A 57,671-nucleotide genomic window follows, 5' to 3' on the forward strand; every position below is an offset into this window, starting at 1 on the left:
TGATCCAGCCGCCGATCATGAAGGCGCTGACCAGCGACAAAGAGCGGAAGATCCGCATGGTGCAGCTGCGTACGGTGAGCAAACGCGAGAAGATCCTCTTCCCGGCGGTGCTGTTGCTGCTGGTGGCGCTGCTGCTGCCGGACGCCGCGCCGCTGCTGGGGATGTTCTGCTTCGGCAACCTGATGCGCGAAAGCGGGGTGGTGGATCGGCTGAGCGATACGGTGCAGAACGCGCTGATCAATATCGTCACCATCTTCCTCGGGCTGTCGGTGGGGGCCAAGCTGGTGGCGGACAAGTTCCTGCAGCCGCAGACGCTGGGGATCCTGCTGCTGGGGGTGATCGCCTTCTGCGTGGGTACCGCGGCCGGGGTGATCATGGCGAAGCTGATGAACGTGTTCAGTAAACACAAGATCAACCCGCTGATCGGTTCCGCCGGGGTGTCGGCGGTGCCGATGGCGGCGAGGGTATCCAACAAGGTGGGTCTGGAAGCGGACGGGCAGAACTTCCTGCTGATGCACGCGATGGGCCCGAACGTGGCCGGGGTGATCGGCTCGGCGATCGCCGCCGGGGTGATGCTCAAGTACGTGCTGGCGATGTAAGCCGGCATCCTTCCCGGATGGCGGCTGGCGCCTTATCCGGGCTACCGGTCCGCTCCGGTTTGTAGCCCCGGTAAGCGCAGCGCCACCGGGGAGAGGTTCCCGGATGGCGGCTGGCGCCTTATCCGGGCGACCACACCAGCGCCCGATTCAATGGTTTTGAACGGGTGCTTTTCTGAAATTATTGGATCTGTGTGCCATCTGGTAGCACGCAGGCCGCCAAACGAGGAAACTAACTATTTAATGTCTATCGGCCCTATGTCTACCCGCAAAATCACCCATTGGTTTGCAAGGCGATCCTTTCAAAACCGCATCTTCCTGCTGATCTTATTTACCTCGACTGTCGTCATGCTGGGCATGTCGTGGTATCTGACAGACATTACCGAGGAACGTCTTCATTACCAGGTCGGGCAACGGGCATTAATTCAGGCAATGCAGATTTCGGCAATGCCGGAGCTGGTGGAAGCGGTACAGAAACGCGATCTCGCCAGAATTAAAGAGCTTATCGACCCCATGCGTTCCTTCTCTGACGCCACCTACATCACCGTCGGCGACGCCAACGGGCAGCGTCTTTATCACGTCAACCCTGACGAAATCGGTAAATCAATGGAAGGTGGTGATAGCGATGAGGCGCTGTATAACGCCAAAAGCTATGTCTCGGTACGCAAAGGTTCGCTAGGATCATCGTTACGGGGTAAATCGCCGGTGCAGGACGCCACCGGCAAAGTCATCGGCATCGTGTCGGTCGGTTATACCATTGAACAGTTAGAAAACTGGCTCAGCCTGCAGATAAGCTCGCTACTGATCCCGATGGCGATCATCCTGCTATTGCTGCTGTATTGCGCCCGCCGCTTCTCGTTGCATATCAAAAAGCAGATGCTCAATATGGAGCCCCAGCAGCTATCGCAACTGCTCATCCAGCAAAGCGTGCTCTTTGAATCGGTGTTTGAAGGGCTTATCGCCATAGACTCAAACTATAAAATAACCGCGATAAATCAGACCGCCCGCCGTCTGCTTAATCTGAGCCAGCCAGAGCCGACGCTAATCGGCAAAGGGATCAGCAGCGTTATTTCGCAAGAGGCCTTCTTCTACGATGCGCCTCACGAGAATAAGAAAGACGCGATCGTCACTTTTAATCAGATCAAAGTGATCGCCAGCCGTATGGCGGTGATCTTAAATAATGCGCCCCAGGGATGGGTAATTAGTTTCCGTAGCAAAGATGATATCAATACCCTCAGCCTGCAGCTCAGCCAGGTGCAACAGTACGCCGATAACCTGCGCGCCGTACAGCATGAACACCGTAATTTGATCTCGACTATCGCCGGACTGCTGTTTCTCAAACGCTACGATCACGCATTGGATCTGATTCAGCAACAGTCAGAAAGCCACCAGAAGGTGCTCGATTTTATTGCGCGTAATTTCCAGGATAATCACCTTGCCGGGTTACTGATCGGTAAATATTACCGGGCCAAAGAGCTCGGCCTTGAACTGGTGTTCGACCCATCCTGTTTCGTCGATAAACTTCCCGGCGCGCTTTCGCACAGCGAATGGATCTCGATCGTGGGGAATCTTCTCGACAACGCCTACAATGCCACTTTGCGCCAGCCGCTGGGATCGAAACAGATCGAATGTTTGATTAACAGCGATGGTCATGAACTGATTGTCGAGATCGCCGATCAGGGTTGCGGCATTGACGAGGCGCTACGCGATCGGATCTTCGAACGCGGCGTCACCAGCAGCGCCAGCGGCGATCACGGTATTGGGCTCTGGCTGGTACGCAGTTACGTAGATCAAGCAGGCGGCAGTATCGTCGTCGAAAATAATATTCCTTTTGGCACCATCTTTACTCTTTATATCCCCCTGACCCGAGATGAACATCATGGATAGCATTACTACTCTTATCGTTGAAGACGAACCTATGCTGGCGGAAATCCTGGTGGATACCATCAAACAGTTCCCCCAGTTCAACGTTATCGGCATTGCGGATAGACTGGAAAGCGCAAAAAAAATGCTGCGTCTCTACCAGCCGCAGCTGATCCTGTTAGATAACTTTCTCCCTGATGGCAAGGGATTGGATCTGATTCGCCACGCCGTCAGCACCAACTACAAAGGGCGAATCATTTTTATTACCGCTGATAATCATATGGATACCATCAGTGAAGCCCTGCGTCTGGGGGTATTTGATTACCTGATTAAGCCAGTGCACTATCAACGTTTACAACACACCCTGGAGCGCTTCGCCCGCTACCGCAGTTCGCTGCGTTCAAGCGAACAGGCCAGCCAGACCCACGTCGACGCCCTGTTTAATATTCAGGCTCGCGAGCAAACAGAACCTGCCGGCGCGCCGCTGCGCGGGATCGATGAAAGTACCTTTCATCGCGTGCTGCAGCTGTTCTCCGCCCCGGAAGTGGTGCATACCGCTGACTCTCTGGCTCGCATCCTCGGCAGCAGTAAAACCACCGCCCGCCGCTATCTGGAGCAAGGCGTTAAAAACGATTTTCTGGAAGCGGAAATCAGTTATGGCAAAGTCGGCCGACCGGAGCGCATTTATCGCGGCAAACATCCCTATCCGGAGCATGCCTGAAACACTTACTCGAGGTTATAGCTGACGATCATCTGCCCTTTTTTCATTTTCAGCTGGCTGATAACAATATTCCCCAGCGCCGCCAGACTGGCAACATGGGTACCGCCGCAGGGATAAGCCGGTAGCTCGCCAAATCCCACCGCGCGCAAGCCATTAGCGAAGGTGATGCGGCGCGGTAAATCCTGCTGCTGCCACGCGCTCACCTGCGCCAGCAGTGCGCTGGCTTCCGGTAATACGGCGCCAGCGCCGGCAGCAAACGTAATCCGCCCCTCTCCCGGCCAATGATGCGCCTTCACCGGCCGCCAGCCAAACTGCTCGCCTGCCAGCCCCAGCAAATGACCGGCTGAGTGCAGGCGGGCATGTAGCTGCCGCGCAGAGGCATCGATTCGTATCTTCACCTCGCCCAGCGGCAGCGGCTGCTCAACGATATGCAGTACGCTATCGCCGCGTGTAGCGACCGTCATTACGACCTGCTCGTCGATCCAGCCGCTATCCGACGGCTGGCCGCCGCCCTGCGGATGGAACAGCGTACGATCAAGTTCAATGGCGTAACGGCCATCGGCTTCGGCGCGACAGCCGATAATCAGAGCACGCCCTTCGGTGGCGTCGCTGGCGTAATAAACACGTTCAGTCATGGTTGTTCTCCTCTCTGTCAGCACAGTATATTGATAATATTGACAGCGATAATCTCCTCTACAACCAATACACTTTTGCTCCGAGGGCACAAATGAATTTGAATCTTCTACCTGACCTCGCCCTCTTTGTACAAATTGTCGAGCAAGGCAGCTTTTCCGCCGTCGCCCGCCAGAACGGCCTTACCCCCTCCGCCGTGAGCCGCAGCGTCTCGCGGCTGGAGCAGGAAATGAGCTGCAAGCTGCTGCACCGAACCACACGCAAACTACGGCTGAGCGATGCCGGGAAAGCGGTGTATGAACCTGCGCTTGAAATGCTGGAAGCAGCGCGACAGGCCATGGACTCCGCCGGGAGTACCCAGACGGTGGCGCAAGGTAAACTCACCCTGAGCGTGCCGAAGGCCGTCGGACGCTTTGTCATCCATCCGCTAATGATGAGCTTTTTCAACCAATATCCGCAGGTAGACGTCTGCTTACGGTTGGAAGACCGCGACCTTGATTTTATCGATGACGGCATTGACCTGGCGCTACGCATCACCCATAGCCCCTCCCCTGGCCTGCATGGCAAACCACTGATGCCGATCGCTCATCTCATCTGCGCCACTGAGGAATACTTACAGCGCCACGGAATGCCGCATACCCCACAGGATCTGCGTACGCATAGCTGTATCAGCCTTGGCGAAACGCCCGCCGACGCGCGGTGGAAATTTCGTCGTGAAGGCAAAAGCGAAACGGTGCAGACGCATGGACGCTACGCCGCTAACCACACCGCCGTGCGTCTCGATGCGGTTAAACAGCATCTGGGGATTGGCAGTCTGCCGCTGTTTACCGCCCGCGAAGCGCTGGCAAAAGGTGAAATTGTGCAAGTGCTGGCGGAGTGGGAATTTATCAGCAGCTACTCTGGCAACCTGTGGCTACTGTGGGCGGGACATAAGCATATGCCCGCCAGAATGCGGGTGATGATTGATTATCTTAGCGAGAAGGTGCCGGCGTTGAACGCAGGCAACACATTGTCAGCCGCCAACTAAAACGCGTTCATATTTTCCAGAAGCTCATCTGCTGACAGCAAAATAGCTGCCAGCAGGGATTGGAATCAATTAATGGCCGTTTATTAATTGATTTTTATTATAATTAATAAGGCCACCGGCTTTGATAATCTCTTGTTCCGATGAGGTTAATTTCTCCATATACAGCGTTATCGGCTGCACCGGGCGATGGTCGCTAACGACAAAAGCGGTGATATCACTTAACTCGCCCTTCAGCGCGCTTTTTATTGCCGGGATATAGATAAAATCGCCGACCTCGAAATCAGGCGCCTCTTTCATCTGCAGCGGCAGCATTCCCCAGTTAATCACATTGGAACGATAGCGCTTGGTCGCGTACTCCTGACAAATATTTGCCAGCCCGCCAAGTACTCGCTGGCAGCTGGCCGCCTGCTCTCGTGCCGAGCCATCACCGGGTTTCACCGCATAGATCATGCTACCGATCTCCGTCTGTGCCGCGGTAATATTTTCCTGACCCGGCAGCAGCCGTATCTGGGAAAATATATTTTCCAGCTGTGGATTTAAACGGCAAAGATCTTCACCATTGACGCGTTGTTGCTCGATGGCGGCAATTTTTTTAGCCCGCTCCACATACTGCGGATCGCGTCGGGAAAGGGTAAATTCCGCCAGACCTAATGGGTTTGAACGAAACGATGATGTTTCACCTGATGGTATCAGTTCGTCGGTAGTGGTCACCGGATCCATTATTTTTGAAGTAACGGCTAACAGAATATTATCCGTTAACGCATTCATTTCCGGCCAGTCTTTGATATTTGGGCCATAGATCAGCGGTTGCTGCGTAACACCTTTAACGAATCCCTGGTAAACCCGGTTTTTATAGGGGGAAACATCAAATTCATATTCCTGAGCTTCGTGCCAACAATCAAGCTCCGCCGCCGAGGTTAACAATCCCCCGTTAGCGGCCGTCGCGGCAATTGAACGCGCATCCATCAGCGCCACCGCTGACATTTGCCCATTACCAGGCTTGGAACCTTCACGGTTCGGAAAGTTACGCGTCGTATGACGGATGCTCAAGCCGTTATGCATCGGGGTATCGCCGGCGCCAAAGCAAGGGCCGCAGAATGCGGTACGAATAATGGCGCCCGCGCTCATTAAATCATTGATCATCCCCCTTTTCGTTAACGCCATCAGCACCGGCTGAGAGGAGGGATATACAGAAAGTGAGAAAATATTGTCGCCACAGGAATGATGCCTCAGGGCATTAGCCGCCTGCGCCACGTTGACATAGTTTCCTCCCGCGCAACCAGCAATAATCCCCTGCTGAACGCGTAATTTGCCATTCTCTATTTTGTCCAACAGAGATAGCTTCGCGCGCCCCAGCGAGATTTTCTCAGATTCAATTTCAACTTCGCGTAAAATATCCGGCAAATTCTGATTAAGCGTATCAATTTCATAGACATTGGCAGGATGAAACGGTAGCGCGATCATCGGCTTGATGGTGCTTAAATCGATCTCAATGCAGCCATCGTAGTAAGCCATCTCTTTGGCTGACAGCGCCCGATAGTCTTTCTCTCTACCATGAAGCCGCAAAAAGTTTTTCGTCTCTTCATCGGTCTGCCAGATGGAGGATAAGCAGGTGGTCTCGGTAGTCATGACGTCAATACTGTTTCTGTAGTCGGTCGACATACTGGCCACGCCGGGGCCGACGAACTCCATCACTTTGTTCTTCACATAACCACTTTTGAATACCGCACCAATCATTGCCAGCGCAATATCCTGAGGGCCAACGCCAGCGGCAGGTTTGCCAGTTAAAAACACCGCGACGACCTCGGGATAATCAATATCCCAGGTGTTTCCCAATAGTTGTTTAACTAACTCACCGCCGCCTTCACCGACGGCCATCGTCCCCAGCGCGCCATAACGCGTATGGCTATCCGAGCCCAGTATCATTTGGCCACCGCCGGCCATCATCTCGCGCATGTATTGGTGAATAACGGAAATATGCGGCGGTACATAAATGCCGCCATATTTCTGTGCTGATGTAAGACCAAAAATATGATCGTCGCTGTTAATGGTACCGCCCACTGCACAAAGTGAATTGTGGCAATTGGTTAAAACATACGGCAAGGGGAAGCGCGTCATTCCAGAGGCCTTAGCCGTCTGGATGATGCCCACGAAGGTGATATCATGGGAAGCCATGGAATCAAACTTTATTTTTAATTTCTGTTCATCGCCAGAAATATTATGTGCTGACAGTATTGACCAGGCGATGGTTCCCTTCCGCGCAATATCTTTAGCGACAGGATTTGCGCACTCCTCTTCCGGAATGATCCCGTACTGATGGGATAAATATACCCCACGATCGTGTAATTTGATCATGACTAGCATCCTTTAAGATAGATTAAATAATAACGGTGTTCTTTTCTTCGTGACTCTACGAATAAAAAGGAAAGAATATCGGCAGCAAAATAAAACTGACAATTACCGAGATGGCAATCAGAGGTAATCCGACTCTGACATAATCCATAAACCGATATCCCCCGGCGGAAAAAATCATCATATTCGCCGGCGTGCCAACCGGTGTCGCATAGGCACATGAACAGCCAATGACAATAGCCATCAACACCGCTCGCGGATCAGCGCCCATTGAATTTGCAATAGACAGGCCAATGGGAATAAGCAAGGCCGCCGTTGCGGTATTCGACATAAAATTGGTTAATACGCAGGAAATAATCAAAACGGCACTTAACAATAAGAACGGTGAAGCCTGTTGACCAAGCAGATCGATAATTGAGCGGGCCATGATTGCACCAGCGCCAGTGGTTTCGAGTGCTTTCGCTAAAGCTAATGTGCCGCCAAAAAGGAAAATCGTCTGCGAGTCAATTGACTGATACGCCTGTTTTTCAGTAATCACGCGTGTAATAACCAAGAATAAAGCGCCAATTGAACCGATAATCGCAATCGGCAAACCAATGACGTTCTCAAAAATCATCCCCAGTACGGTAAATACCAACACTAAAACAGCAATTACTTGCTTATATTTTGGACAGTCAACTTTCCTGCTCTTTTCTGATTTCCCCGCAGTACTCACAGATTGCGCTGACAGCAGTTTATAACCGATGGTCAAAAAGTAGATGATCCCGCAAAGCAGCATGGGGATACCCAGTTTGGCATACTCGAAAAAACCGAAGCGCTGCCCGACTTGCTCCAGAGCTGACTGGGCGATCAGATTACCCGGCGAGCCAATAAGCGATAAGTTTCCGCCCAACGCTGAAGCAAACGCCAATGGCATCAACAAACGGGATTGCGCATAGCCGGACTTAACCGCGGCACCAATGACCACCGGAATCAGTACCGCAGCGGTTCCCGTATTAGACAGAAAACCAGAGAGTATTCCGCAAACCAACATAATAATAACGATGAGCTGCTTCTCTGAGCGAGCGTAACGGGTAACGATTCCGCCAATTTTATCCGTCACCCCTGTCTCAAATAAGGCGCCGCCAACCACGAACATTGCCACAAATAAAATAACGTTCTGATTAATAAACCCCGCAAAAGCCGTTTTTACATCAAAAACACCTGTTACAACTAAAGTAATACAGACGATCATAGCCGTAGCGGCCAGAGGGATTTTTTCCCAAACAAACATCACAATTGAAAATAACAACAGTGACAATGTAATTGCTACTGGTGACATAAAGATATAACACCTCTTTTCAGCGTGTGAATTTAATAATTAGTCTAAGCAGGTGATGCAGCGTTTTATAAACTTCAAGTTAAATCACTTTCCAGTACATTAATAATTCCCACCACCATACCCCAACGGTGATATGCAGAATAAAAGTTAACAGCGCTAATATACCGCCAACAATCCACCAGGATTTAATATCATTATAACCAACCCCAAATATAACCGGGCCAGCCGCACCACCATAATGGGTGACCATACCGCCATAGGAATTACTAAACAGCAGCGCTAACGCGGTTAGCATAACTGGCGCACCGGAAACATTCGCCAGCATGGCAAAGACCGGAACCATCGCCACAATATAGGCGCTGCCCGAGGCAAAGAAATAACGAACCAGTATACTCAACGCGACGATGACAACGAATGCCAGCGTGCTATGGCTACCAAATGAAATGTTATCTTTCAGTAACTCGGCCAACCACAAGAAAAAACCAACTTTGGAAAGCAAAGAACTCAAACCAATGATACCGCCGTACCAAATTAGCGTGTTCCAGCCACCTTTATTTTTAATGACATCATCCCAGGTAACAATTTTTAATATCAGCATCAACGCCATGACGCAAATCGCCACCGTTGATTCATTAACCCCAAGAGAAGTGCTAAATACCCAACCCGCTAACGCCATCACAAACAAGCAGGAGAGCATTTTTTCACGTAAGGTCATCGGCCCTAAAGACTCAAGACCTTCTTTGGCAATGGCTTTATTATCTACTTTTTTTAATTCGGGCGGGTATAGCTTATAGGTTATAAGCGGTGTCAGTAACAGCATGATTAAGCCTGGCAATATGCCAGCCAATGCCCATCCGCCCCAGCTCAATTTGATATGGCAAATATCCTCAATCATTTTGAGCGCCAGGATATTACCCGCCATGGCGGTAAAGAACATATAACTGGTGGTTTTGGTAACCATATAGACGTTCATCATTAAATAATGACCAACGCGTTTTGCCGTATGCTCTGGTTCCGATCCTAGCGCGACAGCCACGCTATTGATGATAGGTAATACGATACCGCCAGCACGGGCCGTATTCGACGGTGTCGCGGGTGAAAGAATCAGATCCAGAAAGGCGGTAACATAGCCTAAGCCAAGTGTGGTACTCCCTATCTTGCCAATAAGAATATATGCAATCCGTTTACCTAAACCAGTAATAACAAAAGCGGCACTTAAGGTAAATGCAGAAAACACCAACCAGGTGGTACCTGATGCATAGCCACTTAATACGCTCGATGATTTTATTGAACCATCACCTAAATTGCCAATGACAACCATGGAGGCAGCCACAGCGACTAACAGTATGACTGGTTCAGAAAATGGTTTAATCACTAAACCAACAATTGCAGCCAGATAAATACCTGACAATACCCATGCAAGTTCAGTCAACCCAGCCGGGGCCGGAAATAGACTAATAAGCAATGGAATAGCAACAAGCAATAATAGCTTGCATAATGTTTTTTTATCCATTTTAATCCCTTACCTGAATGAATTTTATAAGTGCGCAGCCGCATTTATTCAGGGAGATAAACCATGCCAGAAAGAATTTTACGTGCGGTACGAATCACCGATGCGCGAATATTTTCAGGAGTTTCATTAGCATTACTTAAATTGACGTCAATACTTCCGCTAGGGTGTTCAACTCTGATTAATCCCGCACCCGATATTCTCGTCAGCTCGTTAACTACGGTATCAGCAATAATACAAGAGCTCGCCAGACCGATAGCGCCCGTTATGGCCAACGATTTATGACAGTTGTGGGGCATGAAATATCGAACACTCAGCGTTCCACCGTGTTGAGGTGGGGCAACCAGCACTGGTTTAGGTATTACCATGTTCGAGACATCGCCAAATCCCATTGCCGCGCCTGCTTGCTTACGTATTGATTCAAGGCGCTGAAAAAATTCCTTATCCTGATCTAATTCCGCCGCCGATTCATACCCTATTTTACCCAAGCTATGCGCTGGAATAATAACCATCGGCATCGCCATATCGATACAGGTGACGCGAATATCATCCAAAATATCAACCCGGTTGCCGGTTGGGAAAAGCTGGCCTGATTTCGCCCCGGCGGCATTTAAGAATGTCAGGCCTACCGGGGCCGCCAGCCCTGGAACGCCATCAATATGGGTATCTCCTTCATAAACAACCTGGCCGCCCGGGGTTTGAATGTCTGCGTCAACAAAGGTGTTGGTATTGACGTTTCTGATTCGCACCCGCGTTACCGGGGAATTCGCCGCGACAAGTCCTTTTTCGATAGCAAACCCGCCGACTGCGCACAGCATGTTGCCGCAATTAGGCGTAGTATCAACCCGTCGCTCATTGACAATGACCTGTACAAATAAGTAGTCAATATCCGCTTGCTGGCTGGTCGATCTACTGACAATAGCCACTTTACTGGTTTGCGGACTCCCGCCGCCAATGCCATCAATTTCCAGTTCATGGCCAGAACCCATGATAGTTAATAATGTTTCATCACGTTTTTGAATATCTTCTGGTAGATCATCTGCTAACAGGAAAGCGCCTTTTGATGTTCCACCACGCATGAGAACACACGGAATTTGTTTCATAACATGTTCCTTACAAATATAAAAAGATTAAATAAACGGGGCGTGAATTTAATGCACTTAATGTATTTAAAGTTTTTTATTTACTTTATTATTCATTTACTCGCACAACCGTTTACCATCTGATTCTACTTGCAAGGAAGATAGTGATTGATAAAATATAAAAATAAGACTTATACCTACAAAACATTAATAACAACTATCGTCATGGCAATAATTAACAGAGCCATTCTATATATAAATTATTTATTTCTGATTACGGAGCAGCAATGAACAATGAACTATCCGGAATGAAAGCTTTTGTCACTGTTGCCGAGCTGGGTTCATTTAGCAAAGCGGCAGAGGTACTTAACCTGACGCAACCCGCATTGACCCGCAAAATACAAAAAATAGAAAGTAACCTCAATACAGCCCTTTTCGAACGAACCACCCGAAAAATCATGCTCACTCAAGCAGGAAAAATGCTTCTTCCAAAGGCAAAGTCACTGATTGCCAGCCTTGATGCCGCCATTTTTAACATCAGCAACCTGACTTCTAATGTGCATGATACGGTAACGCTTTCTTGTATCCCGACGGCGGTATTTTATTTTTTACCTCGCGCCATCGTTCAATTTAATCAGCGTTACCCCCATATCAAAGTTCGAATTTATGAACAAGGTATAGAAAATTGCATGGCCTCGGTGAGAAAAGGCGAAGTCGATTTTGGAATAAATATGAACTTCATCACACATCCCGACATCGAATTTAGCCCACTGGTTAATGAACCCTTCGTGCTGGCTTGCCGGCAGGATCATCCGCTGGCCAGTAAAAAATTAGTGGAATGGCGGGAGCTCGTCTCGCAGAGATTAGTTGGCGTCAGACGCTCGAGCGGTAATCGGCAACTGATTGAAAGTTGCCTGCAGGATAAGCCATGGAAATTAGATTGGTTTTACGAAGTCAGACATTTATCCACCTCTCTGGGTCTGGTCGAGGCGGGGCTTGGCATATCGGCCTTGCCCTGCCTGGCCATGCCGCATCACGCCAACAGCGCTGTCGTCAGCGTGCCGCTGGTCGAACCGGTAATCAGACGCACGCTTGGCATGATTCGCGTTAAAAACCGCCCTCTTTCCGCAGCGGCTGAACGCTTCGCGTCATTATTACTGCTCATGTGGACGGATGAAGCGAGAGAGTTATGGTGTAATGTGGTCGATTCACACCAGCAGCTATAACTGTCACGGCGCGAGAGCGAAAACCTCCGCCGCCCAACGTTGAAAACCCGCGACATCCAAATCCAGCGCCACCTGTGCGTTGGCCGGTTGTCCCAGACGCCCTTCGATATCTACCACGGTAGCGCCAGCCGTCCAGGTACCCTGCGTCTCTACCGCCACAAAGCAGGGTTTGAGCGTAAACAGATCCGGACGAACCAACCACGCAATAGCGCATAAATCATGCATTCTCAGACCGCTGCTCATACTGCCGCTGCGATAATGGCTAAATAAAGCATGAAGCATTTTGCCTGTCTGATTGAGCGTGGGCAGAGTGACCAGATAGTCCGCACTCAGCATCGCCTTATTGGTGACATCCAGCCCGCACATCACAATCTCCAGCCCGCTCTGGAAGACTTTCGCGGCGGCTTCAGGATCGATGGCGATATTAAACTCGGCGTTGGGGGTAAAGTTACCGCGCCCGGCCGAGCCGCCCATCAGCACCAGCCGACGAATATTAAACAGGCACTCAGGATACTGCGTTATCAGCAAGGCAATGTTGGTTAGCGGGCCGATGGCCACCAGGGTCAAGGGTTCCGGCGCGTGCATCAACGCATCGCGGATCGCCTGAAATGCCGGTTTTGCCAGCGGTTGACGGTTATGTTCGACGAAATCATAGCCCTCCATGCCGGATTCGCCATGCACCGAGGCGGCATCGCGCAGCGGACGTACCAGCGGCATCGACGCGCCTTGCGCCAGCGGTACATCGGCATTCCAGAAATGCAGCAGTTGCAGCGCGTTGCGGGTCGTCTTTTCCACCGAGACGTTGCCCGCCACCGTGGTCATTAATTGCAAATCCAACTGCGGCGAGAAGAGCGCGGCGGCGATCGCCGCCGCATCGTCAATACCCGGATCGGTGTCGAGAATAATCGGTAAGCGCATGGTTTTCTCCCAAAAAAAAATGCCAGACGTTAAGTCTGGCATCTTCTCATACTGCTGGGTGAAAGAACTTATTCTACTTCACGGACATCTACACGCAGCTCTTTCGGCACCTCGAAAACGATATTCTCTTCACGGCCTTCCAACGGCACCGCTTCGCCGCCGCCCAGCTCCTGCAGACGGGCAATCACATTCTGCACCAGGATATCCGGGGCCGACGCGCCCGCTGTTACCCCAACGCAGGCAGCAGACTTAACCCATTGTTCCTGGATATCGGTGGCATCGTCGATAAGATAGGCCGCTTTCCCCATCCGCTGCGCCAGTTCAGCCAGGCGATTGGAGTTCGAAGAGTTTTTCGAACCGACCACCAGCACCACATCAGCCTGCTCCGCCAGCGCGCGTACAGCTTCCTGACGGTTGGTGGTGGCGTAGCAAATATCGTCTTTACGCGGGCCGACGATTTTCGGGAAGCGCTCGCGCAGCGCGTCGATAACGTCAGAAGTATCATCGACGGAGAGCGTGGTCTGGGTCATAAACGACAGTCGGGCATCGTTTTTCACTTCCAGCGTCAGCACATCCTCCGGCGACTCAACCAGATACATGCCCCCTTCGGGGTTATTGTACTGGCCCATGGTGCCTTCAACTTCCGGATGCCCGGCGTGGCCAATCAGAATCGACTCTTCGCCGCGGCGGCTGGCGCGGGCGACTTCCATATGGACTTTAGTTACCAGCGGGCAGGTAGCGTCGAAAACCGTCAGGTCACGACTCTTCGCTTCGTTGCGTACCGCCTGTGAAACCCCGTGGGCGGAGAAAATCAGGATCGCGCCGTCCGGCACTTCGCTAATCTGTTCGATAAAAATCGCTCCACGCTGGCGCAGGCTATCGACGACGTAGCGGTTATGGACAACTTCGTGACGAACGTAGATCGGCGCGCCGTACAGCGTCAGCGCGTTTTCGACAATGCTGATAGCGCGGTCAACGCCGGCGCAAAAACCGCGCGGGTTAGCCAACAGGATCTGCATCTTACCCCTCCAGCGCCGGATCGACTTCCAGCACTTCAATATCAAAATGAACGGTACGCCCGGCCAGCGGATGGTTGAAGTCGACGGTGATGGAATCGCCGTTCACTTCGCGGATCACGCCGGGCATTTCGCTGCCATCCATTGCGGTAAAGAGCATAATCGCGCCGATTTCCGGCTCGCCAGCGTCGATAAACTCGCGGCGAGAGAAATACTGGATCAGGTCCGGGCTAGGTACGCCGAAGGCGGCGTCAGGTTCCAGCGAAAACGTGGTTTTATCGCCGGCTTTCAGCCCCAGCAGATGCTGCTCCAGCCCTTCGGAAAGCGAGGCATCACCAAGACGAAACAGCGCTGGTTTGCCGTTGCCGCGCGTGGATTCGGCGGTGGAGCCGTCATCCAGTTTCAGCGTGAAGTGCACCAGCACCGCGCTGTTGCTCTGTACAGAGTTAGACATGCAGGTTTGCTCTTTTATATTGCCGCCGCTTGTTTGCCCGGTGGCGCTGCGCTTACCGGGCCTACAAAGGGCGATATATACTGTAGGCCGGATAAGACGCTTTAGCGTCGCCATCCGGCAATTTTTTATGATGTTTTTTTATCACTGGAAGGCAAGAAGCCTTCCAGTACAATCAGCGCCGCGCCGATGCAGATGGCGCTATCGGCAAGGTTGAAGGTGGCGAAATGCCAGTCGCCGACATAGAAGTCGATCATATCGACCACAAAGCCGTGCCACAGACGGTCGAACAGATTACCCAGCGCGCCGCCAATGATCAGCGCGTAGGCAATGTTGTTCAGCTTTTGCGTCGCCTTCGAACGGTACATCAGCACCGCCAGCACCACGCAGATACCAACGGCAATCCCGGCGAAGAACCAGCGCTGCCAGCCGCCGCTGTCGGCGAGGAAGCTAAAAGCCGCGCCGTAGTTGCGCGCATAATGCAGATTAAGCGATGGAAACAGCGAAACCGTCTCCCCCAGAGCGAAGTTCTGGAGGATCAGGAATTTGCTGCCCAGATCGATAATCAGCACGGCTACGACGACCCACAGCCAGCGTAGCCCCGTTGAACAGATCGATTTACTCATCAGGCGAATTTACGTTGCTCGCCGTCACCGGCGACGTTACTGACACAGCGACCGCAGATTTCTGCGTGTTCCGCCACCTTGCCGACATCGCTGGTGTAATGCCAGCAGCGTGGGCACTTCTCGCCCTCGGCTTTGCTCAGGACCACTTTCAGCCCTTTCAGCAGATCGCTCTGCCAGGCATCAGCCGGCGCCTGTGCATAATCGGCAACGTTAGCGCCGGAGGTCAACAGGACAAATCGTAATTCTTCGCCCAGCGCGTTGAGCTTGGCCGCCAGCTCAGCATCGGCATACAGCGTAACCGCCGCTTCCAGAGAACCACCGACTTTCTTATCAGCACGCGCCTGTTCGATCACCTTATTGACTTCGCCGCGCACTTTCAGCAGTTCATCCCAGAAATCGTCGTTCATCGCTTCGTCGTCGGCCAGGCCGAACAGGCCTTCATACCACTCGCCGGTGAAGACGTATTTTTCACGCTCGCCCGGCAGATAGCCCCAGATTTCGTCCGCGGTGAAGGACATGATCGGCGCCATCCAGCGCACCAGCGCTTCCACGATATGGAACAGCGCGGTCTGGCAGCTGCGACGCGCCACGCTGTCCGCTTTCGCGGTGTACTGGCGGTCTTTGATGATGTCGAGATAGAACGAGCCCATTTCGATGGAGCAGAAGCGCATCAGGCGCTGCACCACTTCGTGGAAGTCGTAGGATTCGTAGGCTTTGAGGATATCTTCCTGAGCCGCCTGCGCGCAGCCGACCGCCCAGCGGTCCAGAACGACCATCTCTTCCGGTTTAACCATATCTTTTGCCGGATCGAAACCGTTAAGGTTCGCCAGCAGGAAGCGCGCGGTATTACGGATACGACGATAGCTGTCCGCGGCGCGTTTGAGGATCTCATCGGAGACCGCCATTTCGCCGGTATAGTCGGTGGAAGCCACCCACAGGCGCAGAATATCGGCGCCCAGTTTGTTCATCACGTCCTGCGGGCTAACGGTGTTACCGATAGACTTGGACATTTTGCGGCCCTGACCGTCGACGGTGAAGCCGTGGGTCAGTACCTGACGATATGGCGCTTTGCCTTTCATCGCCGTGGAGATCATCAGTGAAGACATGAACCAGCCGCGATGCTGATCGGAGCCTTCCAGATACATGTCCGCGGCGTGACCAGCGAATTCCGGACGTACATCAACCACGGAAGAGTGGGTTGATCCTGAGTCAAACCACACATCGAGGGTATCCGGCACTTTTTCGTAGCTGTCAGCGTCATCGCCAAGGATGTCGCGGGAATCGAGATCCCACCACGCCTGGATGCCGTCAACTTCAACGCGTTTCGCCACTTCTTCCATCAGTTCGAGGGTACGCGGGTGCAGCTCGTGGGTTTCTTTATGCACGAACAGCGACATCGGCACGCCCCAGGTACGCTGACGGGAGATACACCAGTCAGGACGGTTGGCCACCATCGATTCGATACGTGCCTGGCCCCAGTCCGGGATCCACTGCACGCCTTTGATCTCTTTCAGAGACTGCGCGCGCAGGCCTTTTTGATCCATGCTGACGAACCACTGCGGGGTAGCGCGGAAGATGATCGGCGATTTGTGGCGCCAGCAGCACGGATAGCTGTGCTGCATTTTTTCCACGTGCAGCAGCGCGCCGCTGTCACGCAGCATCTCAACGATAATGTCGTTGGCTTTGAAGACGTTGATACCGTCGAGAGACGGGTAAGTCCCCGGCAGATAAGAACCGTCCGGGCCAACCGGGTTGGCGATTTCCAGACCGTATTTCTGGCTGATAGTGTAGTCGTCCGGGCCGTGGCCGCCGGCGGTATGTACCGCGCCGGTACCCGCATCCAGCGTCACGTGGTCGCCAAGGATCGCCGGCACATCGAAATCGAGGAACGGATGCTTAAAGCGCATCAGTTCAAGCTCGGAACCCTGTACCGCCGCCAGGATGGTGTAATCCGCCACGCCAATGCGCTGCATCACGCTTTCAACCAGGTCTTTCGCCAGGATCAGCGCCTGGCCGTCAACCTGCACCAGCGCATAGTCGAACTCAGGAGACAGAGAGATAGCGCGGTTGGCCGGCAGGGTCCACGGCGTGGTGGTCCAGATAACCAGAGAAACCGGGCCGTTAATGTCGGCTACGCCGAACTTCGCCAGCACGGCGGCTTTATCTACCGCGTGGAACGCCACATCGATAGACGGAGACGTTTTGTCATAGTACTCAACTTCCGCTTCCGCCAGCGCGGAACGGCAGTCAACGCACCAGTGCACCGGCTTAGCGCCTTTATGCAGATGACCGTTGCCGATGATTTTACCCAGCGCGCGGATGATATTGGCTTCAGTTTTGAAGTCCATGGTCAGGTACGGACGCGACCAGTCTCCCAGCACGCCCAGGCGGATAAAGTCTTTACGCTGGCCGTCGATCTGCTCGGCGGCATATTCACGGCACTTGGCGCGGAATTCTGCGGCGGTGAATTTCTCACCCGGCTTGCCGTATTGCTGCTCGACTTTCAGTTCGATCGGCAAACCGTGGCAGTCCCAACCCGGAACGTACGGCGAGTCAAAACCCGTCAGTCCTTTGGACTTAACGATAATGTCTTTCAGAATCTTGTTAACCGAGTGACCAATATGAATGCTGCCATTCGCATAAGGAGGGCCATCATGCAGAATGAAGGTTTTTTTGCCTTTTTTCGCCGCACGGATGATGCCGTACAGGTCATCATCGGTCCAACGCGCCAGCATTCCCGGCTCGCGTTTGGCGAGGTCGCCACGCATCGGGAACCCTGTTTCCGGCAAATTCAGGGTGGATTTATAGTCACTCATCAGATTCTCGGTTCCGTTATTTCGGTTTGATAAATACCAGTAGGATTATCCCTGCCTGGTGAGCCCAAAGTACTCGCGGGCCGTTAACTCATCTCGTGCGATTTGCGCTTTTAGCTCATCCAGCGACGCAAAACGCTGCTCGTTACGTATTTTTTTACGCAGTATTACATCTATATGGCGACCGTAGAGGTCCATTACAACGTCCAGAAGGTGAACTTCCAGCTGCTGTCGCACGCCGGAGACCGTTGGACGAGTGCCAATGTTGGCGACGCCGGGTAATGGCTTATCGCCGAGCCCTGTCACTTCTACCGCAAAGACCCCTTTAACCGGGGAAACCTGACGACGCAGCGGTAAGTTCGCCGTCGGGAAACCTATGGTGCGCCCCAGCTCATCGCCGTGGACGACGCGACCAGAGATGGTAAACGGATGCCCCAGCAGGTTTTCCGCCTGCGCGAGGTCATCGTCGGCCAGCGCCTGACGCACCGCGGTGCTGCTAATACGCACGCCGCCTTCGCAGAAGGTCTGGGTACTGGTGACGTCAAAACCGTACTCCGCCCCGGCCTTCTGTAATAACAAGAAATCCCCCTGACGACCAGCGCCAAAGCGGAAATCATCGCCGACGGCAAGGAACCGCACGCCCAGCTGACGCACCAGCAGTTCGCTGATGAAATCTTGCGCCGTCAGCGCGGCGAAACGCCGGTCGAAACGGACACACAGCACGTAGTCGACACCGCTTTCCGCCAGGTAGCCAAGCTTCTCACGCAGCCGCGTGATCCGCGCCGGCGCTTTATCGGCGGCAAACAGCTCCAGCGGCTGCGGCTCAAAAATCATCACCACAACCGGCAGACCGAGCTGGCGGCCCTCTGCGCGCAGGCGCTGCAGCAGCGCCTGATGCCCGCGATGCACGCCGTCGAAATTTCCAATGGTCAGCACGCACCCGTGCGGGGCCTGACTGAGATTATGTATGCCGCGTATCAGCTTCATGTCTGGCTCAAAACAGTGAAAATCGTCCGAGTATACCTTGTACAACAGGCGACGTTAACCAGCGATTGCACCTCGATTACGAAAGATCCTGCTAATTCATTCACTCAGCGTAATAATGCAGGAAAAACTATACGCAGCCGTCGATTTTTATGGTGGAAAGACTGTATTCGACTACAACAAGCTGGTAGAATCTTGCGCCATCACTACGTAATGAAGCCTCGTTATCTTAAACGGCGCTTATTTGCACAAATCCATTGACAAAAGAAGGCTAAACGGGCATATTCCTCGGCCTTTGAATTGTCCATATAGAACACATTTGGGAGTTGGACCTTGGCTAATATCAAATCAGCTAAGAAGCGCGCCGTTCAGTCTGAAAAGGCTCGCAAGCACAACGCAAGCCGTCGCTCTATGATGCGTACTTTCATCAAGAAAGTATACGCAGCTATCGAAGCTGGCGACAAAGCTGCTGCACAGAAAGCATTTAACGAAATGCAACCAATCGTGGACCGTCAGGCTGCTAAAGGTCTGATCCACAAAAACAAAGCTGCGCGTCATAAAGCAAACCTGACTGCACAGATCAACAAACTGGCTTAATCGCCCGCTTGCTGAACTTTGTTAAAAAAACCCGCGAAAGCGGGTTTTTTTATGTCTGTTGTTTGCCGGTACTTAGTTTTGCGGCTGCGCAAACAGCGAGGAATAATCGCGGTTGCAGATACGCTGTACCGCGGGATGCTGAATCATTCGCTCGGCAAAAATAGCGTGATACTCCTCCATCACGTTTTCCATGCGGCCAATTTCAACAATCGACTCATCGGCATAGAAATCGTGAGCATAGAGGGTTGGCGCCACAAAAATCGCATTATGCGCCGCGCCGAAGGCTTTCATAAGCGCCGCATCGTCGAACTCGCCGAGAATTTCCACCTGCAGCCCCTGCGAATTAAACCAGTTCAGCAATTTGCGCCCGAGCATGGAACGGCGACCGGGAATGAGCAGACGACGTTCCTCAAGACAGGCGGGAAACGGTTTTTCCGGCGGCGGATTCATACACCAGAAGCTCACCCCGCATTCACCGATTTTCACCGAGAACAGCCCTTCCTGCTGGGTTGAATCAATCGGGCAATCCGAGATAATCATATCCAGCTTATGCTGGCTCAGTTGCTCCAGCAGCATCTCGTGGGTGGATTCAAAACAGCGCAGGTGAATTTGTTCATCTTCTACTACCGCCGCATCCAGAACGCCGCTCACCAGCCGCTTGGATAGCGCATCGGCGACGCCGACATCAAACAGCAGGTTCGACTCTTTGCGATAATTGACGATATCGAGCATCTCCTGGCTCAGGGTGAACATGCGATCCGCGTAGCGAAACACCAGCTCTCCCAGCTCACTGGGTTCCAGGCCTCGTCCTTTACGTTTAAAGAGTTTGCCCTGTAATCGTTCTTCCAGCGCCTTAATCTGCCCGGTAATCGTCTGCGGCGTCAGATACAGCGCCTCGGCGGCGCCGACGACCGAGCCTTCCCGATAGACGTGCCAGAAGTAGTACAAATGGTTGTAATTGATATGCGACATGCTTCTCTCCCTGATATGCCCCGGAGAGCCCGCAGGCTCTCCCGATGATGTTACACGCTGTGAGGATCCGTTACGCGCTTACGCAGAATCATGTAGCCAATGATGGCTGACAGAATCGACCCTATCAGAATGCCCAGCTTGGCCCAGTTGATCAATCCGGGGTCAACGCTACTGAAGGCGAGCGTGGCGATGAAAATCGACATGGTGAAGCCGATTCCGCACAGTACGCCGACCGCCATAATCTGCGGGAAGCGGGTTCCTGGCGGCAACGAGGCCCACTTAAACTTCAGCGCCAGCCAGCAGAACAGGCTAATGCCAAGCGGCTTACCGACAAACAGCCCGGCAATAATCCCCAGAGGCAGCAGCGAAGTCAGCCCTGCGAACGTGACGCCCTGCAGCGAAACCCCGGCATTGGCAAAAGCGAACAGCGGCAGGATTAGAAACGCAACCCACGGATGCAGCACATGCTCAAGCTGCTTCGCTGGCGATTTACCATTCTGCTCCTTCAACGGGATCATAAAGCCGACGATAACCCCCGCCAGGGTCGCATGTACGCCGGATTTCAGTACTGCCGTCCACAGCACCGCGCCAACCAGGATATAGATACCGGTGCGCCGCACGCCGCAGAGATTGAGCGCCGCCAGTACCACAATCGCGCCAGCGGCGACGGCCAACGACAGTACCGACAGATCGTTGGTATAAAACAGCGCGATAATCACAATCGCCCCGAGGTCATCAATAATAGCCAGCGCCATCAGGAAAATTTTCAACGCCGTTGGTACCCGGTTGCCTAATAGCGCCAAAACGCCAAGCGCAAAGGCGATATCGGTCGCCGCCGGGATAGCCCACCCTTCCCGCGCAACAGGATCCTGGGCATTGAAGGCTAAATAGATAAGCGCCGGCACCACCATGCCGCCAATCGCGGCAACTACCGGGAACACCGCCTGACGACGGCTGGCGAGCGCCCCCTGGATCATCTCACGCTTCACCTCCAGGCCAATTAACAGGAAAAACACCGCCATTAGCGCATCGTTGATCCACAACAGCATGTTTTTGTTAATTTCCAGCGCGCCGACGCGCAGCTGTACCGGGGTATCTAAAAAAGCATGATACAGACCGCTGGTGACGCTGCTATTGGCCATAATCATCGCCAGTGCGGCGGCGCAGATTAGAATAATGCCCCCGGAAGCATCGCTACTGAAAAATCGTTGCAGATGTTTCACTTTTACTCTCACCTTATTGGTCAATAACTCGATAAAAGTATGATACAGCCGCCAACACATCGAAAAAAACAGATTTAAATTGCCATTAAGATCGCTTTTTCCGATCCTTATCGACATCCGTTAATCATAGACCACCCGCAGCAGAGTGAGCTGCTTGTCGGCATCGAGATAACTTTTCTCCACCGTTGCGTAAGCCGAAGCCAGCGAAGTGGTGATATTTTCCACAATCACGTGGCGTTCGATGCGATCGGCGCGCTGGCACAAAATCTCGCTACTTTCCGTTTCGTTCCAGCAACTTTCAGTAACTACATTGCCAAAAAATTGGATATTACCGGCAGTGTGAGCCCGCGCGCCGCCAATTGTGAACAGTGAAATGGCCGCCAGCCCTAACCAGCCTTTCTTGAATTGCATACGCCAAATCCTCGGTCTGAGGAAGCTGATAACCGGGTACAGCGCCCCGGTCGCTGAGACTTAACCTTTAGCTTTCTGAATTGCCATCTGCAACGCATCCTGCGACGTGCTGCCCGGCACTACCGAGATACGCCCGGCATCCGGAGCCGCTGCCTGCGGCATCACCACAAAAGCCGGGGTTCCGGAAAAGTTCATATGCTGCGCCAGCGCCTGATTGCTCAGCAGCGCATCATGTACCGCCCCGCTCTGCTGGGCAGTTTTAACCGCCCTAATCTGCGGCTGGGTGAGATAGTGCGACGCCAGCGCGTAAACATCCTGCTCGGTGAGCTGTCCCTCCACTTTACCCGTGGCGTACAGGGCATTATGCCAGGCCAAATACTTTGCCCCGCCATCGTTCAGCCACACCTGTTCGCCGATTCTCGCCGCCAAACCAGACACCGGCCAGCGGGATGAAAAGATCGGAAACTCTTTAAAGATAAAACGTGTATCAGGATTCGATTTCACCATCGCTTCCACCACGGGCGACATCTTGCTGCACCAGGAACACTGGTAGTCAAAAAACATCACCACCGCCGCTTTAGCATCCGCCGGGCCAACGGAGGGAGAGCTGTCGCTCAGCAGCTCAGAGCGGTACTGCAGCGCCAGCTGCACATAAGCCTGCTTCTGGGCAACCTGCTGGCGCTGATGTAGCGTTTCGCTGGCGGCAATCAGGAATTCGGGATGATCCGCCAGATAGGTCGCTACCGCTTCGCCAACTTTATCCGGATGGCTGGCGATATACGCCTCAGCGGTCGGCCCAATATCACCTATCGCCGGGTCGGTCTTCGCCGCCAACGTGGAAAAAGAGATGATGCCGCCAAGCGCTAGCCACGCCGCCGATTTACAGGAAAGTTTGCGCATTATTGAGTTCTCATTATCAAGTTCAGGGGATGCCCACAGGGGCGGAATAAAATCGTCATCACCGTTGCGCAGTTGCCGTGACCGGCGGCATTACGCCCCCGGCATCGTTGAGGCTTTGCCAACGCACGGCGCAGCGCGTCGTTTGTCGACACCACTCTGTGCGGCGGGTAGAAAACGGCGCGACCACGCCGGCAGCGTCGATCGGCGACCCGTTGACGCGGGTTGAAAAGAGGGTGACGTAATAGGGACCTGGATTACGTACCGTCAGCCCATCCGCCGTTAAGTTCCAGACCAGATGACGATAGGCCTGCTGCGGATCGCCGATTAGCCCCACAGGTCGATAAATCAGTTTTAACGCCGAGCGAAATGCCATCTGCACACTATTGGCGCCGGTTTTTCCCGATGGAATAGCGGCAATGCTCAGCGTAAACAAGCTTTCACGGTCCCGCGCCAGCGCCTCGCCGCTCCATGCGACACGCAGTGTGTTCTCCTGGCCTGCGCGCAATAAAAATAGCGGCGGCGTCACCGCGAATGGCGGTTTATGGGACGACAAATTATCGGCGCCGGGCCAGCGTCCACCGCTCAGCACGTGGCTATCCACCAGCCAGTCACTGTCCGAGGTATTGCGCAGCGGAACGCTCAGCGTCGTCCGCTCGGCGTGATAAATAAAGCGCGTGCCGCCAATCACCACGCCTGCATGGCTTATTGCTACGGGCAGCAGCCAGAGCCCTGGCCAGTAGAAAAGTCTTCTATTCATAACTCAGTACGAAAGTCGCGGAAGCATCGGCAGCCCCCGGCGCCACCGGGGCGCCATCAGCCACATAGCGGGCATAAAACTGTAAACGTTCGGACGCAGCGCCCGCGGTTAGCGCCAGCACATCGCTCTGCGCCCCCGGCGCGATTTGCTGTTTATTCTTGTCATAGAGCGCAATTCCTATACCGCTTGCGGTATCCGCTCCGGTATTCACCGCGAACAAATCGCCATCTTGCGGATCGCTGGTACCGCTAAAGCTCACCGTTACGCCGCTGGCGGTGCTGCCGCAATTTTGTAGCGTGATCGAAAAAGGCTGCCACTCCGCGCCGGCGCCTGCCTGATAAAACTGGCGGTTGCTAACGGTTCCCATATCGACCTGAATGTTCTCGGAATCCGGCGACAGCGTGCAGGTGTTGTCGGTAATGGTTCCGGTGACGTAGACCCGGCCGTCATGGGCCAGCGCACCGCTTGCCGCCAGAGCCAGCCCCCAGCAGAGGTACAGTTTTTTAATCATTGCCGCGCGCCTATTCATATTGCAGGTCGAAACACATCACCGCCGTCGCATTGCCTGAGGTCACGGTTGGCCGGGTAGATTTGTAGCGGATATAGAACGATAAGGTATTGCGGCCCGTTTTCAGCGGGTAGACCACCGAACTGGTGTTATTGATGCTGACGGCATCCTGGTCCTCATCAAGGATCTCCACGCCAACGCCGCTTGCCAGCATTTTTTCGCTACCCATGCCGGTATCGCTCAATGCCAGCAGCGCCGGATTGTCGCTGTCGGCGGTACCGGTAAACCAGATTTTGCTGCCGGTAATACCGCGCGAGCAGTTTTTCAGGTTGATGTTGAACGGCTTGAACTTCGTCGTCGTACCGGTAGAGGGAAAATCTGCCACTGAGAACTGACCTAAATCGATACTCTGGCTGAGGCTGGAAATTTCGACATCGCAGGTTTGCGCGACAATGGTCCCGGTGAATTCCAGGTTGTAACCGCTATCGTCGGCATAGCAACCGTTGCCGCATAGCAGGATGAATAAGAAGAAGTAACGAATCAGGCGCATTTAGTCGAAATCCACCCGTAAGTTAGCCAGCGCGGTGAAGGCCCCCTCCGCCGGCGTCTGGCCGGTGGTACTGACTGGATACGCCTGTAGGGAAATAGTCGCGCGTCCGTATTCATCCGTCGTGAAAGGCTCGACGCTGCTGGCGTCATTCGGCGTTAATACCGCGCCGTCGCTGCTCTCAACCACCACGCCAACATCAGGATTGTCAGAGGCAATGGCCTGGCTTAAGTGGCTATCGGCGGTGGCTATCAACCGCAGACTTAAGTTGACCTGTGAATCCACCCCACTGCACTTCACCGGCACGGTGAATCTTTTCTTACGGACACCGCTCGGTTTTTCCCCGGCGCGATTGAAGCCGCCGCTGTACAGCGAGCCAAAATCCACAAGAATGGTTTGCCCGGCGTTAATTTCGCAGCTTTGCGGCACTGTCACACTGCCGCTGTAGACAATGCTGTACACCACATTACTCAGTGGATCGTCGCCAGTGGTAGTGACATAGACATTAAACATGGTCTTCGGCTCGATATTTACCGTGCCAATAAATGGCTTCACAACCTTAAGCTGGAATACCAGATTCGAATCATGTACCGGAAAAGGCGAGCCATTGTTAACGTTGGCGTCATAGCCCATATAGACATAATCCATTGGTGGATAAAATTCCCCGGCCGCCGAATCTTCAATGCGCATTGCTCCTTCAAGATAGGTGCCATCCAGCTGCATATATTTCCAGTCGCCGTTGGTTTCCACTATCGATGAAGAAGCGACATACGAACGATACGTCCGCCCCGAATCCGAAGAGCCGGCGGGACAAACCGCCTGCACGTTCACATCCTGGTTTTTACTAAGTTGCGTGGTCGTACCGGCCTGATTCTGCGCCGCCGTTAGCGTCGTCGTCAGGTCATAATCGACCGTTGCAGGCGAGCCATTGGTGTTCTGGCAAACGGCCGCCAGACTACCGCGGGCCAGCAGCAGCCCCATTAACAGCACAAGAAAAGAGACAGGCTTCATTTAGCGACATTCCAGATGCTGACGCGCCAAAGACTGGCTAACGTCAGGGAGATGATAATGAGTGAGACATTGTTGGTCAGGATGCTGTCCCCATTGTGCTTTCAGCGTACCCTGCGGGCTAAGGCCTGAGAGATACACTTCCCCGTCGTCGCCGACGATGCCTTCTTCAGGCGAGCCAGCAATGGAAACCGTGGCGCCAAACGGCAGCGGTTTCCCGTAACGGCTTAACGTCAACAGCGCTCGCTCGCCAACCCGTGCCGTAAAGTTGGCCAGCACCAGCGCGCCTTGGGTGGGAACGACATTGATCACCGCATCATCAATATCGACATCGTCTTTTAGCGAGTTGACGTCCAGCGCCATACGGTTCTGGCGATAGGTAGTGGCATACGGCACCACCGCGTAGCCGCGGCTATCGGTGTGGATCCCCGGCTGATCTTCAATATTGACGTTTCCTGCCCCCGGCACGGCAATAAGGACATTGGTATCGCCCAGCGGCTGGCTGAGCGTCAAGCCATGGGCATGCGCGACTATTCCGCCGCTGAGGCCATAATTCAGTTGCCGATAATCGCCATGATTGCTGTTGTTGTAGCCGACATTCAGATTGCCCTTCGCGCCATCGTATTCCAGGCTGGCGGAACCGCTCTCGCCAACGCCCCGATTCTGGTATCCCTGCTGAACGCTGTAGCTCAGGTTGTTTTGATCCAACAACGTGCCGCTGATACCGCTATTCTGCGTTACGCCGCCGTGGCCATCGCTACTGGTGGAGAACGTCGCATAAACGTTATGACGCCGCTGGGTAATATCGTCGCCGTGAGAAAGCCACTGGCTGAGCGGTAATGAGATATTGAGCGCCAGCGCCTGGTCGCGTTCCTCCTCGCCGGGCGTGCTGCTGCTGCTATATGACAGGCTCCACGAGATCCCGGCCAGCGTGTCGCTGTAGCCAATTTGTAGCAATTTATTATTGGTTTCATCGGTGTGCCAATAACTCTGTTGGCTACCGGTGACGTACAGTGAGCCAAAATGACCGAACTGTTGAGAGAGGTTGATCTGTACCTTGCCGCGTTTGGTGTAATACAGGTTGTAGTCATCGCCAGTATCGCGATCGCCGTCATCCTCCTGCGGGTCGTTATAGCCTGACATCCGCTTCCACGCGGTATCATCAAGGGTATAAAAACCAGAGGTTGAGTAGCGATACCCCAACAATTGAAAATGGGTGCCCAGGTCGTTTAAGGATTTGGCATATAAAAAGCGCAGCGATTGCCCCTGATGTTCGCTCTCATCCGCCAGCGTACTGTAGGCTTGCGTAAGATCGACGGAAATCGCCCCCCAGTCGCCGAAGTTAGCTCCAGTGCCCAGCGCCAGGGCGCGGTAATCGGAGGAAAACTGCGTTCCGCCGTACAGCGTAAAGCCATGCGGCAACCCCCACATCAGGGTCGCCTGGCCGAAACTCACCTCTCGTTTCTGGCTGCTATCACCGCGATAGGTCGCCGCGGTGGCGGCATATTTCACCCGCCCCTCGCGTTGCAGAACCGGTACGGCGGCATAAGGCACGTTATAGCTGGAGATGCTGCCGTCGGACTCCTTGATCTCGACGTTGAGATCGCCGCTGGAGGAGGTCGGATAGAGATCGTCGATGGTGAATGCGCCAGGCGGTACATAGCGCTGGTCGATGGTGTAGCCGTTCTGACGTATCGTCACCTGAGCGTTGCTTTTGGCGATGCCGTGGATAGTCGGCGCGAAGCCTTTCATGCTGTCCGGCAGCATATTGTCGTCAGACGCCAGCTGTAGCCCACGAAACGGCAGGCTGTCGAAAACGCCCGCGGGGGTGTAGCTATCGCCCGCCGTCAACTCGCCTTTCAGCGCCGCCACATCACGTTCAACGTAGGTGCTGATGTGCTGCCAGTCGCTTTTATGTTGCTGATTATCGCTGTTGTAGTTCCATGTCGAGTAATCACGTAAACGCCAGGCGCCAAGATTTAATCCGCTATTGAGGCCGAGGAAATAACTATCGCTATTGCCGCCGCCAACGCTGCGGTCCCGGCTATTCGCGCCGGTAAACGTATAGTTGAGCAACAACGCATTGATACCTTCATCCCAGTTTTGTGGCGGAATATAGCCCCGCGCCTGGTTGTTTAGCGCCGCCTGCGGAATACTGATATTGAGACGCTGCTGGCTAAAGTCAAAAACGCTGGAAGCCGCAGGGATCGCAGCAGCAAGATCGACGCAGTCGCCCGCAGCGGCCTTCGCCAACTGCGGAAATGCGCTGATATTCACATTCATGCCGTTGAGCATCTCAGGTGTCAGGCAGGCGCGAAGGCCTGATCCATCGGCAGACTGCTGGTTCGCGCGAAAAGCAATATCGCGCGTCGTCAACAATGCGCCATTAAGATAGACATCGACCCGATAAACCCCCGGTGCCTGGCCATTATCCTCAAAGTGGGAAAGATCGGCGATCTTCGACGGATCGTCAGATAAAAAAGCCGGGTTAAAATAGTTTTCGGCCCAGCTACGCGGCAGCGTGCATAGGCTTGCCGAGATCAGAGCCAGGCTGATAAGCGCCGGAAGTCTACCCACCGTCAACTGGCGAGCGGCGACATCGAGTTTCAACACAATATCAATGACTCAAACAGGTTTGCAGCGGCGTGGTGGCGCCGAAATCGTTAATCGACTGGAAAGTCACCTGCCCTACGCCGCCTTGCAACGTTATCTCGCTTTTCGGCGGGACCATTGAATTGGCTAACTTCTGCCCGCCGACATGAATATCAACCAGCGAGACATAATAGGGAGATGGATTGACGATGGTCAGGCGATCGTCGGCACGCTGACAGCGTAACATTGCCGGAGCATCTACCGAGGCAACCGGTAAGTGTTTGGGGCGAATAAACAGTTTAATGACGCTTTGGGTGGCGATTTGCAGCGAATTCGCCGCCAGCTTGCTTTTATTAACCGAGGGAATGGCTTTACTGTTGAGATAAAAAACGCTTTCGCGATCTGTCGGCAGGGAGGGGCCAACGTACATAATACGCAGCAGATTTTCTTTTCCCGGCTGAATGACGAACAACGGCGGGGTAACAACAAAATCAACGCTTCGGCCGCCATCGGCATTCGCCACCCACGATTGGATTAAAAATACATTATTGCTGGAGGAGTTTATTATCGGCAGAGAGACCTGCTTATCACCCTGCGGATAAATAACCCGGGTCGAACCCAGCGCAATACCGCCTGCATAGGCCAACTGAGTTACTCCCAGCGCCGCCAGCAGCAATAACGAAAATAAAATCGGGGTAATTCGCGTACTCATTTTTTTGATAACCACGGAGGAGATGAAATGCATCCCTCCGCTGCCAACAACGGAGGAGATGCGGATACCAATCAGGAATAGACCATGCTGAAGGTCGCGGTCGCTGCGACATTACCTGCAGTCGCCGCGCCGGTAGCGACATAATCAACGCTCAGCGGTACGGTGTTTTCGCCATTAATCAGAGTGATCGCACCGGAGGTGTCGCCGATGTTCAGAACCTGTCCATCCGGGCCGTACAACTGCAGCGCAACATTTGTCGCCGAACCCGCGCCAGCGGTATTCGCCAGCGAGCCGGCAAGTGAACTGTCCTGCTGACCATTAAAAATGACCGCCGCATTCTGGCTAACGGTGGTGTCGCAATCTTCCAGTTTGATCGAGAAATCTTCTTTCTGATTAGCGACCATACCGGCAGCCGTCAGCTTGCTGGTGCGGACCTGGCTCAGGGTAACCGTCTGATCGATAGAGTCAGCTGAAACGGAGCATGCGGCATTCACAACCTGTCCGGTAAAATTCACCGTACCGCCGGAGACCGTTGAGGTATCCGCATTTGCCGCGCAGGTCATCCCCCCTGCAGCCATGGCTGTCATTACCATCGCTAAAAGATGTTTTTTCATAAATAACCTTTTAAATACACAAGTCGAAAATAAGTTAATAACGAATTTTAGTACCGAGCGCTCTTCACAGAGCTCTCTTGTTGGTACCGGGCGCAAAAAACGTTAAAAGTTGTAGCGTACAGAAATACTATATTCAATGAATAGCAATCCCGCGCTGATTTATAAGCGCCGAGCGATAATTAATTTCTGCCGTTATTTAATTATTATAAATTGGCCAGAGAGTTGCAATCGGCAGGGACTGTTTTTATAGGACCGCCATTAACTAACTGTTTTTACAGTAAATAAATCATTGTAACTGTTATTTAGATTCAGCCATTAGTAAGCCAACGGCAGTTTTTTAACCCCTAACAGACGTCCACCATCAATATTGATATAACCGCCTTTTCGCAATTCCGAAAGAAGCTTCATGGTACGACTCCTCGATATTCCAGTACGCCGTTGAATAAAATTGAGAACATTGATGCTCTGGCGATATTCGTCGTTGTAGGCGGCAATTTCGATTAATAACGCGCGAACCTTAAGATAAGAATCAACGCCAACCAGCTCCCGGTCGCGAACGTTCATCACCATCAGACGATAGGCAAGGAAACGGGCAACGTCGTGCCAAAGATTGCACTCATCCGTCACTTTAATAAAATCCGCCAGCGAGACCGCACGACCACGGCATTCTGTTTCAGCAATCAAAAAATGCTCCGGGCGGGTGGGAACATCGTATGTCACGCCATAGCTATCTATCAGCCCTGCAAGCGAAGGGGCAAAGACCGATAGCACATTCAACCCTCTGTCGCTGCGGCAAATAGAGAAGATCCCGGACTCCAGTAACACAATTCGGGTGCTCTGCTCTGTATACAGCGAAAATTCTTCACCCGGCTGCACGATGAAAGGCTTGCCAAATGGCAGGAGTGCAGAAAATAAGGCATCAATCGCAGCATGGGGTTTAGCCTGCTGAGAGAAAATATATGAGTGCAAGACATTCTCATTATCATTTTCGAAACTAGTTAATTTCATTATATCTTCATTAAATATCCATAATCATATGAGAAATAAAGATATACGCACATTAGTTAGCCTTCAATTAATAATAAATAAATACTAAATATAGAATAAATGTATGATGAAAGCACAAATAATCAATCATTTATTGAATAAGGTAATTCTCAAACAAATAACCAACAAAGATCTCAAAATATCAATAACTATTTTTAACATCGCACACTATTACAAATGAAATTATTTTTTATGATATAACAAGAAAGTGAAAAGGCGGCGATCCAGAATAGTACCTCTTCTGAATCACCACCTTAACGCTACATGAAATAGAGGAAATTAACTAAAGTAGCGGGGCGCTGCGTAGTACTCCGCCATTTTCTCTGACAACCAACCGCCATCTTCACCGTTGGAATGAATAGTGGTGATACTGACGGTCGAACCGCCGCCCCACAGCACGGCAAAAACGTTATAGTCCGGCAGAGTTAACGCCTGCATCTGGCTCCAATCATATCCGCCATCGCGGCGCAGAAAATCACCCACCGTCGCGACGCCATAGGTCGTGCTGTTCATCGCGGTATTTAGCAGCGTTGGGGTAATGGCGTTGATATCGCTGCCAATCCGCGAATCCCCCATGAAGAAAGTGCCACCTGACGCAAAATGCGCCGCCGCAATTTTACTGGTCCCTTCCGCCACTGTCGGCATATGGCCGCCGGGGATCTGCCACAACATCGCCGGTTTCTGCAACGCTCTGGCGACCTCCTTCACCATGCCCAGATAGTTAAACCAGCAGGTAGCGTTCCAGCCGTAGTGGGCTAAGGCATCCGGGCTGAAGCAGTCGCGTTCGAATTTATCAAATACGATAAAATCTGGCGCATAGTCGCCGCCGTACACGCCCAGTTCATTAATGAAGTCAGCGATCGCCGCCCCTTGTTCCCGCGGTGCGGCATTGGCGCGCAGCAGCCAATCTGCCGTGCCCGTCGCCCAAACGTTGGTCTGCCAGCCAAACGCGATGTCCGGTGCGAACTGGCGAACGATATAGTTAATCGCCTGTACGTAGCCGTACAAATCGTTGCTGAAAGTCGGCAGCGTCGGCGCGCTGAACCCTGGCATCGAAGGAAGCGCATTAATCGCCGCCGCCAGTTGGACATTGACCTGTACGCTATTGGCCTTACGCAGCGCGGTATAGCCATAAGGCTCCTGCTGCATGGCGCCAAGGAAGTCTGGATTCAGGACAAAGGTTGCCGGAACCGGATGCTGGTCATCTTTCCAGGATTGCGCCGCCAGACACTGGGTAATAAAGCTACCAAAGTGATTGCGTAGACGCTGTTCGTCCTGCAGGTCCGATACCGCGCTGCCGCCGCTGGCATTGGCGGTATAGACCACCATCACCGGCATCACCGCACGGCCGGCGTCGGCCTCGATCTCGCGAACCAAAGGCACGGTTTTATGGATCGGTAGTGAGGCATAATCAAGGAAGCCATCGCCGTTAGTGTCCACTTCCGCCGCCGGAATCGGATCGCCGCCGCCATCAAAACCATCATATTTAAACAGCGCGCTGAACGGCACGCCACGATAAAGATCGACAGTCTCCGCTGCATTCACCGTCACGCCGCCGTGTGCCAGATAATTCGGCCATCCTTTTACCTGCAGCGGAACGCCCTGGATAAACTCAAGCGCGACATTATTAACGCTTTGCAGCAAACGCAATGGCGCGCTGACGTCACAGCGCCATGGCGTACCAGCGATGTATACATCTGCTACCTGCACGCTATATTCCCCGGCAGCGAAACGCAGCGGCATTTTCTGCTGTCGAGTATCGCTTTGCAGCACGAAACTATACTGATGACTGCCGCAGCAGAAACGATAGCGTTGAGCAGCTGCGCCCTGCGGTAAGCCTAATACCGTTACCGCGACCTCAACAAAGGTGTCGCTCGCAACGGGCGTTTTTTGTAATGCTACGTTCACCTGCATCGTCTCACCGACCCTCGGCACGAATGCCGCAGGCTGAGCTGGGGTCGTCAGTAACTGATTGTTCATCGTGGTCGGCTGCAGGCAAATAGCATATTGATGATTTGCTAATAGCCGAGTGACGCGCTGCGGTTGGTTCGCCATCAGCGTCAGGGTACGTTCGCGTACACCTGCTTCCGACCACAGCTCAACGACGACTTCCGCGCCTTCCAGTTCATCATCCGCCAGCAGCAGCTCGATCGCGGCAAAGATCGCCGCTGGCTGATAAGCAATCTGGCACCGTTCAACGGCGTTACCGGACGAGAGTTTCAACGTATAACTTTCAGCAACGGGTGAAATTCTCATCTCGTCGTTACACAATTCCAGTACCGTAATACCGTAGCTTCCTGCGCTCAGATCGCCAATGGTCAGCGAAGCGCCCCATTCGCCGGCAAAGCGCTGCTGGCGGCCATCCGGATACTGCAGTTCGATCTCCGGCTTCAGCGAGGTGCTCTGCGCCTGCGCCGGGAATTGCACAATGATTTGTCCCTGGCGTCCAGGATCATGGGCCAGCGTCGCCGTGAGGTCGCTAAGTACGACGGGTGTTTGCGTGGCCGAAAGATAAAATTCCAGCACCGCCGATTTACCGGAAGCCAACAGGTACTCGCCGTCGTTATTGATTGTGATGGTATTTTTTTCTGTCGGCCAACCGCCGTCGCTGGTCAGCGTCACTGCCTGATTACCCAGCATAGTGCCGCTAAATGGACTGTACGGATCGGGATGCGCGGTCGCGGTGAAGCCTAATTTCAACTGGTTAATATCGACGGACTGCGAATACTGGTTCGTCAGCGTCAAGGCAATGCGCTGATACCAACTGGACGCTTTCACCTCACCGGATACCAGGGTCAGTGCTGCGCCGGTCATCGTATCATCGACAGGCGATTCAGGTTCAACTTCATCAGCGGTGTCGTCCGTCAGAGTTAACGTAAAGGTGGACATTTTTACCGGTACCTGGGTGGCAGCCAGGCTAAAAAACAGGGTACCGCTTTCCCCTGCCTGCAGTAATAATTCACTACTGTTGTTGATGATGATTTCATTGAACTCCAGGGTTCCCTGGGCGGTGTCACGCAAAGTTAATGAACGATCCCCTTTTAGCGTGCCTCCCGTATTGCCCCACGGATCCGGATGACCGGAGGCGGTAAAGCTAATTGCCGCCTGGTTCAGGTCAACCGCGCGGTGACTTTCGTTTGTGAAGGTTAAAGTGACTTTTTGGTACCAGCTGTTCACATCAATCTGGCTATTTTTAATTACAACGGTCATCAACGTGATTCCTCATTCCCTGGTGGAAAAAAGCCCCGGAAAACCGGGGCTTTGTCATGGAGCCCATACCTCGTTAAGCGCAGAAGTATCAGTAAGCGCCTAAGTCAGTCCATGCGCCGCTCTGACCGCAGTTCAGGTCAGGCTGGTCGCCCTGGGACCACCATTTCACCTGGTAGTTGTGACCTTTCCAGCTAACAATTTCGAAGGTACCCCAGCTTGCGCCGTATACGGTGTTAGCATCCCACAGCGCGTGAGGCGCATCCTGGTCTGCCGCATCATCGGTAGAGGCGTCATCTTCAGCCGGTGTAGTATCTTCGTCTGGAACCGGAATAATGTCAGTTTCATCTTCTTCATCAGCCGGTTCAGGTTCGCCCTGAGCAGCTAATGCTGGAACCGCAGTCAGCACAAAACGTTGCTGAGTGGAAGGTTCGTTGTAGCAGTCACGCACAAACAGAGTGAACTGGAGGGTCGTTTTCGCGCTCACTTCAGGCACCACGAACTCAATCACTTCCGCGGCTTTATCCGCGACGGTAATTCCAGATGGCACGCCCCAGCTGTAGCTCAGTTCATCATCATCTTCATCAGAAGAACCCGCGCCAGACAGTTGAACGGTAGAACCGCCGACGACCAGCAGCTCAATAGCGGCTTTTGGCGCATGATTGACGTCAGTTGTCTTATCGTCTTCTTCGGATTCATCTTTTTCTACGTTGATGCCTTCGAAATAGAACGGGTCCATATCGATGACTTCAGACTCAATTTCATAACCGAGGCCTTCACGAGCTGCGTTCAGCAACACGCCATTATCCTGATCGATAGTCCAGGTAAACATACCGCCCAGGCCCAGACTTGCTGCATATTCGCCCTTTGCTTTTACTGAACGCGGGGTATCCAGGGACATGAACAGCTTGGATTCCGGGTTATACAGGTAGTCAGCATCAGCGACCTGGTCGGTGTAGACGTTGAAACCGTTACGGCCTTTCTGGTTTTCCAGATCCAGGTAGTTGTAGATCACGTCATACCATTCATTAGTGCCGGATTCGAAAGTACCGGTGGTATCGCCGTTACCCGGGTTATAGGTGCCTTTCAGCGGAGACAGCGACTCCAGCTCAACGTTACGGCCATTACGGGTATAGCCGGCATAACCAATGTTGATATTTTCAGCAGGGAAACCTTCAGACAGCAGATGTTCCACGATAGTGTTGACGCCCCAACCGCCCTCTTCCAGCGCATTCAGGTTAGTGTGATGAGCAACGCTTTCCGCCCACGGGGTGCCAAAGAAGTCATAGGTCATCAGGTTAATGCCGTACAGACCTGCTTTAATCAGCGCTTTCACGTTGGAGTAATCAAAGGTCTTCACGACCGCGGAGCTGGCGATAGAGATTTTCACATTGCTCAGGCTGGCGGAATCCAGTTGCTTACGCAGTTCGCCAATAAGCAGGGCGTAGTTTTCGCCATCTTCCGGGCCGCAAGGGTTGCCCGCGCCTTCGGCATTCGGATATTCCCAATCGATATCCACTTCGCTGAACATCGGGAACTGTTTGAACAGTTTCACCACGCCTTTGGCGAAGGTTTTACGTGCGGAATCAGACGCTGCGGTTTCATGGAAGCCGTTACTCATGGTCCAGCCGCCGATGCTCATGGACAGCACCAGGTTATGGCCCTGCTGTTTCGCTTTCGCCTGCAGATCGCGCAGACCGCCAAGCAGACCTTTACAATTTTCTTGAGTCACGGTCTTCGGATCAACATCCCAGCCGCTAACGCTATGTCCAACGTTGACGTAAGACTGGAAATCACCCCATGGATCAAGGAAAGTCGGTTCGTACTTAACTTTACCGCACTGTTCCGCGCCTTCAGCCACGACGTCACGATACTGGCCATCATTTTTATGGAAACCGGTCACGCCAACGAAGCCGAAAATAATTTTATCGTAAGCAGTCGGTGAGATATTGGTCAGGTCGTAGCCGCGACCGCGGTTATCTTTAGAATCGTCCCCTTGCAGGCGACCATCATACTGAGACCAGTCGGTATAATAGCCAAATACCTTCGGCTTAGTGGTTGCTGCTTTATATTTGTTATAGACCGGCTTTGCGACACGCGCTGAAGTATAGCTATAGTTGCTAACTTCAGTTGCTGGGTTAAAACCATCAGCGGCGTTGCTGGTTTCGGTAAGAGTATCGCCTTTAATCAGTTTGCTGGTAGCCATTTTAAATTTCCTTTTAAGTTTAAAATTTATCGCAGTTCGTTCTGCGAGACCAATAATCCATGACTCACAAAGAATCGGCTAATCACAAAATCTCAGCAATTCATCAGCGTTAAAGAATTATTTTTATGATGTCTTATCAGGAAACATCAGCGTGACATCATTGGGCAAATGAGGTCCATCTCCCGGCCGGAGTGACAAAAAACAGACAGCATATTAAATATTATTTAGGTAGTAATTAATCGTCATTTAATTTACGTGAGATTATGTGACAAGAATCTCCTCAACAAATAACACTACAATAAAACAGATGACAAAAAATGGATTAAGCCATTTCTCGTGCAATATATTCATCGGCGACAATCAGGATGTGCAAATCTAAAGGACGACGTTATGAAAACATATCTCATCAATAACAACTGTATCTACAACGAACAGAAATATGAACTAAGAACAAGCTCAAATTCGCAGGTTATTCGAATGACGGCGATGCGTTCCAAATGTCTTAGCTTCATTATTGAAAACGCTCATCTGGAGATTATCGAACGACAGAAAATTACCAATGAGCTGTGGGGTAGCAGAAGTCATTTTGTGAATGATGCCAATCTAACGCAGATACTGTATTTAATCAGACGTGACCTGAAAACGCTGGGCATAAACGATCTTTTCATTACCATCCCGCGCCAGGGATTACAGGTCAACAAGGACATCACCATTGAGAAAGTCGAACCCAAAAAACCTAAAGTCAGGAAGCAGTTTTTCCGTAAAACGCTAGCGGCCCTGACCACCGTCTTTTCGGTCACGCTAGGTACAATGATGTACATGCATATTCATTAATTCAGGGAGAATAAAATGAATCCAATTATTGATGGAATCCTCGGACTGGAGGGCGGCTATAGCGCCAACCCGAAGGATAAAGGCGGTGAGACTAACTGGGGCATCACTGAAGCAACGGCGCGAGCGCACGGTTATCAAGGAAAGATGAGCGAACTTTCTCACAATGAAGCCTATGCGATGCTGGAAACGGATTACTGGATCAAACCCGGCTTTGAACAAGTATCGCAACTTTCCTGGGCGGTGGCATTTGAACTCTGCGATGCCGCCGTGAATATTGGTCCTCATCACCCTTGTACGTGGCTACAGCGCTGGCTTAACGTGATGAATCGCGAGCAGCAGTATTACCCGGATATAAAAGCAGATGGCAGCATCGGCCCGCAAACCTTACATGCGCTAAATTCCTATTTGTCGCGACGAGGTAAAGAAGGAGAAGCGGTGTTAGTGAAAGCACTCAACTGCAGCCAGGGAGCTTATTATCTTGATATCTGCGAAAATCGCCGGAAAAATGAAGAGTTTATTTACGGCTGGATTAAAAACCGAGTGACATAGTTGGTACGGCTGAATTTATAATAAAAGACTCATGGATGAGCCTTTTATTACCCGATGAAACTATTTGAGTTTCGTACCGCCAACCGCGTTTTTAACTTTCTCTCCGAGGATTTTTAAAATCGGGCCGGCAAATACACCGCCTAAACCAGCGGCCAACAGCACCATGTTAAAGCTAAACCCTTTTTCGATAGCAATAGCGCTAAGGAGAAAACTGGTAAAGCAAGATATGACCACCTGCGTCAGGCAGGTCATAATCCCCTGATGTGATTCGCCATCTTCTTCTTTATTCCTGCGAAGAAGGAAACTGACGAAACCGCCCCAGGCGCCAATAGAGATAATGGTCAGAAGTATTTCCACTTCCAGTAGCACAACTTCCGTTGTTTCTAAATGATTAGGTATAGACATAATCGCTCCTGAATAACTAAAGTTTAAAAAAGATTCATCAGGAGTGTAAGTGGCAGAGTCGCGGAAAGGTAATCAAAGAACATCAAGACTAACCACATCATCTCAATGACGGTAAGGTGATGAAACTTACCGTCGGAATGATGACAGCGTATGCAACATGGAAACCGTTTCATTTATCGCTGATATATTTCTACTGTTTTTGTTCCATGAAGCATAAACCTGCACGGACTTAAACATTAATTCAGGTGGAGGTTGAATGAAATTTATATCGTATTTACGCTGATTTTTATAAAACAGCGCAAGTTTTAAAGGCAATAGCGCAATTAATGTGGTTCTTTCTACCATGCTAACCACTCCAGTGATGGAGTCGCTGCAATAGCCTATAGCTCGGGAACCACGGTAATAAACATCATCTTTAAATAATCCGTTATCAGTGATGATGGAAGGAGAGGAAATGCCGGGTTGATACATGGCATGGCGGGAAGAGTAGAACTGATGCAAAGAAAGCTGCGATAGTTCGCTGAATAAATGGCCTTTGGCGCAAATACAGACAAAGTTTCTAAAGCTATCAATAACTTGATTATCGAGTCCGGCCTCAACCAACGGTTCAGAACCGATCGATAAATCACATTGTGCCGTCAGTAAAAGCTCTTTAGCTTTATCGCGGCTAATGTTGCGGGACGAAAAATGGTTGATAACGCTCTGCTCGAAAAGCGCGCTACCGTACAATTGGGAAAGGTAATAGCTTTCGATGAAGTCACTTCCAAGGATCGTAATCCGGGCATCATCGGCCTTGCTTGCAGTCTGAAAGGTATTATCGACAAGCGACATAGCCTGGCGAAAACTATGGTGGATTTCGATCGCTTTCGCCGTTGGCAGTAAACCATCTTTGCTTCTGACAAACAGCTCTTGCTCATAGAAGTTTTGCAGACGTCTTAATGCCAGAGAGACCGCTGCGGGAGTGATGGCCAATTTTTTCGCCGCCTTCACGGCATTACCTGCCGAAATGACAGCGTCAAGAACCTTGATTAAATTATAATCAAAGCCCTTATTGGCACCTTTCGATCCCATCCACTGTCAGCCTCTTTTATCGAAAAAAGCAATATAGATAATACTCAAAATAAATCAAATCCGGACATGCTAAACAAAGTATAGCGTTTCTATTCAAGGGTGAGATTGGGACAGAAAAAAGCCTGAACAAGGATGTTCAGGCTTGTGCTAATAAGGTGATTAAACGCAATTAACGCGTTAAATCATCAAAGAATTTTTTCACGCCATCGAAGAAGCTTTTGGAACGCGGGCTATTTTTTTCCCCCGTAGGGCCGCCAAAAGTTTCCTGCAACTCTTTAAGCAATTGCTTCTGCTTGTCATTCAGGCCCACTGGCGTTTCTACCACCACGCGACACAGCAGATCGCCCTGAGCACCGCCGCGAACGGATTTAACGCCCTTGCCGCGCATGCGGAACAGTTTGCCGGTTTGCGTTTCGCCAGGAACTTTCAGGTTTACGCGGCCATCCAGCGTCGGTACTTCAATCTCGCCGCCAAGCGCAGCCATGGTGAAGTTGATCGGTACTTCACAATACAGGTTATTCCCTTCACGCTCGAAAATCGCGTGCTGTTTCACCTGTACCTGAACATACAGATCGCCCGCTGGAGCGCCATGCTCGCCCGCTTCGCCTTCGCCAGCCAGACGAATGCGATCGCCGGTGTCGACGCCAGCCGGGATTTTCACCGACAAGGTTTTGGTTTTTTCAACGCGACCGTGACCGTGGCATTTATTGCACGGATCTTTAATCAGCGTACCGCGTCCCTGACAGTGCGGACAGGTTTGCTGAACGGCAAAGAAGCCCTGACGCATCTGGACCTGACCGGAACCGTGACAGGTTGGACAGGTCTGCGGCTGAGTACCGGATTTAGCGCCGCTGCCGTGGCAGACATCGCACTCTTCCAGCGTCGGGATGCGGATTTCCTTGGTGACGCCACGGACCGCTTCTTCCAGCGTCAATTCCATGTTGTAACGTAGATCTGCGCCGCGCGCCGCGCGCTGACGACCGCGACCGCCGCCGAAAATATCGCCGAACACATCGCCAAAGATATCGCTGAAATCCGCGCCGCCGCCAAAGCCGCCGCCGCCGAAACCGCCGCCGCCCATGCCGCCTTGTTCAAACGCGGCGTGGCCGTACTGATCGTAGGCTGCACGCTTCTGGGCATCAGTCAGGACTTCATACGCTTCTTTGATTTCTTTAAATTTGGCTTCGGCCTCTTTGTCACCCTGGTTACGGTCCGGGTGGTATTTCATGGCCAGGCGCTTGTACGCCTTTTTGATTTCACGCTCTTCCGCTGTTTTGGAAACGCCTAAAATCTCGTAATAATCTTGCTTTGCCATTGGTGTTTTTCAGCCCCTTAACATGCGTGCACGGGCGGAGAGGAAACCTCTTCGCCCGTGCCAGTGTTTTACCCGTTCAAAGGGCGATTATTTTTTGTCTTTCACTTCTTCGAACTCAGCGTCGACAACATCGTCATCCTTCGCGCTGCTTTCTTGAGCGTCAGCGCCGCCAGCCTGCTGCTGAGCGTGCTGCTGCTGAGCGATTTCCATCAGCTTCTGGGAAGCCTGGGCCAGCGCCTGCATCTTCGCTTCGATGTCCGCTTTGTCTTCACCTTTCAGAGAAGTTTCCAGCGCGGTCAGCGCAGACTCGATTGCAGTTTTGTCGTCAGCCGGCAGTTTGTCGCCTGCTTCTTCAACCTGCTTACGGGTGCTGTGCAGCAGATGGTCGCCCTGGTTACGGGTCTGAACCAGCTCTTCGAACTTACGGTCAGATTCAGCGTTAGCTTCCGCTTCGCGAACCATTTTCTGAATTTCTTCTTCATTCAGACCGGAAGAAGCCTTGATGGTGATCTTCTGCTCTTTACCGCTGTTTTTGTCTTTCGCGGAAACGTGCAGGATACCGTCAGCATCGATATCGAAGGTCACTTCGATCTGCGGCATACCGCGCGGTGCTGGGTTAATACCATCCAGGTTGAACTGACCCAGAGATTTGTTATCGGAAGCGCGTTTACGCTCACCCTGCAGCACATGGATGGTTACCGCGGACTGGTTGTCTTCCGCAGTAGAGAACACCTGGCTGTGCTTGGTCGGGATCGTGGTGTTTTTGCTGATGAGCGCGGTCATCACGCCGCCCATGGTTTCGATACCCAGCGACAGCGGGGTAACGTCCAGCAGCAGAACGTCTTTAACTTCACCAGTCAGTACACCACCCTGAACCGCTGCGCCGATAGCCACAGCTTCATCCGGGTTAACGTCTTTACGCGGTTCTTTACCAAAGAACTCAGCAACTTTCTTCTGCACCATCGGCATACGAGTCTGACCACCAACGAGGATCACGTCGTTGATATCGGAAACGGACAGACCGGCATCCTGCAGGGCAACTTTCAGCGGCTCGATGGAACGGTTAACCAGATCTTCAACCAGGCTTTCCAGTTTCGCGCGAGTCACTTTGATGTTCATGTGTTTCGGACCGGTCGCATCTGCGGTGATATACGGCAGGTTAACGTCGGTCTGCTGAGCGGAAGACAGCTCAATTTTCGCTTTTTCTGCGGCTTCTTTCAGACGCTGCATCGCCAGCGGGTCGTTGCGCAGGTCAATACCCTGCTCTTTCTTAAACTCGTCAACGAGGTAGTTGATCAGACGAGTATCGAAGTCTTCACCACCCAGGTGGGTATCACCGTTGGTTGCCAGAACTTCGAAGGTTTTTTCGCCGTCAACTTCGTCGATTTCGATAATAGAGATATCGAAGGTACCACCACCGAGGTCGTATACCGCGATAGTGCGGTTGCCAACTTCTTTATCCAGACCGTAAGCCAGCGCAGCGGCAGTCGGTTCGTTGATGATACGTTTGACTTCCAGACCCGCGATACGACCGGCATCTTTGGTTGCCTGACGCTGAGCATCGTTGAAGTACGCAGGTACGGTGATAACAGCTTCAGTTACCGGCTCACCCAGATAATCTTCAGCGGTTTTCTTCATTTTTTTCAGCACTTCAGCAGAAATCTGCGGCGGCGCGGTTTTGGTGCCTTTCACATCAAGCCAGGCGTCGCCATTATCTGCGGCAACGATTTTGTACGGCATGATGGAAACGTCACGCTGAACTTCTTCATCCTGGAAGCGGCGACCAATCAGGCGTTTAATCGCAAACAGGGTGTTTTGCGGGTTTGTCACTGCCTGACGTTTAGCCGGCTGACCAACCAGAGTTTCACCATCCTGGGTATAGGCAATAATAGAAGGCGTGGTGCGATCGCCTTCGGCGTTCTCCAGCACGCGAGCTGTAGTGCCATCCATAATCGCTACACAAGAGTTGGTAGTACCCAGGTCGATACCAATAATTTTACCCATCTAAACGTCTCCACTAAAAATTCGATCAACATGTGGTTGTGAACCTGTAATAAGGGCGAAACGTGCGGTTTCAACTGCCCTGACATCATTTTTTTTCAGGTTCTTCACTGCGGTTGACTACAAGATGGGGTCGCCCTGGTTTTCATCAAGGGGCAGGCCAAAAAAAATTTTTCTGGCAAAACGCAGGCGCGAGAGCAAACGACACGCCAGACGATAAAAATAGCCGGTATAACCCATACAAAAAATAAATAGTAAATAAGAACATATTCATTGGATATCGCACTCGTTCGCCGAAGAGTTGGCCATTATCGCCGCGAAAGGTAAATTGCTGAAAAATACCCCGCCAGATCATAGACAGCCTCTGCACGCCTCATTATTATGCCGCGCCCCACCGCAAGTGGCGGGGTAATGCTTCCCTTTCTAATCATTATTTTGAGGAATTATGGGCAACACTAAGTTGGCTAATCCGGCACCGCTGGGCCTTATGGGCTTTGGCATGACCACTATTCTGCTTAACCTGGCAAATAGCGGCCTTTTCGCATTCGATGTAGCTATCCTGGCGATGGGCATTTTTTACGGCGGCATTGCGCAAATTTTTGCCGGCCTGCTCGAGTATAAAAAAGGCAACACCTTTGGTTTAACCGCTTTTACGTCCTACGGCTCCTTCTGGCTGACGTTGGTCGCGATCCTTCTGATGCCGAAAATGGGCCTGGCTGATGCGCCGAACGCGCACTTCCTGGGCATGTATCTCGGCCTGTGGGGTATCTTTACGTTGTTCATGTTCTTCGGCACGCTGAAAGCCGCGCGCATGCTGCAGTTCGTCTTCCTTAGCCTGACGGTACTGTTCGCGCTGCTGGCGATTGGTCACCTGGTCGATAACGAAGGCATTGTTAAAATTGCCGGTTGGGTCGGCCTGGTATGCGGCGCGAGCGCTATTTACCTGGCGATGGGTGAAGTGTTGAACGAGCAGTTCGGCCGCACCGTTCTGCCGATTGGCGAGCCACGCTAATGGCCTGCCGCCGCCCGCAAACCGGGCGGCGGTGTTAAATTTAACGCTGCAGTTCTCCTTGCGGTAAAACCGCCTGCGTCGTCAACCCCTGACGCAGCCAGATACCTAACCCCAGCCCCATCAGCGACAGCGCCAGTACGTACCAGGCAGGCGCCATCGGCGAAACCCCCATCAGCATCGTAACGGCGATTGGCGTCAGGCCGCCGAAAATGGCGTACGACAGGTTGTAGGAAAATGAGATGCCGGTAAAACGCACTTCCGCCGGGAAAGCGCGCACCATTACGTAAGGTACCGCCCCCACCACGCCGACACACAGCCCCACGGTCCCATACAGCAGAAACAGCCGCTGCGGGCCGGCGCCGGCAAGGTGGTAAAAGGCCCAACTGGCGGCCGCCAACAACAGGCTACCGACGATAAAAGTGCGGCTGGCGCCGAAACGGTCTGCCGCCAGACCGGCGAGTAGACAGCCGATGCACAGCATAATCGTGGCGATGCTATTGGCCTGCAGGGTAATCGCCGGGGCAAAACCATAATGTTTTTGCAGCCAGACCGGCGACATCAGGATCACCACCACCACGCCGGCGGACAGCAGCCAGGTGAGCAGCATCGAAACGATGACGGCCTTCTGGTGCTTAAGCGCCACCGCCTTCACCGGCAACTCCTGCGCCAGCGCTTTGCGCTTCTGCATCTCCAGAAATATCGGCGTCTCCTGCAGCCAACGACGCAGGTACATCGCCACCAGGCCAAAAACGCCGCCCAGCAGGAAAGGAATACGCCAGCCGCCGTCGTGGATACCTTGCGGCGTCATGCTGGTGTTGATAAGCGTCGCCACCACCGAACCTAACAGGATACCGACGGTCAATCCCGCGGTCAGGGTGCCGCAGGCGATACCGATGCGTTTTTCCGGGACATGTTCGGCCACGAAGACCCAGGCGCCCGGCACTTCGCCGCCAATCGCCGCCCCTTGTAAAATACGCATGAGCAGTAATAGCAGCGGCGCAACGATGCCCATTGAGGCATAAGTCGGCAGCAGGCCGATCGCCAGTGTCGGCAGCGCCATGAGCAGAATGCTGAGGGTGAACATTTTTTTGCGACCGACCAGGTCGCCAAAGTGGGCCATGATAATGCCGCCAAGAGGGCGCGCCAGATAACCCGCGGCGAAAATACCGAAGGTCTGTACCTGACGTAGCCATTCCGGAATATCGGCCGGGAAGAACAGTTCGCCGACGACGGCGGCGAAGAAGACAAAGATAATGAAGTCATAAAACTCCAGCGCCCCGCCGAGGGCGGCCAGCGTCAGAGTTTTATAATCCTGTCGATTCAGTGCTCGGGTGTGTTGTGACATAACTGGCGCTTCGTCCGCAGTAATATTACGCAATGTGTAAAGTAAAAAACACTATACCGTAAATAAAACAGCACACCACCGGCGATGCAGGTTATATCAGCAATGCATTAAATTCAGGATAAAGTTTCACGTCGTGCACTTTTCGGGCGAAAAGCTGCTACAACGCTCGCTTCCGTCTCCACATACGGCCCCTCAAGCAACTGTACACAATAAGGTACACTTGCAAAGACACCATGCACCAGCACCTTACCGTCCGCGTCTTTGACTCCTTCGAGAGTCTCCTGAATCGCTTTCGGCTGGCCAGGCAGGTTGAGGATCAGCGCCTGCTTGCGGATGACGCCAACCTGCCGGGAGAGGATAGCCGTCGGCACAAAGTGTAGGCTAACCTGGCGCATTTGCTCGCCGAAACCGGGCATGACGCGATCGGCAATCGCTAAAGTTGCGTCCGGCGTCACATCACGGCGCGCCGGGCCGGTGCCGCCGGTGGTCAACACCAGATGACAGCCCATCTCGTCTACCAGCTCGCACAGCGTTTGTTCAATGATGGGCTGTTCATCAGGGATCAGGCGAGTTTGCAGTTCAAAGGGCGTTGTCAGCGCACGCGCCAGCCACTCTTCCAACGCAGGAATACCTTTGTCCTGGTAAACGCCGCTGGAGGCGCGGTCAGAAATAGAAACTAAGCCGATGCGTAATTTATTCATATTCATTCCGTTCAAATAGTGCAATTAAGCGGAATGATACACGCTGGAGAGAATTACAGACAGGATTCAAAAGAAGTAGCGTGACCGGTAGCCCGGTCACGCTGGGATGATTACAGCAGGTCGCCGATCATTTTTTCCAGTTTTTCCTGGTCGATGGCAAACTTACGGATACCTTCCGCCAGTTTGTCTACCGCCATCGGATCCTGGTTGTGCTGCCACAGGAACTGGGATTCAGTAATGCGTTCCGGACGCGCTTTCACTTCGCCGCTGAACGCCAGTTTACGTTCGACAGCGCCTTCGCTTTCCGCCAGCTCTTTCAGCAGCGCAGGGGCGATGGTCAGACGATCGCAACCGGCCAGCTCAAGGATTTCGCCAACGTTACGGAAGCTTGCGCCCATCACGACGGTTTCATAGCCGTGCTGCTTGTAGTACTCGTAGATTTCGCTAACGGAAACCACGCCCGGATCTTCTGCCGGCGCGTACTCTTTCTTATCCGTGTTCGCTTTGTACCAGTCGAGGATACGGCCAACGAACGGAGAAATCAGGAAGACGCCCGCTTCGGCGCAAGCGCGAGCCTGAGCGAAGGAGAACAGCAGGGTCAGGTTACAGTTGATGCCTTCTTTTTCCAGCTGCTCAGCGGCGCGAATGCCCTGCCAGGTGGAAGCCAGTTTGATCAGGATACGATCGTTGCCGATACCGGCATCGTTATACAGTTTGATCAGGCGTTTCGCTTTCGCGATAGAGGCGTCGGTGTCATAGGACAAACGGGCATCAACTTCGGTAGAAATACGGCCCGGGATCAGTTTAAGGATTTCGAGACCGATGTTCACCGCCAGTTTGTCGGAAGCATCGATAATCTGCTGCGCGCGATCGCTGCTCTGGCCGCGAGCCCAGGCAACAGCGTCGTCAATCAGCTTACGGTACTCAGGGATCTGAGCCGCGCCGAGGATCAAAGAAGGGTTGGTGGTGGCATCCTGAGGCTGATACAGCTTCATTGCCGCGATATCTCCGGTGTCAGCTACGACAGTGGTGTACTGACGCAGAGAAGTCAATTTATCCGTCATGATAGTGTTTCTCTTAAACAGCAGTTAAGGGGATGTAACCGGTCTGCCAAGATGATAACACGCCATAGGGTCAGCGCAACCGCCGACAATGCAAGAGCGCAGAGTGTGATAAACTCGACATATTAATTATCTGAATGCTAAAGGATTGTCACCGGAGTGGTAGCGCTTACACCGCGCGCCGGCATGGACAAGAGGACGTTTAATGCCTGATTTTCTCTCGTTTATCAATGAAATACTCTGGGGCTCGGTAATGATTTACCTGTTACTGGGCGCCGGTATTTGGTTCACCTGGCGAACGGAGTTTATTCAGTTCCGTTATATTCGCCAGTTTGGCAAAAGTCTTAAAAAAAGCCTTCGCCCGCAGCCCGGCGGATTAACGTCTTTTCAGGCGCTGTGCACCAGCCTGGCGGCTCGCGTCGGCAGCGGTAATCTGGCGGGCGTGGCGTTAGCGATTGCCGCCGGCGGCCCAGGTGCCGTGTTCTGGATGTGGGTCTCCGCACTACTCGGCATGGCCAGTAGCTTCGCCGAATGTTCGCTTGCCCAACTGTACAAAGAGCGCGATGGCGAAGGCCAGTTTCGCGGCGGCCCGGCGTGGTATATGGCCCGTGGCCTCGAGATGCGCTGGATGGGCGTGGTCTTCTCAATTCTGCTTCTGCTGGCCTATGGGGTGATTTTTAATACCGTGCAGGCCAACTCGGTGGCGCACGCCATGGCCTATGCCTTCGATTTGCCGATGGTCGCCGTCGGCGCCGCGCTGGCTGCCGCAACACTGTTGATTATCGTCCGCGGTCTACGCGGCGTGGCGCGATTGATGCAGTGGTTTGTGCCGCTTATGGCTCTGATATGGGTGGGCGCCAGTCTGTTGATTGGCCTCTGGCACTTCGCCGCCCTGCCGGCGGTTTTTGAAACCATCTTCCGCTGCGCTTTTGGCTGGCAGGAAGCGGCGGCGGGCGCGGTGGGTTATACCATCAGCCAGGCGCTTACCGGCGGTTTCCAGCGCGGGATGTTTTCCAACGAAGCAGGCATGGGCTCAACGCCAAATGCTGCCGCTGCCGCTGCATCATGGCCTCCGCATCCCGCGGCGCAGGGCATCGTACAGATGATTGGCGTCTTTATTGATACCATTGTTATCTGTACCGCCAGCGCGGTCATTATCATGCTGGCGCCGCGCGAAAACCGCGACAGTGCGGTCAGCGGTATTCAAACCATGCAGCACGCGATGGGCGATCTTATTGGCAGTTGGGGACCGGGATTGGTGGCTGCCGTGCTACTGTTCTTCGCTTTCAGTTCGATTGTCGCCAATTATATTTATGCCGAAAACAATCTGATCTTCCTGCGTCTCAATAAGCCGCTACATATCTGGACGCTCCGGGTTATCACCGTGTTGATGGTACTGACAGGCACCCTGGTGAGTCTTCCGGTGGTCTGGCAACTGGCGGATATTATTATGGCGCTAATGGCGATCACCAACTTAACGGCGATTTTGCTGCTGTCGCCAACGGTTCGGATCCTCGCCAGCGATTATCTGCGCCAGCGCAAACTCGGCGTGCAACCGGTCTTCGACCCCGCTCGCTATCCGGAAATTCAGCAACATCTGGCGCCCGGCGCCTGGGATGAGATACCGCGTGAATAGCGCGGTAATCGCAGCAATCGATCCCACCGTACTCTTTTTTTGTTAAAATTCGTCGAAATTCCCTGCAAGGACTGGATATGCTGATTCTGATTTCACCTGCTAAAACGCTCGATTATCAAAGCCCGCTGGCAACGACGCGCTATACCCAGCCCGAACTCCTGGAGCATTCTCAACAGCTTATCGGTATCGCCCGTAAGCTGACGGCGCCGCAAATCGGTAAGCTGATGAGCATCAGCGATAAGCTGGCCGATCTCAACGCCACCCGTTTTCACGACTGGCATCCGGACTTTACCCCGCAGAATGCCCGTCAGGCGATACTGGCGTTCAAAGGCGACGTTTATACCGGTCTGCAGGCCGAAACCTTTAGCGAAGCGGATTTCGATTTTGCCCAGCAGCATCTGCGCATGCTTTCCGGCCTTTACGGCGTATTACGCCCGTTGGATCTGATGCAGCCCTACCGTCTGGAGATGGGTATTAAGCTGGAAAATCCGCAGGGCAAAGATTTGTATCATTTCTGGGGCGATATCATCACCGATAAGCTCAATCAGGCGCTGCAGGCCCAGGGCGACGATATCGTCATCAACCTGGCATCCGATGAGTATTTTAAATCGGTCAAACCGAAAAAATTGCAGGGACGGTTGATTAAGCCGGTATTCCTCGATGAGAAAAACGGCAAATTCAAGGTGATCAGTTTCTATGCCAAAAAAGCGCGCGGTCTGATGAGCCGCTACATCATTGAAAACCGTTTAACCAGGCCGGAGCAGCTGCAGGCGTTTAATAGCGAAGGCTATTTCTTTGATGGGGAAGCATCGGAGAAAGGCGAACTGGTGTTTAAGCGCCACGAGCAGTAAAAACGACGACACCCCTGTCCGGTAAGCGACAGGGATGTTTTCAGTCTTAATTAGCCCATCATCAGCTTACGCAGCGCGGCAAAATCGGCCGGCAGATTGTGCGACAGCAGCGGCAAGTCGGCGCGGTCGGCCAGTTCTTTCGGCAGCGGCAGCGTCTCCTGCAGGATCTCTTCTACGCTCTCTTTGAATTTCGCCGGATGCGCGGTACCGAGGAATAACCCGTACTCGCCCGGTTGCAGCTGATCGCGCAGCGCGCGATAAGCAATCGCCGCATGCGGTTCAGAGGTGTAGCCGATGGACTTCAGTTCACGCATGGTTGCTTTGGTGGTTTCATCATCAACCGCAGCGTATCCCAGCTCATTAAGACGCCAGATTTTGCGGCGGAACAGTTCTTCCACGCGCGGCCAGTTGTTCGGTTGGCTGACGTCCATGGCGTTAGACAGGGTCGCCTGCGTCGCCTTCGGCGCCCAGTTGCCATCCTGCAGGAAGCGCGGCACGGTATCGTTGGCGTTGGTAGCGGCAATAAAACGCTTAATCGGCAGCCCCAGCGATTTCGCCAGCAGGCCGGCGGTGAGATCGCCGAAGTTGCCGCTTGGCACCGACACCACCAGCTGGTTACGGGCCTCCTGCGGCAACTGCGCGACCGCCTCGAAGTAGTAGCAGATCTGCGCCAGCAGACGACTGATATTAATAGAGTTGGCAGAGTTGAGACCAAGCGCGACCTTCAGTTCTTCATCGTCAAACGCCTGCTTAACCAGCGCCTGACAGGCGTCGAAATCACCGTCAATCGCCACGGTTTCGATGTTGCCGCCCAGGGTGCAGAACAGCTTCTCCTGCAGCGGGCTAATCTTACCGCGCGGATAGAGGATAACTACCTTGACGTTCGGCAGGCCGTAGAAGGCATGCGCTACGGCTGCGCCGGTGTCGCCGGAGGTCGCGGTCAGGATCGTCACCGGCTTATCGCCTGCGATAAGCGTCAGCATCTGGGCCATAAAACGGCCGCCAAAATCTTTAAACGCCAGGGTCGGGCCGTGGAACAGCTCCAGGCAGCCGACATCATCCTGTACTTGAGTGACCGGCGCCGGGAAGGCGAACGCCGAAGCCACGCGGGCCTGCAGTTCATTCTGCGGGATCTCATCGCCAATAAAGGCCGACAGGATTTTCGCGCTACGGGTCACGAAATCCTGCTCCAGCATTTCGTCGATTTCGGTCAGATTGAATTCCGGCAAATCGTGCGGAAAGAACAGCCCCTGTTGTTTGCCAAGCCCTTGCGTCACGGCCTGCGCAAAGCTGACCTGTTCGTTATGATCTTTTAAGTTATACAGTTTCATCACTTATCCCACTACTCGAGCGCCCGCCGTGTCCAGCCGGCAAATATGAACGAAGCCTTCCTGATTTTGCAGATAATGCGCGGCCAGCCAGTCGGCGACGCGCTGCGCGGTGTCCGGTTTATCGCACAACGCGAACAGCGTCGGGCCGGAGCCGGAAATACCACACGCCTGCGCGCCGATTTCCATCGCCGCCTGACGCGCTTCGCTGAAGCCCGGCAGCAGTTTGGTGCGGTACGGTTCGGCAATAACATCTTTCATTAACTTTGCCGCCAACTGCGGCTGACGGCTATAGCAGGCGTGAATAAAACCTGCCAGATGGCGACCATGGGCGATGCAATCCTGACGGCGATACTGTGCCGGAAGAATCGCGCGCGCTTCGGCGGTAGAGACTTTAATGCCCGGATAGGCCAGCACCCACAACCATTCATCAAAACCCGGGATCTGCTGGCTGATGATGCCATTTTCTTCGATCATCAGTTGCATACCGCCAAGATAGCATGGCGCCACGTTATCATAGTGAACGCTGCCGGAGATGCGCCCTTCCATCTCGCCCATCAACGCCAGCATCCGGTTTTCATTCAGCGGCTTGCCGCAGTGTTCGTTCATCGCCACCAGCGCGGCGACCACCGAACAGGCGCTGGAGCCAAGGCCCGAGCCAATCGGCATATTCTTTTCCAGGGTCATCGCCACCGGAACCGTCTTACCGATCTCGCGGCAAAAGGCTTCCCAGCATTGATAAACGATATTTTCCTGCGGCGCCGACGGTAATTTGCCGGCAAAGCGGCCTACGTTACGCAGGCTAAACTCCGCCGCCGCCTCTACCGAGACGTTATCACCCAGCAACGTGCCGTCGACCGGCGTCACCGCGGCCCCCAGCACATCAAACCCGACGCTCATATTGGCACTGGAAGCCGGGGCGTATACTTTGACCATCTTAAACTCCTAACTTCCATGACAGGGTACGCAGCAGGTCGGCGAACACGCCAGCCGCGGTTACGTCGTTACCCGCGCCATAGCCGCGCAGCACCAGCGGCAGCGGCTGATAATAGTGGCTGTAAAACGCCAGCGCGTTCTCGCCGTTCTTCACCTTATACAGCGGATCGTTACCGTCCACTTCGGCGATCTTCACCCGGCAGACGCCATCTTCTTCAATATTGCCGACGTAACGTAAGACTTTACCCTCGTCGCGCGCTTTAGCAACCCGCGCGGCGAATTGATCGTCAAGCGTCGGCAGGCTCGCCATAAAGCTTTCGACATCGCCGCTGGCATCAAAATCGGCAGGCAGCGCAGGCTCAACGATAATATCCGAGAGCTCCAGCTCGCGCCCGGTTTCGCGGGCAAGGATCAGCAGCTTGCGCGCCACATCCACGCCGGAAAGATCGTCGCGCGGATCCGGTTCGGTATAGCCCATCTCACGCGCCAGTTTAGTGGCTTCGGAGAGGCTCATACCCTCATCCAGCTTACCAAAAATGAATGAAAGCGAACCAGACAGGATCCCGGAGAAGTGCAGCAGTTCATCGCCGGCATTCAGCAGGTTCTGCAGGTTTTCAATGACCGGAAGACCCGCGCCGACGTTGGTGTCGTAGAGGAATTTGCGCCGCGAGCTGCTGGCGGCGTGGCGTAACTGGTGATAGTAATCCAGTGAAGAGGTGTTGGCCTTTTTATTCGGCGTCACCACGTGGAAACCTTCACGCAGGAAGTCAGCGTACTGGTCGGCTACCGCCTGGCTGGAGGTACAGTCAACGATAACCGGGTTCAGCAGGTGATACTCCTTCACCAGGCGGATTAAACGGCCCAGATTAAAGGGTTCTTTCGCTTCCGCGAGTTCGCCACGCCAGTTTTCCAGATTCAAACCATGGACGTTGGTCAGCAGCGCCTGCGAATTGGCGACGCCGCATACGCGCAGATCGATATGCTTGCCCTTCAACCAGCTCTGCTGGCGTTTAATCTGTTCGATTAACGCGCCGCCGACGCCGCCGACGCCAATCACAAAGACTTCGATGACCTGGTCAGTGTTAAACAGCATCTGATGCGTGACGCGCACGCCGGTAGTCGCATCATCATTGCTGACGACTACCGAAATTGAACGCTCGGAAGAGCCCTGGGCAATCGCCACGATATTAATATTGGCGCGCGCCAGCGCGGCGAAGAATTTCGCCGAGATACCGCGCAGCGTACGCATCCCATCACCTACGACGGAAATGATTGCCAGGCGCTCCATGATTGACAACGGCTCCAGCAGACCTTCTTTCAATTCGAGATAAAATTCATCCTCCATCACCCGCTTCGCGCGAGCGCAGTCGCTTTGCGGCACGCAGAAGCTGATGCTGTATTCCGAAGAGGATTGGGTAATCAGCACCACAGAGATACCGGCACGGGACATGGTGGCAAAGACGCGCGCCGCCATGCCAACCATTCCCTTCATTCCTGGCCCGGAAACGTTGAACATCGCCATATTGTTGAGATTCGAGATCCCTTTTACCGGCAGGCCGTCTTCATCAAGGCTGGCGCCGATAAGCGTTCCCGGCGCCTGCGGATTACCGGTATTTTTAATCAGGCATGGGATCTGGAACTGGGCGATGGGCGCGATGGTGCGCGGGTGCAGCACCTTAGCGCCAAAATAGGAAAGCTCCATCGCTTCCTGATAAGACATGGATTTCAACAGGCGCGCATCCGGTACCTGACGCGGATCGCAGGTATAAACGCCATCGACGTCGGTCCAGATTTCGCAGCAGTCGGCACGCATACAGGCGGCCAGCACGGCTGCGGAATAGTCAGAGCCATTACGCCCCAGCACCACCAGTTCACCCTTTTCATTGCCGGCGGTAAAACCGGCCATCAGCACCATGTGGTCTGCCGGGATTTGGCTGGCGGCGATACGGCGAGTGGATTCAGTAATATCGACAGTGGATTCAAGGTAGTGGCCGACAGCCAGCAGTTTTTCGACCGGGTTAATCACGCTGACTTTATGACCGCGCGCTTCCAGTAGCGCCGCCATAATAGCGATAGAGAGCTTTTCACCGCGACAGATCAACGAGGCGTTAACACCGTCCGGACACTGCCCCAGCAGGCTGATACCGTGCAGGACGTGTTTAATCTGCGCAAACTCTTGATCAACGAAGGTTTTCAGCTGTGCGAGCGGGAAGCCCGGCTGCATGTCGGCCAGCCCCTGCAGCAGGTCGGCAAAGATACGTTCGGCATCGGCGATATTGGTCAGAGCGTCCTGGCCGCTGATAGTTTTTTCAATCATCGCGACCAGATGGTTAGTAATTTTCGCCGGGGCAGACAGCACGGTCGCAACCTGCCCCTGCCTGGCATTGCTCTCCAGAATATCGGCAACTCGCAGAAAGCGTTCTGCATTTGCCACTGATGTACCGCCGAACTTCAACACTCGCATGGTTCTTACCCCTTGATCTCTTGTCAAAAAAAAAGCCCGCACTGTTCAGGTGCGGGCTTTTTTCTGTCGTTTCCTGTACGCGTCAGCCCGCACCGTTACCTGTGGTAATGGTGGTGGTGATAATGGTGGTAATCATGCCGATGCGATTCATGGATGTTGTGTACTCTGTATTTTTATCTGTCTTGTGTCCTGCCTATATTGGTTAAAGTATCTGCCTGCTTAAGTCAACGAATTTCTAAATTGGCGACTTTTCAACCAACACCATCATTCCGCCACAGCGCCCCCATATTTCCGCCGCATTACCAGCCTGTTGCTATTGCAATCAGTACACAAAACTATAAAAAAAACTTATTGCGGTATTTTATTCCGGGAGACTTTTTTCAATATCATGCAACAAACGATGCAGCATGGCGGTGTCGCGCTGCTGTAACAGGCCGATTCGCTGTTGTAGCCAGTCGGCCAGTTTCATGTCGTCATCGACCCCCAACCGTCCAAGTAGTGAAAGCGCCCGCTGACGAAGCGCCTGCAGTTGTTTTTCGTCGGTTTCAGGCTGCTGAACCGCAGTCTGCTGCTGCAGTGAGCTCAGCTGATAGCAATACACCATCACCGATTGCCCAAGATTCAAGGAGGGATAATCGGCGACCATCGGCACGCCGGTAAGCACATCGGCCAGCGCCAGTTCATCATTAGTTAATCCGGAATCTTCACGGCCAAAGACCAGCGCCGTATGTTTCATCCATTGTGCTTTTTCTTCCAGCAGCGGTAGCAACTGCTGCGGCGTGGCGTAGTAGTGAAAACGCGCGCGACTGCGGGCGGTAGTGGCGACGGTAAAGTCGACATCGTGCAGGGCCTGCTCAAGCGTCGGGTAGGTTTTTATATTATCTAAAATATCTCCCGAACCATGCGCCACCCAGCGCGCGGCGGGCTGCTGATGCGCTTCGCTATCGACAATCCGCAATTCGCTGAATCCCATGGTTTTCATCGCTCGCGCCGCCGCGCCCACGTTCTCCGCCCTGGCGGGCGCCACCAAAATAATTGATAAACGCATTGTGCTTCTCTTTATCCTCTTACGCGGCGCGACTCTGCGGTCTCCCTCATTTTACGCGGCGAAAATTTACAAATTTGCAACAAAAATCACTAAAAATGGGCTTTCTTACTCTTAAAAAAAACTAAACTGTTCACATTGGACGCCAATACGGAGTATGTTAACAGAACGCATTTATCCATATGTTTGGCAATGATATTTCAGTTTTCATTTGCCCACAGGCTTTGGATTCACTGCATTTATTAATTCATAGTTGCAACTAATTGAGCTGTGTAAGAAATGTGACGATAAGTCGCAAATCGATGCAATGATTTCACAAGACTGTTAACGTGCTACAATTGAACTTGATATATGTCAACGAAGCGTAGTTTTATTGGGTGTTCGGCCTCTCTTAGCCTGTTATGTTGCTGTTAAAATGGTTAGGATGACAGCCGTTTTTGACACCGTCGGGTCCAGAGGGAAAGTACCCACGACCAAGCTAATGATGTTGTTGACGTTGATGGAAAGTGCATCAAGAACGCAATTACGTACTTTAGTCATGTTACGCCGGACATGTTAATTTGTGGCATGTACCAGGCAGGTCAGGGACTTTGGTACTTCCTGTTTCGATTTAGTTGGCAATTTAGGTAGCAAACATGCAGACCCCGCACATTCTTATCGTTGAAGACGAGTTGGTAACACGCAACACGTTAAAAAGTATTTTCGAAGCAGAAGGTTATGATGTATTCGAAGCGACCGATGGCGCGGAAATGCATCAGATCCTGTCTGAAAATGATATCAACCTGGTGATCATGGATATCAACCTGCCAGGTAAAAATGGTCTTCTGCTCGCGCGTGAACTGCGTGAGCAGGCTGACGTCGCGCTGATGTTCCTTACCGGCCGCGACAACGAAGTTGATAAAATTCTTGGCCTCGAAATCGGCGCCGATGACTATATCACTAAACCGTTTAACCCGCGTGAACTGACTATCCGCGCGCGTAACCTGCTCTCCCGTACCATGAACCTCGGTACCGTGAGCGAAGAGCGTCGCAGCGTTGAGAGCTACAAGTTCAACGGTTGGGAATTGGATATCAACAGCCGTTCGTTGGTGAGCCCAAACGGCGAGCAGTATAAGCTGCCGCGCAGTGAATTCCGCGCGATGCTGCACTTCTGCGAAAACCCGGGCAAAATCCAGTCACGCGCAGAGCTGCTGAAGAAAATGACCGGTCGCGAGCTTAAGCCGCATGACCGTACCGTGGACGTGACCATTCGTCGCATTCGTAAGCATTTCGAATCCACGCCGGATACCCCGGAAATCATCGCCACTATTCACGGTGAAGGTTACCGCTTCTGTGGCGATCTGCAGGAATAACTTCGGTTATGCCGCAGCTATAATGCAAAAACAGCGCCTTCTGGCGCTGTTTTTTTATCTCTCTTTTACTTCCAGATACGTAACGTGTCTTCATCCTTACTTTGCGGTTTTTGCGGATTGCTTTGCGGTAGTGACAAGGCGTACCAGTCCACGCGGCGGGTCAGGAACATCAACGCGCACAGCGCCAACAGTAGAACCCCGGTGCCGAGCAGCAACGCGCTATCCTCAGAACGCAACAGTAACCACATCACGCCATCCAGCAGCAGTAGCGCTGCAACAAATAACAGACTATTACGCCACCCTTTCAGTACCGCCTGTAAATAAACGCCGTTTATCACCGCGCCAATCAGGCTGGCAACGACCCAGGCAGGCGTAAACCCAACATGTTCCGAGAGCGCCAGCAACACCAGGTAGAACATCACCAGCGATAACCCCACCAGCAGATACTGCATTGGATGCAGACGGCGATGCGTCAGGCTCTCGAAAACGAAGAAGGCCATAAAAGTTAGCGCGATTAACAGGATGGCGTATTTAGTCGCCCGGTCGGTGAGCTGATATTGATCGGCCTGCGACATCACGTCCACGCTGAAGGCGGGTAAACGCGGCCATTCAATATCGGTATCATCGTTGAAATAGCTGCCCATATTGTTGGCGAACCAGCTGCTTTGCCAGTGCGCGCTATAACCCGAGGCGCTCACTTCGCGCTTTGTAGGCAGGAAGTTGCCCAGGAATCCCGGATGCGGCCAGTTACTGGTTAGCCGCAGCTCGCTGTTGCGGCCCAACGGTACGACAGAGAAGTCGCCGGTACCATTAAGATCGAGGGTAAAAGCAATCTCCAGCGGTTTGTTGTCTGCGGTTAATACCGGCATCGGCATATGAATGCCCATACCGCCGCCGTTCAATCCCAGCCCCGGTTCAACGACCAGTGCCGTACCGTTAATGACCGGCGCGTTGATGGCGCCGATGCCGCGGGCATCGCTCACGCTGAGAACTAAAAACGGCTTTCCTAACGTGGTATTCGCTTTTTTCAGCTCCGTCAGCCGCGTAGGATCATACTGCGCCTTAATTTGCAGGGTGTTATGCCAGACCTGCCCACAGTAAATGCCGACTTTTCTCGACTCCACATTTTGCGCGCCGCTGACCGCCAGCGATTCCGGTAGCCAGTAGTAGATCCAGCGACGCTGATATTCGACCTCTTTTTGGTTCTCCATTCGGGTCAGCGTCTCGGTTACCGGGATGGCGATCAGCGGCCCGGCCAGCTTTTGTGAACCGCTGGTGCTGTGCTCTATCGCATCCACAACATCGCTACGATAGTCCGCCCGCTC

51 protein-coding genes and 1 other annotated feature (1 of these 52 running past the window's edge) are annotated in these 57,671 nt (G+C 53.0%); of the genes, 12 read left to right on the forward strand and 39 right to left on the reverse strand.

The window, feature by feature from the left end:
• The 3 genes from ABLU78_RS14475 to ABLU78_RS14485 form a co-directional block, all read left to right on the forward strand.
• A partial coding sequence (locus ABLU78_RS14475) for a sodium ion-translocating decarboxylase subunit beta (RefSeq protein ID WP_348820602.1) occupies positions 1 to 599 on the forward strand: 599 nt, incomplete at its 5' end.
• Positions 600 to 854: 255 nt separating this feature from the next.
• On the forward strand, positions 855 to 2,483 hold the full coding sequence (locus ABLU78_RS14480; RefSeq protein WP_048230101.1) for a sensor histidine kinase: 1,629 nt from the start codon (positions 855 to 857) through the stop codon (positions 2,481 to 2,483).
• Entirely contained in the window at positions 2,476 to 3,180 is a 705-nt protein-coding gene (locus ABLU78_RS14485; protein ID WP_048230100.1) for a response regulator, read from the forward strand. Before ABLU78_RS14480 ends, ABLU78_RS14485 begins: the two co-directional genes overlap by 8 nt.
• 5 nt (positions 3,181 to 3,185) lie before the next feature.
• Here the strand turns inward: ABLU78_RS14485 and ABLU78_RS14490 are convergent, their stop codons facing one another.
• Positions 3,186 to 3,815 (reverse strand): alanyl-tRNA synthetase, encoded by a 630-nt coding sequence (locus tag ABLU78_RS14490; RefSeq protein WP_045358820.1) that lies wholly within the window; start codon positions 3,813 to 3,815, stop codon positions 3,186 to 3,188.
• Between the two features lie 92 nt (positions 3,816 to 3,907).
• Between ABLU78_RS14490 and ABLU78_RS14495 the strand changes: the two genes are divergently transcribed.
• Positions 3,908 to 4,840 carry a LysR family transcriptional regulator gene (locus ABLU78_RS14495; RefSeq protein ID WP_032713319.1) on the forward strand — a complete coding sequence of 311 codons (933 nt, stop codon included), beginning with the start codon at positions 3,908 to 3,910 and terminating at the stop codon, positions 4,838 to 4,840.
• Positions 4,841 to 4,909: 69 nt separating this feature from the next.
• Here ABLU78_RS14495 and ABLU78_RS14500 read toward each other — a convergent pair whose 3' ends face one another.
• From ABLU78_RS14500 to ABLU78_RS14515, 4 genes are all read right to left on the reverse strand, one after another.
• On the reverse strand, positions 4,910 to 7,195 hold the full coding sequence (locus ABLU78_RS14500) for a hydratase (RefSeq protein ID WP_042892441.1): 2,286 nt from the start codon (positions 7,193 to 7,195) through the stop codon (positions 4,910 to 4,912).
• 55 nt (positions 7,196 to 7,250) lie between these two features.
• Positions 7,251 to 8,513, reverse strand: coding sequence for an SLC13 family permease (locus tag ABLU78_RS14505; RefSeq protein WP_048230098.1), 1,263 nt, complete (start codon positions 8,511 to 8,513; stop codon positions 7,251 to 7,253).
• 79 nt (positions 8,514 to 8,592) lie between these two features.
• On the reverse strand, positions 8,593 to 10,026 hold the full coding sequence (locus ABLU78_RS14510; protein WP_048230097.1) for an anion permease: 1,434 nt from the start codon (positions 10,024 to 10,026) through the stop codon (positions 8,593 to 8,595).
• Between the two features lie 44 nt (positions 10,027 to 10,070).
• Positions 10,071 to 11,126: a 4-oxalomesaconate tautomerase gene (locus ABLU78_RS14515; RefSeq protein WP_048230096.1), complete on the reverse strand. Its 1,056-nt coding sequence runs from the start codon at positions 11,124 to 11,126 to the stop codon at positions 10,071 to 10,073.
• A gap of 266 nt (positions 11,127 to 11,392) precedes the next feature.
• On the opposite strand from ABLU78_RS14515, the gene ABLU78_RS14520 reads away from it, so the two are divergent.
• Positions 11,393 to 12,331 (forward strand): LysR family transcriptional regulator, encoded by a 939-nt coding sequence (locus ABLU78_RS14520; RefSeq protein ID WP_015368323.1) that lies wholly within the window; start codon positions 11,393 to 11,395, stop codon positions 12,329 to 12,331.
• A 3-nt stretch (positions 12,332 to 12,334) separates the two neighbouring features.
• On the opposite strand, the gene rihC is transcribed toward ABLU78_RS14520, so the two are convergent.
• From rihC to ribF, 6 genes are all read right to left on the reverse strand, one after another.
• The gene (gene rihC / locus ABLU78_RS14525; RefSeq protein ID WP_045358831.1) at positions 12,335 to 13,249 is read right to left on the reverse strand and encodes a ribonucleoside hydrolase RihC; all 915 of its coding nucleotides are present in this window, start codon (positions 13,247 to 13,249) and stop codon (positions 12,335 to 12,337) included.
• Between the two features lie 68 nt (positions 13,250 to 13,317).
• On the reverse strand, positions 13,318 to 14,268 hold the full coding sequence (ispH, locus tag ABLU78_RS14530) for a 4-hydroxy-3-methylbut-2-enyl diphosphate reductase (protein ID WP_015368325.1): 951 nt from the start codon (positions 14,266 to 14,268) through the stop codon (positions 13,318 to 13,320).
• A 1-nt stretch (position 14,269) separates the two neighbouring features.
• The gene (fkpB, locus tag ABLU78_RS14535) at positions 14,270 to 14,719 is read right to left on the reverse strand and encodes an FKBP-type peptidyl-prolyl cis-trans isomerase (RefSeq protein WP_015368326.1); all 450 of its coding nucleotides are present in this window, start codon (positions 14,717 to 14,719) and stop codon (positions 14,270 to 14,272) included.
• A gap of 125 nt (positions 14,720 to 14,844) precedes the next feature.
• Positions 14,845 to 15,342 carry a signal peptidase II gene (lspA, locus tag ABLU78_RS14540; RefSeq protein WP_015368327.1) on the reverse strand — a complete coding sequence of 166 codons (498 nt, stop codon included), beginning with the start codon at positions 15,340 to 15,342 and terminating at the stop codon, positions 14,845 to 14,847.
• Positions 15,342 to 18,158: an isoleucine--tRNA ligase gene (gene ileS / locus ABLU78_RS14545; RefSeq protein ID WP_048230095.1), complete on the reverse strand. Its 2,817-nt coding sequence runs from the start codon at positions 18,156 to 18,158 to the stop codon at positions 15,342 to 15,344. Before ileS ends, lspA begins: the two co-directional genes overlap by 1 nt.
• Before the next feature lie 45 nt (positions 18,159 to 18,203).
• Positions 18,204 to 19,142 carry a bifunctional riboflavin kinase/FAD synthetase gene (gene ribF / locus ABLU78_RS14550; RefSeq protein WP_015704352.1) on the reverse strand — a complete coding sequence of 313 codons (939 nt, stop codon included), beginning with the start codon at positions 19,140 to 19,142 and terminating at the stop codon, positions 18,204 to 18,206.
• A gap of 330 nt (positions 19,143 to 19,472) precedes the next feature.
• Here ribF and rpsT point away from each other — a divergent pair, with 330 nt between their 5' ends.
• Positions 19,473 to 19,736, forward strand: coding sequence for a 30S ribosomal protein S20 (gene rpsT, locus ABLU78_RS14555; protein ID WP_002887965.1), 264 nt, complete (start codon positions 19,473 to 19,475; stop codon positions 19,734 to 19,736).
• Between the two features lie 72 nt (positions 19,737 to 19,808).
• Here the strand turns inward: rpsT and nhaR are convergent, their stop codons facing one another.
• From nhaR to ABLU78_RS14625, 14 genes are all read right to left on the reverse strand, one after another.
• Positions 19,809 to 20,708, reverse strand: a complete 900-nt coding sequence (gene nhaR / locus ABLU78_RS14560) for a transcriptional activator NhaR (protein ID WP_015368331.1) — start codon at positions 20,706 to 20,708, stop codon at positions 19,809 to 19,811.
• A 50-nt stretch (positions 20,709 to 20,758) separates the two neighbouring features.
• Entirely contained in the window at positions 20,759 to 21,931 is a 1,173-nt protein-coding gene (gene nhaA / locus ABLU78_RS14565; protein ID WP_032706676.1) for a Na+/H+ antiporter NhaA, read from the reverse strand.
• Between the two features lie 120 nt (positions 21,932 to 22,051).
• Entirely contained in the window at positions 22,052 to 22,342 is a 291-nt protein-coding gene (locus tag ABLU78_RS14570; RefSeq protein ID WP_015704350.1) for a hypothetical protein, read from the reverse strand.
• 60 nt (positions 22,343 to 22,402) lie between these two features.
• Positions 22,403 to 23,242: a DsbA family protein gene (locus ABLU78_RS14575; protein ID WP_048230094.1), complete on the reverse strand. Its 840-nt coding sequence runs from the start codon at positions 23,240 to 23,242 to the stop codon at positions 22,403 to 22,405.
• 58 nt (positions 23,243 to 23,300) lie between these two features.
• A complete protein-coding gene (locus ABLU78_RS14580) occupies positions 23,301 to 23,999 on the reverse strand; it encodes a pili/flagellar-assembly chaperone (RefSeq protein WP_048230093.1) in 699 nt (232 codons plus the stop codon).
• Entirely contained in the window at positions 23,992 to 24,510 is a 519-nt protein-coding gene (locus ABLU78_RS14585; RefSeq protein WP_032710055.1) for a fimbrial protein BcfF, read from the reverse strand. The genes ABLU78_RS14580 and ABLU78_RS14585 overlap by 8 nt, the downstream gene beginning before the upstream one ends.
• Before the next feature lie 10 nt (positions 24,511 to 24,520).
• On the reverse strand, positions 24,521 to 25,057 hold the full coding sequence (locus tag ABLU78_RS14590; RefSeq protein ID WP_048230092.1) for a fimbrial protein BcfE: 537 nt from the start codon (positions 25,055 to 25,057) through the stop codon (positions 24,521 to 24,523).
• Entirely contained in the window at positions 25,058 to 26,065 is a 1,008-nt protein-coding gene (locus ABLU78_RS14595; RefSeq protein WP_032713300.1) for a fimbrial protein BcfD, read from the reverse strand. It abuts the gene before it with no gap.
• Positions 26,066 to 28,672 (reverse strand): fimbrial biogenesis usher protein, encoded by a 2,607-nt coding sequence (locus ABLU78_RS14600; protein WP_162866944.1) that lies wholly within the window; start codon positions 28,670 to 28,672, stop codon positions 26,066 to 26,068.
• 7 nt (positions 28,673 to 28,679) lie between these two features.
• The gene (locus ABLU78_RS14605) at positions 28,680 to 29,366 is read right to left on the reverse strand and encodes a fimbria/pilus periplasmic chaperone (RefSeq protein WP_048230158.1); all 687 of its coding nucleotides are present in this window, start codon (positions 29,364 to 29,366) and stop codon (positions 28,680 to 28,682) included.
• A gap of 71 nt (positions 29,367 to 29,437) precedes the next feature.
• Positions 29,438 to 29,980: a fimbrial protein BcfA gene (locus ABLU78_RS14610; protein WP_015368341.1), complete on the reverse strand. Its 543-nt coding sequence runs from the start codon at positions 29,978 to 29,980 to the stop codon at positions 29,438 to 29,440.
• Positions 29,981 to 30,295: 315 nt separating this feature from the next.
• Positions 30,296 to 30,988, reverse strand: coding sequence for a winged helix-turn-helix transcriptional regulator (locus ABLU78_RS14615; protein ID WP_015368342.1), 693 nt, complete (start codon positions 30,986 to 30,988; stop codon positions 30,296 to 30,298).
• Between the two features lie 318 nt (positions 30,989 to 31,306).
• Complete coding sequence (locus ABLU78_RS14620) at positions 31,307 to 34,237, reverse strand: hypothetical protein (RefSeq protein ID WP_048230090.1); 2,931 nt, start codon at positions 34,235 to 34,237, stop codon at positions 31,307 to 31,309.
• A gap of 88 nt (positions 34,238 to 34,325) precedes the next feature.
• Positions 34,326 to 36,440, reverse strand: a complete 2,115-nt coding sequence (locus tag ABLU78_RS14625; RefSeq protein WP_042892469.1) for a glycosyl hydrolase family 18 protein — start codon at positions 36,438 to 36,440, stop codon at positions 34,326 to 34,328.
• Positions 36,441 to 36,830: 390 nt separating this feature from the next.
• On the opposite strand from ABLU78_RS14625, the gene ABLU78_RS14630 reads away from it, so the two are divergent.
• Both ABLU78_RS14630 and ABLU78_RS14635 read left to right on the forward strand, forming a co-directional pair.
• The gene (locus ABLU78_RS14630) at positions 36,831 to 37,274 is read left to right on the forward strand and encodes a transcriptional regulator (protein WP_045388784.1); all 444 of its coding nucleotides are present in this window, start codon (positions 36,831 to 36,833) and stop codon (positions 37,272 to 37,274) included.
• Between the two features lie 15 nt (positions 37,275 to 37,289).
• Entirely contained in the window at positions 37,290 to 37,823 is a 534-nt protein-coding gene (locus tag ABLU78_RS14635) for a glycoside hydrolase family 108 protein (protein ID WP_032713290.1), read from the forward strand.
• A 60-nt stretch (positions 37,824 to 37,883) separates the two neighbouring features.
• Here ABLU78_RS14635 and ABLU78_RS14640 read toward each other — a convergent pair whose 3' ends face one another.
• From ABLU78_RS14640 to dnaK, 4 genes are all read right to left on the reverse strand, one after another.
• Positions 37,884 to 38,228 (reverse strand): phage holin family protein, encoded by a 345-nt coding sequence (locus ABLU78_RS14640; RefSeq protein WP_045378934.1) that lies wholly within the window; start codon positions 38,226 to 38,228, stop codon positions 37,884 to 37,886.
• A 126-nt stretch (positions 38,229 to 38,354) separates the two neighbouring features.
• Positions 38,355 to 39,299 (reverse strand): LysR family transcriptional regulator, encoded by a 945-nt coding sequence (locus tag ABLU78_RS14645; RefSeq protein ID WP_032709849.1) that lies wholly within the window; start codon positions 39,297 to 39,299, stop codon positions 38,355 to 38,357.
• 169 nt (positions 39,300 to 39,468) lie between these two features.
• Entirely contained in the window at positions 39,469 to 40,614 is a 1,146-nt protein-coding gene (gene dnaJ, locus ABLU78_RS14650; protein ID WP_045378940.1) for a molecular chaperone DnaJ, read from the reverse strand.
• Between the two features lie 87 nt (positions 40,615 to 40,701).
• Positions 40,702 to 42,618, reverse strand: coding sequence for a molecular chaperone DnaK (dnaK, locus tag ABLU78_RS14655; RefSeq protein WP_015368351.1), 1,917 nt, complete (start codon positions 42,616 to 42,618; stop codon positions 40,702 to 40,704).
• Positions 42,619 to 43,060: 442 nt separating this feature from the next.
• Here dnaK and satP point away from each other — a divergent pair, with 442 nt between their 5' ends.
• On the forward strand, positions 43,061 to 43,627 hold the full coding sequence (satP, locus tag ABLU78_RS14660) for an acetate uptake transporter (RefSeq protein WP_015368353.1): 567 nt from the start codon (positions 43,061 to 43,063) through the stop codon (positions 43,625 to 43,627).
• 40 nt (positions 43,628 to 43,667) lie between these two features.
• Here the strand turns inward: satP and ABLU78_RS14665 are convergent, their stop codons facing one another.
• From ABLU78_RS14665 to tal, 3 genes are all read right to left on the reverse strand, one after another.
• A complete protein-coding gene (locus tag ABLU78_RS14665) occupies positions 43,668 to 44,972 on the reverse strand; it encodes an MFS transporter (RefSeq protein WP_042892474.1) in 1,305 nt (434 codons plus the stop codon).
• A gap of 113 nt (positions 44,973 to 45,085) precedes the next feature.
• Positions 45,086 to 45,673 (reverse strand): molybdopterin adenylyltransferase, encoded by a 588-nt coding sequence (mog, locus tag ABLU78_RS14670; protein WP_015368355.1) that lies wholly within the window; start codon positions 45,671 to 45,673, stop codon positions 45,086 to 45,088.
• Positions 45,674 to 45,783: 110 nt separating this feature from the next.
• Positions 45,784 to 46,737: a transaldolase gene (gene tal, locus ABLU78_RS14675; protein WP_015368356.1), complete on the reverse strand. Its 954-nt coding sequence runs from the start codon at positions 46,735 to 46,737 to the stop codon at positions 45,784 to 45,786.
• A gap of 202 nt (positions 46,738 to 46,939) precedes the next feature.
• On the opposite strand from tal, the gene ABLU78_RS14680 reads away from it, so the two are divergent.
• Complete coding sequence (locus tag ABLU78_RS14680; RefSeq protein ID WP_015704336.1) at positions 46,940 to 48,370, forward strand: sodium:alanine symporter family protein; 1,431 nt, start codon at positions 46,940 to 46,942, stop codon at positions 48,368 to 48,370.
• Positions 48,371 to 48,447: 77 nt separating this feature from the next.
• Entirely contained in the window at positions 48,448 to 49,221 is a 774-nt protein-coding gene (gene yaaA, locus ABLU78_RS14685; protein WP_032713284.1) for a peroxide stress protein YaaA, read from the forward strand.
• A 50-nt stretch (positions 49,222 to 49,271) separates the two neighbouring features.
• Here the strand turns inward: yaaA and thrC are convergent, their stop codons facing one another.
• The 6 genes from thrC to yjjY all read right to left on the reverse strand — a co-directional run bounded on the left by thrC (position 49,272) and on the right by yjjY (position 55,534).
• Positions 49,272 to 50,552: a threonine synthase gene (gene thrC, locus ABLU78_RS14690; RefSeq protein WP_048230089.1), complete on the reverse strand. Its 1,281-nt coding sequence runs from the start codon at positions 50,550 to 50,552 to the stop codon at positions 49,272 to 49,274.
• Between the two features lie 3 nt (positions 50,553 to 50,555).
• Entirely contained in the window at positions 50,556 to 51,485 is a 930-nt protein-coding gene (thrB, locus tag ABLU78_RS14695) for a homoserine kinase (RefSeq protein ID WP_015368360.1), read from the reverse strand.
• Between the two features lies 1 nt (position 51,486).
• On the reverse strand, positions 51,487 to 53,949 hold the full coding sequence (thrA, locus tag ABLU78_RS14700; protein WP_045388796.1) for a bifunctional aspartate kinase/homoserine dehydrogenase I: 2,463 nt from the start codon (positions 53,947 to 53,949) through the stop codon (positions 51,487 to 51,489).
• Between the two features lie 25 nt (positions 53,950 to 53,974).
• Positions 53,975 to 54,093 (reverse strand) — a sequence feature (Thr leader region).
• Positions 54,032 to 54,100 (reverse strand): thr operon leader peptide, encoded by a 69-nt coding sequence (gene thrL / locus ABLU78_RS14705; protein WP_004222578.1) that lies wholly within the window; start codon positions 54,098 to 54,100, stop codon positions 54,032 to 54,034. Its footprint overlaps the feature before it by 62 nt.
• Before the next feature lie 210 nt (positions 54,101 to 54,310).
• Entirely contained in the window at positions 54,311 to 54,997 is a 687-nt protein-coding gene (locus tag ABLU78_RS14710) for a tRNA/rRNA methyltransferase (protein ID WP_032706622.1), read from the reverse strand.
• Between the two features lie 396 nt (positions 54,998 to 55,393).
• Complete coding sequence (gene yjjY / locus ABLU78_RS14715; protein ID WP_001541509.1) at positions 55,394 to 55,534, reverse strand: protein YjjY; 141 nt, start codon at positions 55,532 to 55,534, stop codon at positions 55,394 to 55,396.
• Positions 55,535 to 55,629: 95 nt separating this feature from the next.
• Between yjjY and arcA the strand changes: the two genes are divergently transcribed.
• Positions 55,630 to 56,346, forward strand: coding sequence for a two-component system response regulator ArcA (gene arcA, locus ABLU78_RS14720; RefSeq protein ID WP_002887843.1), 717 nt, complete (start codon positions 55,630 to 55,632; stop codon positions 56,344 to 56,346).
• Positions 56,347 to 56,411: 65 nt separating this feature from the next.
• On the opposite strand, the gene creD is transcribed toward arcA, so the two are convergent.
• On the reverse strand, positions 56,412 to 57,671 hold the 3' portion of the coding sequence (gene creD, locus ABLU78_RS14725; protein WP_348820603.1) for a cell envelope integrity protein CreD. Its footprint extends 96 nt past the window's final position; only the last 1,260 of its 1,356 coding nucleotides appear in the window; the start codon falls outside the window, past its right edge — the gene reads right to left on this strand; it ends in the stop codon at positions 56,412 to 56,414.

This window comes from Klebsiella sp. JN_Kp122, from assembly GCF_040062085.1.
GTDB classification, from domain to species: Bacteria; Pseudomonadota; Gammaproteobacteria; order Enterobacterales; family Enterobacteriaceae; genus Klebsiella; species Klebsiella aerogenes.

Excerpts from the sequence above, each read along its gene's own strand:
- ABLU78_RS14480 (WP_048230101.1), top strand. The coding sequence starts at position 855 with ATGTCTACCCGCAAAATCACCCATTGGTTTGCAAGGCGATCCTTTCAA.
- ABLU78_RS14485 (WP_048230100.1), top strand. The coding sequence starts at position 2,476 with ATGGATAGCATTACTACTCTTATCGTTGAAGACGAACCTATGCTGGCG.
- ABLU78_RS14490 (WP_045358820.1), bottom strand. The coding sequence starts at position 3,815 with ATGACTGAACGTGTTTATTACGCCAGCGACGCCACCGAAGGGCGTGCT.
- ABLU78_RS14495 (WP_032713319.1), top strand. The coding sequence starts at position 3,908 with ATGAATTTGAATCTTCTACCTGACCTCGCCCTCTTTGTACAAATTGTC.
- ABLU78_RS14500 (WP_042892441.1), bottom strand. The coding sequence starts at position 7,195 with ATGATCAAATTACACGATCGTGGGGTATATTTATCCCATCAGTACGGG.
- ABLU78_RS14505 (WP_048230098.1), bottom strand. The coding sequence starts at position 8,513 with ATGTCACCAGTAGCAATTACATTGTCACTGTTGTTATTTTCAATTGTG.
- ABLU78_RS14510 (WP_048230097.1), bottom strand. The coding sequence starts at position 10,026 with ATGGATAAAAAAACATTATGCAAGCTATTATTGCTTGTTGCTATTCCA.
- ABLU78_RS14515 (WP_048230096.1), bottom strand. The coding sequence starts at position 11,126 with ATGAAACAAATTCCGTGTGTTCTCATGCGTGGTGGAACATCAAAAGGC.
- ABLU78_RS14520 (WP_015368323.1), top strand. The coding sequence starts at position 11,393 with ATGAACAATGAACTATCCGGAATGAAAGCTTTTGTCACTGTTGCCGAG.
- rihC (WP_045358831.1), bottom strand. The coding sequence starts at position 13,249 with ATGCGCTTACCGATTATTCTCGACACCGATCCGGGTATTGACGATGCG.
- ispH (WP_015368325.1), bottom strand. The coding sequence starts at position 14,268 with ATGCAGATCCTGTTGGCTAACCCGCGCGGTTTTTGCGCCGGCGTTGAC.
- fkpB (WP_015368326.1), bottom strand. The coding sequence starts at position 14,719 with ATGTCTAACTCTGTACAGAGCAACAGCGCGGTGCTGGTGCACTTCACG.
- lspA (WP_015368327.1), bottom strand. The coding sequence starts at position 15,342 with ATGAGTAAATCGATCTGTTCAACGGGGCTACGCTGGCTGTGGGTCGTC.
- ileS (WP_048230095.1), bottom strand. The coding sequence starts at position 18,158 with ATGAGTGACTATAAATCCACCCTGAATTTGCCGGAAACAGGGTTCCCG.
- ribF (WP_015704352.1), bottom strand. The coding sequence starts at position 19,142 with ATGAAGCTGATACGCGGCATACATAATCTCAGTCAGGCCCCGCACGGG.
- nhaR (WP_015368331.1), bottom strand. The coding sequence starts at position 20,708 with ATGTCGCATATCAATTACAACCATTTGTACTACTTCTGGCACGTCTAT.
- ABLU78_RS14570 (WP_015704350.1), bottom strand. The coding sequence starts at position 22,342 with ATGCAATTCAAGAAAGGCTGGTTAGGGCTGGCGGCCATTTCACTGTTC.
- ABLU78_RS14575 (WP_048230094.1), bottom strand. The coding sequence starts at position 23,242 with ATGCGCAAACTTTCCTGTAAATCGGCGGCGTGGCTAGCGCTTGGCGGC.
- ABLU78_RS14580 (WP_048230093.1), bottom strand. The coding sequence starts at position 23,999 with ATGAATAGAAGACTTTTCTACTGGCCAGGGCTCTGGCTGCTGCCCGTA.
- ABLU78_RS14585 (WP_032710055.1), bottom strand. The coding sequence starts at position 24,510 with ATGATTAAAAAACTGTACCTCTGCTGGGGGCTGGCTCTGGCGGCAAGC.
- ABLU78_RS14590 (WP_048230092.1), bottom strand. The coding sequence starts at position 25,057 with ATGCGCCTGATTCGTTACTTCTTCTTATTCATCCTGCTATGCGGCAAC.
- ABLU78_RS14595 (WP_032713300.1), bottom strand. The coding sequence starts at position 26,065 with ATGAAGCCTGTCTCTTTTCTTGTGCTGTTAATGGGGCTGCTGCTGGCC.
- ABLU78_RS14605 (WP_048230158.1), bottom strand. The coding sequence starts at position 29,366 with ATGAGTACGCGAATTACCCCGATTTTATTTTCGTTATTGCTGCTGGCG.
- ABLU78_RS14610 (WP_015368341.1), bottom strand. The coding sequence starts at position 29,980 with ATGAAAAAACATCTTTTAGCGATGGTAATGACAGCCATGGCTGCAGGG.
- ABLU78_RS14615 (WP_015368342.1), bottom strand. The coding sequence starts at position 30,988 with ATGAAATTAACTAGTTTCGAAAATGATAATGAGAATGTCTTGCACTCA.
- ABLU78_RS14620 (WP_048230090.1), bottom strand. The coding sequence starts at position 34,237 with ATGACCGTTGTAATTAAAAATAGCCAGATTGATGTGAACAGCTGGTAC.
- ABLU78_RS14625 (WP_042892469.1), bottom strand. The coding sequence starts at position 36,440 with ATGGCTACCAGCAAACTGATTAAAGGCGATACTCTTACCGAAACCAGC.
- ABLU78_RS14630 (WP_045388784.1), top strand. The coding sequence starts at position 36,831 with ATGAAAACATATCTCATCAATAACAACTGTATCTACAACGAACAGAAA.
- ABLU78_RS14635 (WP_032713290.1), top strand. The coding sequence starts at position 37,290 with ATGAATCCAATTATTGATGGAATCCTCGGACTGGAGGGCGGCTATAGC.
- ABLU78_RS14640 (WP_045378934.1), bottom strand. The coding sequence starts at position 38,228 with ATGTCTATACCTAATCATTTAGAAACAACGGAAGTTGTGCTACTGGAA.
- ABLU78_RS14645 (WP_032709849.1), bottom strand. The coding sequence starts at position 39,299 with ATGGGATCGAAAGGTGCCAATAAGGGCTTTGATTATAATTTAATCAAG.
- dnaJ (WP_045378940.1), bottom strand. The coding sequence starts at position 40,614 with ATGGCAAAGCAAGATTATTACGAGATTTTAGGCGTTTCCAAAACAGCG.
- dnaK (WP_015368351.1), bottom strand. The coding sequence starts at position 42,618 with ATGGGTAAAATTATTGGTATCGACCTGGGTACTACCAACTCTTGTGTA.
- satP (WP_015368353.1), top strand. The coding sequence starts at position 43,061 with ATGGGCAACACTAAGTTGGCTAATCCGGCACCGCTGGGCCTTATGGGC.
- ABLU78_RS14665 (WP_042892474.1), bottom strand. The coding sequence starts at position 44,972 with ATGTCACAACACACCCGAGCACTGAATCGACAGGATTATAAAACTCTG.
- mog (WP_015368355.1), bottom strand. The coding sequence starts at position 45,673 with ATGAATAAATTACGCATCGGCTTAGTTTCTATTTCTGACCGCGCCTCC.
- tal (WP_015368356.1), bottom strand. The coding sequence starts at position 46,737 with ATGACGGATAAATTGACTTCTCTGCGTCAGTACACCACTGTCGTAGCT.
- ABLU78_RS14680 (WP_015704336.1), top strand. The coding sequence starts at position 46,940 with ATGCCTGATTTTCTCTCGTTTATCAATGAAATACTCTGGGGCTCGGTA.
- yaaA (WP_032713284.1), top strand. The coding sequence starts at position 48,448 with ATGCTGATTCTGATTTCACCTGCTAAAACGCTCGATTATCAAAGCCCG.
- thrC (WP_048230089.1), bottom strand. The coding sequence starts at position 50,552 with ATGAAACTGTATAACTTAAAAGATCATAACGAACAGGTCAGCTTTGCG.
- thrB (WP_015368360.1), bottom strand. The coding sequence starts at position 51,485 with ATGGTCAAAGTATACGCCCCGGCTTCCAGTGCCAATATGAGCGTCGGG.
- thrA (WP_045388796.1), bottom strand. The coding sequence starts at position 53,949 with ATGCGAGTGTTGAAGTTCGGCGGTACATCAGTGGCAAATGCAGAACGC.
- ABLU78_RS14710 (WP_032706622.1), bottom strand. The coding sequence starts at position 54,997 with ATGCGTTTATCAATTATTTTGGTGGCGCCCGCCAGGGCGGAGAACGTG.
- yjjY (WP_001541509.1), bottom strand. The coding sequence starts at position 55,534 with ATGACTAAAGTACGTAATTGCGTTCTTGATGCACTTTCCATCAACGTC.
- arcA (WP_002887843.1), top strand. The coding sequence starts at position 55,630 with ATGCAGACCCCGCACATTCTTATCGTTGAAGACGAGTTGGTAACACGC.